The sequence below is a fragment of the Dyadobacter sp. 22481 genome (assembly GCF_052044875.1).
Lineage (GTDB): Bacteria > Bacteroidota > Bacteroidia > Cytophagales > Spirosomataceae > Dyadobacter > Dyadobacter endophyticus.
The window spans coordinates 1,498,331-1,556,001 of record NZ_JBQENV010000002.1 but is presented as its reverse complement, the minus strand read 5'-3'; the positions used below and the strand labels follow the sequence as shown (position 1 = coordinate 1,556,001).

At 46.3% G+C, this 57,671-nt stretch carries 51 protein-coding genes and 1 tRNA gene (2 of these 52 running past the window's edge); 23 read left to right on the top strand and 29 right to left on the bottom strand.

The features are described 5' to 3' along the window. Positions 1–724: the 3' portion of a hypothetical protein gene (locus tag ACTJJJ_RS16575; protein ID WP_440702381.1), read on the top strand. The gene continues 368 nt to the left of window position 1, outside the view; the window shows 724 of its 1,092 coding nt (coding positions 369–1,092); its start codon lies off the left edge, out of view; its stop codon occupies positions 722–724. 166 nt (positions 725–890) lie between these two features. Here ACTJJJ_RS16575 and ACTJJJ_RS16570 read toward each other — a convergent pair whose 3' ends face one another. The 16 genes from ACTJJJ_RS16570 to ACTJJJ_RS16495 all read right to left on the bottom strand — a co-directional run bounded on the left by ACTJJJ_RS16570 (position 891) and on the right by ACTJJJ_RS16495 (position 17,161). Then, entirely contained in the window at positions 891–1,364 is a 474-nt protein-coding gene (locus tag ACTJJJ_RS16570) for a hypothetical protein (RefSeq protein WP_440702380.1), read from the bottom strand. Positions 1,365–1,420: 56 nt separating this feature from the next. Then, on the bottom strand, positions 1,421–2,266 hold the full coding sequence (locus ACTJJJ_RS16565) for a relaxase/mobilization nuclease domain-containing protein (RefSeq protein WP_440702379.1): 846 nt from the start codon (positions 2,264–2,266) through the stop codon (positions 1,421–1,423). Then, positions 2,263–2,922, bottom strand: coding sequence for a plasmid mobilization protein (locus ACTJJJ_RS16560; RefSeq protein WP_440702378.1), 660 nt, complete (start codon positions 2,920–2,922; stop codon positions 2,263–2,265). Before ACTJJJ_RS16560 ends, ACTJJJ_RS16565 begins: the two co-directional genes overlap by 4 nt. 265 nt (positions 2,923–3,187) lie before the next feature. Continuing rightward, complete coding sequence (locus ACTJJJ_RS16555; protein WP_440702377.1) at positions 3,188–3,712, bottom strand: hypothetical protein; 525 nt, start codon at positions 3,710–3,712, stop codon at positions 3,188–3,190. Further along, positions 3,705–4,403: a hypothetical protein gene (locus tag ACTJJJ_RS16550; protein WP_440702376.1), complete on the bottom strand. Its 699-nt coding sequence runs from the start codon at positions 4,401–4,403 to the stop codon at positions 3,705–3,707. The genes ACTJJJ_RS16555 and ACTJJJ_RS16550 overlap by 8 nt, the downstream gene beginning before the upstream one ends. Further along, on the bottom strand, positions 4,400–4,771 hold the full coding sequence (locus ACTJJJ_RS16545) for a hypothetical protein (protein ID WP_440702375.1): 372 nt from the start codon (positions 4,769–4,771) through the stop codon (positions 4,400–4,402). Before ACTJJJ_RS16545 ends, ACTJJJ_RS16550 begins: the two co-directional genes overlap by 4 nt. Beyond that, complete coding sequence (locus ACTJJJ_RS16540) at positions 4,758–5,081, bottom strand: hypothetical protein (RefSeq protein WP_440702374.1); 324 nt, start codon at positions 5,079–5,081, stop codon at positions 4,758–4,760. Before ACTJJJ_RS16540 ends, ACTJJJ_RS16545 begins: the two co-directional genes overlap by 14 nt. Beyond that, the gene (locus ACTJJJ_RS16535; protein ID WP_440702373.1) at positions 5,078–5,347 is read right to left on the bottom strand and encodes a helix-turn-helix domain-containing protein; all 270 of its coding nucleotides are present in this window, start codon (positions 5,345–5,347) and stop codon (positions 5,078–5,080) included. The genes ACTJJJ_RS16540 and ACTJJJ_RS16535 overlap by 4 nt, the downstream gene beginning before the upstream one ends. Positions 5,348–5,454: 107 nt before the next feature. Further along, a complete protein-coding gene (locus tag ACTJJJ_RS16530) occupies positions 5,455–6,246 on the bottom strand; it encodes a hypothetical protein (RefSeq protein ID WP_440702372.1) in 792 nt (263 codons plus the stop codon). Positions 6,247–6,987: 741 nt separating this feature from the next. After that, positions 6,988–9,249: a hypothetical protein gene (locus tag ACTJJJ_RS16525; RefSeq protein WP_440702371.1), complete on the bottom strand. Its 2,262-nt coding sequence runs from the start codon at positions 9,247–9,249 to the stop codon at positions 6,988–6,990. 2 nt (positions 9,250–9,251) lie between these two features. Further along, positions 9,252–9,950 (bottom strand): hypothetical protein, encoded by a 699-nt coding sequence (locus ACTJJJ_RS16520; RefSeq protein ID WP_440702370.1) that lies wholly within the window; start codon positions 9,948–9,950, stop codon positions 9,252–9,254. A gap of 138 nt (positions 9,951–10,088) precedes the next feature. Then, entirely contained in the window at positions 10,089–10,997 is a 909-nt protein-coding gene (locus ACTJJJ_RS16515; protein WP_440702369.1) for a DNA adenine methylase, read from the bottom strand. After that, positions 10,981–12,222 (bottom strand): hypothetical protein, encoded by a 1,242-nt coding sequence (locus ACTJJJ_RS16510; protein ID WP_440702368.1) that lies wholly within the window; start codon positions 12,220–12,222, stop codon positions 10,981–10,983. Before ACTJJJ_RS16510 ends, ACTJJJ_RS16515 begins: the two co-directional genes overlap by 17 nt. Before the next feature lie 790 nt (positions 12,223–13,012). Beyond that, positions 13,013–13,573 carry a P-loop NTPase fold protein gene (locus tag ACTJJJ_RS16505; protein WP_440702367.1) on the bottom strand — a complete coding sequence of 187 codons (561 nt, stop codon included), beginning with the start codon at positions 13,571–13,573 and terminating at the stop codon, positions 13,013–13,015. Positions 13,574–13,582: 9 nt separating this feature from the next. Beyond that, on the bottom strand, positions 13,583–14,491 hold the full coding sequence (locus tag ACTJJJ_RS16500) for a hypothetical protein (RefSeq protein ID WP_440702366.1): 909 nt from the start codon (positions 14,489–14,491) through the stop codon (positions 13,583–13,585). A 129-nt stretch (positions 14,492–14,620) separates the two neighbouring features. Next, on the bottom strand, positions 14,621–17,161 hold the full coding sequence (locus tag ACTJJJ_RS16495) for a hypothetical protein (protein WP_440702365.1): 2,541 nt from the start codon (positions 17,159–17,161) through the stop codon (positions 14,621–14,623). 394 nt (positions 17,162–17,555) lie between these two features. Here ACTJJJ_RS16495 and ACTJJJ_RS16490 point away from each other — a divergent pair, with 394 nt between their 5' ends. After that, a complete protein-coding gene (locus ACTJJJ_RS16490; RefSeq protein ID WP_440702364.1) occupies positions 17,556–18,389 on the top strand; it encodes an antirestriction protein ArdA in 834 nt (277 codons plus the stop codon). A gap of 101 nt (positions 18,390–18,490) precedes the next feature. On the opposite strand, the gene ACTJJJ_RS16485 is transcribed toward ACTJJJ_RS16490, so the two are convergent. Then, positions 18,491–18,970, bottom strand: coding sequence for a hypothetical protein (locus tag ACTJJJ_RS16485; protein ID WP_440702363.1), 480 nt, complete (start codon positions 18,968–18,970; stop codon positions 18,491–18,493). Positions 18,971–19,277: 307 nt separating this feature from the next. On the opposite strand from ACTJJJ_RS16485, the gene ACTJJJ_RS16480 reads away from it, so the two are divergent. Together ACTJJJ_RS16480 and ACTJJJ_RS16475 are read left to right on the top strand one after the other, a co-directional pair. Further along, positions 19,278–20,138, top strand: a complete 861-nt coding sequence (locus ACTJJJ_RS16480; protein ID WP_440702362.1) for a 5'-methylthioadenosine/S-adenosylhomocysteine nucleosidase family protein — start codon at positions 19,278–19,280, stop codon at positions 20,136–20,138. Positions 20,139–20,173: 35 nt separating this feature from the next. Continuing rightward, complete coding sequence (locus ACTJJJ_RS16475) at positions 20,174–23,563, top strand: hypothetical protein (protein WP_440702361.1); 3,390 nt, start codon at positions 20,174–20,176, stop codon at positions 23,561–23,563. 502 nt (positions 23,564–24,065) lie between these two features. Here ACTJJJ_RS16475 and ACTJJJ_RS16470 read toward each other — a convergent pair. The 5 genes from ACTJJJ_RS16470 to tilS all read right to left on the bottom strand — a co-directional run bounded on the left by ACTJJJ_RS16470 (position 24,066) and on the right by tilS (position 30,106). Further along, on the bottom strand, positions 24,066–26,171 hold the full coding sequence (locus ACTJJJ_RS16470; protein ID WP_440702360.1) for a hypothetical protein: 2,106 nt from the start codon (positions 26,169–26,171) through the stop codon (positions 24,066–24,068). Positions 26,172–26,444: 273 nt separating this feature from the next. Further along, a complete protein-coding gene (locus ACTJJJ_RS16465; RefSeq protein ID WP_440702359.1) occupies positions 26,445–26,648 on the bottom strand; it encodes an Arm DNA-binding domain-containing protein in 204 nt (67 codons plus the stop codon). A gap of 251 nt (positions 26,649–26,899) precedes the next feature. After that, positions 26,900–28,120 (bottom strand): site-specific integrase, encoded by a 1,221-nt coding sequence (locus tag ACTJJJ_RS16460; RefSeq protein WP_440702358.1) that lies wholly within the window; start codon positions 28,118–28,120, stop codon positions 26,900–26,902. 248 nt (positions 28,121–28,368) lie between these two features. Continuing rightward, a tRNA-Ser gene (locus tag ACTJJJ_RS16455) sits at positions 28,369–28,453 on the bottom strand. A 366-nt stretch (positions 28,454–28,819) separates the two neighbouring features. Beyond that, complete coding sequence (gene tilS / locus ACTJJJ_RS16450; protein ID WP_440702357.1) at positions 28,820–30,106, bottom strand: tRNA lysidine(34) synthetase TilS; 1,287 nt, start codon at positions 30,104–30,106, stop codon at positions 28,820–28,822. Positions 30,107–30,263: 157 nt separating this feature from the next. Here tilS and ACTJJJ_RS16445 point away from each other — a divergent pair, with 157 nt between their 5' ends. The 11 genes from ACTJJJ_RS16445 to ACTJJJ_RS16395 all read left to right on the top strand — a co-directional run bounded on the left by ACTJJJ_RS16445 (position 30,264) and on the right by ACTJJJ_RS16395 (position 39,860). Next, entirely contained in the window at positions 30,264–31,874 is a 1,611-nt protein-coding gene (locus tag ACTJJJ_RS16445; protein WP_440702356.1) for an OstA-like protein, read from the top strand. Positions 31,875–32,078: 204 nt separating this feature from the next. After that, positions 32,079–32,669 carry a T9SS type A sorting domain-containing protein gene (locus ACTJJJ_RS16440; RefSeq protein ID WP_229222357.1) on the top strand — a complete coding sequence of 197 codons (591 nt, stop codon included), beginning with the start codon at positions 32,079–32,081 and terminating at the stop codon, positions 32,667–32,669. A 76-nt stretch (positions 32,670–32,745) separates the two neighbouring features. Then, positions 32,746–33,669 carry an outer membrane protein assembly factor BamD gene (locus tag ACTJJJ_RS16435; protein WP_188933356.1) on the top strand — a complete coding sequence of 308 codons (924 nt, stop codon included), beginning with the start codon at positions 32,746–32,748 and terminating at the stop codon, positions 33,667–33,669. A gap of 49 nt (positions 33,670–33,718) precedes the next feature. Beyond that, the gene (locus ACTJJJ_RS16430) at positions 33,719–34,030 is read left to right on the top strand and encodes a DNA-directed RNA polymerase subunit omega (RefSeq protein WP_188933358.1); all 312 of its coding nucleotides are present in this window, start codon (positions 33,719–33,721) and stop codon (positions 34,028–34,030) included. An 85-nt stretch (positions 34,031–34,115) separates the two neighbouring features. Beyond that, complete coding sequence (gene coaBC / locus ACTJJJ_RS16425) at positions 34,116–35,324, top strand: bifunctional phosphopantothenoylcysteine decarboxylase/phosphopantothenate--cysteine ligase CoaBC (RefSeq protein WP_440702355.1); 1,209 nt, start codon at positions 34,116–34,118, stop codon at positions 35,322–35,324. Next, the gene (locus ACTJJJ_RS16420; protein ID WP_440702354.1) at positions 35,309–36,235 is read left to right on the top strand and encodes a DUF4835 family protein; all 927 of its coding nucleotides are present in this window, start codon (positions 35,309–35,311) and stop codon (positions 36,233–36,235) included. Before coaBC ends, ACTJJJ_RS16420 begins: the two co-directional genes overlap by 16 nt. Before the next feature lie 13 nt (positions 36,236–36,248). Continuing rightward, positions 36,249–36,503, top strand: a complete 255-nt coding sequence (locus ACTJJJ_RS16415; protein ID WP_188933364.1) for a hypothetical protein — start codon at positions 36,249–36,251, stop codon at positions 36,501–36,503. A gap of 129 nt (positions 36,504–36,632) precedes the next feature. Further along, a complete protein-coding gene (gene recN / locus ACTJJJ_RS16410) occupies positions 36,633–38,288 on the top strand; it encodes a DNA repair protein RecN (RefSeq protein WP_440702353.1) in 1,656 nt (551 codons plus the stop codon). A 30-nt stretch (positions 38,289–38,318) separates the two neighbouring features. Continuing rightward, entirely contained in the window at positions 38,319–38,756 is a 438-nt protein-coding gene (locus ACTJJJ_RS16405; protein WP_440702352.1) for a viral A-type inclusion protein, read from the top strand. 7 nt (positions 38,757–38,763) lie between these two features. Then, the gene (locus ACTJJJ_RS16400) at positions 38,764–39,426 is read left to right on the top strand and encodes an SCO family protein (protein WP_426293274.1); all 663 of its coding nucleotides are present in this window, start codon (positions 38,764–38,766) and stop codon (positions 39,424–39,426) included. Further along, entirely contained in the window at positions 39,423–39,860 is a 438-nt protein-coding gene (locus ACTJJJ_RS16395; RefSeq protein WP_440702351.1) for a c-type cytochrome, read from the top strand. The genes ACTJJJ_RS16400 and ACTJJJ_RS16395 overlap by 4 nt, the downstream gene beginning before the upstream one ends. Here ACTJJJ_RS16395 and lptC read toward each other — a convergent pair. The 3 genes from lptC to ACTJJJ_RS16380 are packed head-to-tail and all read right to left on the bottom strand — an operon-like array spanning position 39,857 to position 42,442. Next, positions 39,857–40,435: an LPS export ABC transporter periplasmic protein LptC gene (gene lptC / locus ACTJJJ_RS16390; RefSeq protein WP_440702350.1), complete on the bottom strand. Its 579-nt coding sequence runs from the start codon at positions 40,433–40,435 to the stop codon at positions 39,857–39,859. The genes ACTJJJ_RS16395 and lptC overlap by 4 nt on opposite strands. A gap of 11 nt (positions 40,436–40,446) precedes the next feature. Continuing rightward, positions 40,447–41,736, bottom strand: coding sequence for a hypothetical protein (locus tag ACTJJJ_RS16385; protein WP_440702349.1), 1,290 nt, complete (start codon positions 41,734–41,736; stop codon positions 40,447–40,449). Further along, positions 41,720–42,442, bottom strand: coding sequence for a type III pantothenate kinase (locus tag ACTJJJ_RS16380; protein WP_440702348.1), 723 nt, complete (start codon positions 42,440–42,442; stop codon positions 41,720–41,722). Before ACTJJJ_RS16380 ends, ACTJJJ_RS16385 begins: the two co-directional genes overlap by 17 nt. Before the next feature lie 495 nt (positions 42,443–42,937). Between ACTJJJ_RS16380 and rho the strand changes: the two genes are divergently transcribed. The 3 genes from rho (at position 42,938) to ACTJJJ_RS16365 (ending at position 45,744) form a co-directional block, all read left to right on the top strand. After that, positions 42,938–44,746 (top strand): transcription termination factor Rho, encoded by a 1,809-nt coding sequence (rho, locus tag ACTJJJ_RS16375; RefSeq protein ID WP_440702347.1) that lies wholly within the window; start codon positions 42,938–42,940, stop codon positions 44,744–44,746. A 129-nt stretch (positions 44,747–44,875) separates the two neighbouring features. Next, positions 44,876–45,229, top strand: coding sequence for a hypothetical protein (locus tag ACTJJJ_RS16370; protein ID WP_426293270.1), 354 nt, complete (start codon positions 44,876–44,878; stop codon positions 45,227–45,229). Further along, entirely contained in the window at positions 45,226–45,744 is a 519-nt protein-coding gene (locus ACTJJJ_RS16365; protein WP_188933382.1) for a hypothetical protein, read from the top strand. The genes ACTJJJ_RS16370 and ACTJJJ_RS16365 overlap by 4 nt, the downstream gene beginning before the upstream one ends. 54 nt (positions 45,745–45,798) lie before the next feature. Here ACTJJJ_RS16365 and htpG read toward each other — a convergent pair whose 3' ends face one another. Beyond that, on the bottom strand, positions 45,799–47,628 hold the full coding sequence (gene htpG / locus ACTJJJ_RS16360; RefSeq protein WP_188933384.1) for a molecular chaperone HtpG: 1,830 nt from the start codon (positions 47,626–47,628) through the stop codon (positions 45,799–45,801). A 241-nt stretch (positions 47,629–47,869) separates the two neighbouring features. Here htpG and ACTJJJ_RS16355 point away from each other — a divergent pair, with 241 nt between their 5' ends. Further along, entirely contained in the window at positions 47,870–48,421 is a 552-nt protein-coding gene (locus tag ACTJJJ_RS16355; protein WP_188933386.1) for a hypothetical protein, read from the top strand. 65 nt (positions 48,422–48,486) lie between these two features. Here the strand turns inward: ACTJJJ_RS16355 and ACTJJJ_RS16350 are convergent, their stop codons facing one another. Both ACTJJJ_RS16350 and ACTJJJ_RS16345 read right to left on the bottom strand, forming a co-directional pair. Further along, positions 48,487–49,188, bottom strand: coding sequence for an MCP four helix bundle domain-containing protein (locus ACTJJJ_RS16350; protein WP_188933388.1), 702 nt, complete (start codon positions 49,186–49,188; stop codon positions 48,487–48,489). Positions 49,189–49,366: 178 nt separating this feature from the next. Beyond that, on the bottom strand, positions 49,367–51,856 hold the full coding sequence (locus ACTJJJ_RS16345) for a TonB-dependent receptor domain-containing protein (protein WP_440702346.1): 2,490 nt from the start codon (positions 51,854–51,856) through the stop codon (positions 49,367–49,369). Between the two features lie 254 nt (positions 51,857–52,110). On the opposite strand from ACTJJJ_RS16345, the gene ACTJJJ_RS16340 reads away from it, so the two are divergent. After that, positions 52,111–52,845 carry a DUF6962 family protein gene (locus ACTJJJ_RS16340; protein ID WP_440702345.1) on the top strand — a complete coding sequence of 245 codons (735 nt, stop codon included), beginning with the start codon at positions 52,111–52,113 and terminating at the stop codon, positions 52,843–52,845. A gap of 58 nt (positions 52,846–52,903) precedes the next feature. Here ACTJJJ_RS16340 and ACTJJJ_RS16335 read toward each other — a convergent pair whose 3' ends face one another. Then, on the bottom strand, positions 52,904–53,539 hold the full coding sequence (locus ACTJJJ_RS16335; RefSeq protein WP_188933394.1) for a peroxiredoxin: 636 nt from the start codon (positions 53,537–53,539) through the stop codon (positions 52,904–52,906). A 305-nt stretch (positions 53,540–53,844) separates the two neighbouring features. On the opposite strand from ACTJJJ_RS16335, the gene ACTJJJ_RS16330 reads away from it, so the two are divergent. From ACTJJJ_RS16330 to ACTJJJ_RS16320, 3 genes are all read left to right on the top strand, one after another. Next, on the top strand, positions 53,845–55,410 hold the full coding sequence (locus tag ACTJJJ_RS16330; protein WP_440702344.1) for a putative inorganic carbon transporter subunit DabA: 1,566 nt from the start codon (positions 53,845–53,847) through the stop codon (positions 55,408–55,410). 83 nt (positions 55,411–55,493) lie between these two features. Next, positions 55,494–56,414, top strand: coding sequence for a proton-conducting transporter transmembrane domain-containing protein (locus tag ACTJJJ_RS16325; protein WP_188933397.1), 921 nt, complete (start codon positions 55,494–55,496; stop codon positions 56,412–56,414). A gap of 180 nt (positions 56,415–56,594) precedes the next feature. Further along, positions 56,595–57,671 carry the 5' portion of a cysteine desulfurase family protein gene (locus ACTJJJ_RS16320; protein WP_188933400.1) on the top strand. It continues 102 nt past the right edge of the window, so only the first 1,077 of its 1,179 coding nucleotides appear in the window; it begins with the start codon at positions 56,595–56,597; its stop codon lies beyond the right edge, outside the window.

Below are 57,671 nucleotides of genomic sequence, written 5' to 3'. Positions count from 1 at the left end.
TGGCGAAAGCGGAATGCCAAATTTTAGAAAAGAGATCCCGGTCCCGTTCAAAGGGACAGATGTCAAGAAGCTAAGAAGCAGCAAGGAAGGGGCTGTGTTTCACTTTTTGTTATTCGATATTCCGTTCAGGACATACCTGGGAAAAACAGGCCATGACAAGCGGGAAATGCTTCAAAGGCTACTCGCTGGTCAGGTCAAGCTTTGCACCAGCTCGCTGGTGCTTGACAAAGGAAAGGTCTTTATGCTCGCCGTTTTTCAGACCGAACCGGGTGAACATGAGCTCGACCAGGATGTTATTGCCGAGGCGAGTTTGTCGCTGGATTACCCGATCATGGTCTCGGTCGGTACTAAGCGCTACACGATCGGAAACAAGGATGAATATCTCTATAAGAGACTTGCGATCCAGACTGCCATCCGACGCAAAAAGAAAGCCATGGCTTTCATGAACCAGAACGCTAGAAGGCAGCTCCGCAAATCCACCATCGAAAATCTGATGCAATCGGAGAAGCGGTATGTCTCCCACAAGCAGCACGTATACAGTAAGAGGTTAATCGAGATATGCCTAAAAAACAAAGCAGCGACCTTGCTGCTCGTAGATCAAACGGAGAAAGAGCAGCAGGCCAAAGAAGATCCTTTCCTTTTTCGGAACTGGGGATATTACGGTCTCAAACAAAAGATAGAGCGCAAAGCAGAAAAGGTGGGGATTGCAGTGCTGATCGAATGAATTTTCACAGAGGCTGCTTGTACAGCCGCAGGATGAAACCACCAGCGGTTTCATTAAGTGCCCAGGGGGCACATACAACTGGGTTAGCTTAATTTAAACGGTAAGCAAATGTGGCCCGAAATCAAGCAGGTAACCGGGACCGGTTACCTGCATTTTTTATTACGTTTTATTCGCCGTCAACCGCAGCCTTAGGCTTTCTGCCACGCGGTTTTCCGGTATATTCTGGTTTGGGCGCCTGGGTTTCAATTGCCAGCTCGTAGCCTTTGGTAGCCTGGTCAAAGTCAAAAGTCGAGATCTTAAAGATCAGTTTTTCACCGTCAAAATTGATACCTCCCTTTTTCAATATGGTAGTCAGCGGAATTACATGGCCCCTACCGCTTTTTTCGAAGGAAAAGGTTTGATCCGAACTTGCAGCCGGAACAAGATAAATGGATTTAATTTTTCGCTTTCCTTCCTGCGTACCGATTTTGAAATTGGTAGACTCTGGATCAATTCCCTGATCGCCTAGCACAGCAGCCGGAAAAACAAGTTTACCAGAATTAGAAATATAGCCTTCGGGAAGTGGCGCCGCTTTTGGGGCCTTTTGGGTTTTTTCTACGTTTTCCTCTGGGGAAAAGAACTTAATTGCTTTTAGCTTCATGGTGTTATGGGTTATTTTAGGCTAAAATAAGGCAACGGTTTGGTTTAGCCTATCATTTACAAATGAAGCCCTAAGCCTTTCCGCTTCCTTTTCCTCTTTTTAAGCTCCGGATTCTGGGTTGTCGTCGCGTTAAAACCAATCCGGTTTTCCAGCAGGCCCAGCGAGTAATCCCTACCGATATCAGAACCCTTTATCTTTATTTTGCTTTGCATATGAAAAAATGCAATGCCCCGCCCGATATAGGTCTTGTATCCGTGCCCAAGTAAGTGTTCTTTCAATTCCTGGATCGAAGAGATCTGGGGCATCAAATGATCAATTAGAGATTTAAGCTTCAAATTCGCCTTGTCCGCTAAATGAATCTGCTGGCCCAGCGCGCGGTTGATCCGCATGTCGCGCGTCGGCACAAGACTCAGCTCATTTTCCATACGGCGGCAGAACTTTCCGGTCCGCGCATAGTTTTTAAAATGATCGGCCGTATTCTTTCCGTTATAATTGATGCGGTTGGCGATAATATGAAAGTGCTCATTGGCTGAATCTTCGTGTTTAAAGACAACCATCTGGTTCTGCTCGAAGCCAAACTCCTTGGCAAATTCTCTGCAGATCCGCATGATCTTGTCGTTGCCGGGCTTTTCGCCCGGCGAAAAGCTGAACGATTGATGCCAGACGTATTTGGTCAGCTTCTTGTTTTTAGAGTGGTTGTCTGTGTACTGCCGGGCAAGGTAGTCCAGATCCAGTGTCCCATCAGGCCCTGTTTTAAGGGCAAGGTTCTGAATGTAGATCAGCTCTCCTCTGACGCTTTGCTGCTTACTTTGCTCGCTTGCCGTGGTTTGCTGCCCCTTTTGGTAATAGCAGTACTCCAAAATTCCTTTGGCGTAGCTGCCCAGTCCTGCTTTTCCAATCATTTGCTGGTTTGCTGGATGAATTCTTTGATGGCATTTTCAATCTCGTAGTGGACAGAGGCGATATCTGCCGCCTCGTTCTTCCAGGTAGACGCAAGATCCTGGAAGGGCCCTGCGTAGTAGCTTTCATATTTTGAAAGCAGCTCGCGCGCCGACCTGCACATGTCTTGGGCTTCCCTAAGGATTTGCACTTTGCTTTCTCCCGCGCCGAGGACATGGCCCAGATAGTCCGACAGGGATGTAATCCAGCAGTCGATGTCAGTAATCGTCTTTTGAAAGCTGCGGATCTCGAAGCTTTCAAAAACCCAGCGCGTGATAAGGTCTGCAAGCAGCCGTACCCGCTGGCTGCTTTGTTGCCACTGCGTCGAGATCATCTGATGGTCTTTGGTCTTTAAAATAGCGAGCGATAGAATTCCGGCCAGCTGCTCGAGAATCCGGATTGTTTCGGCAGTGGCCTTTGGCAGCGTTCTTTTCTGGGGTCTTTTAAATGGGATATCCAGCGCCAAAGTCAGAAAGAACTGGCTGGCAGAAAGCCCGCTTTTCTCGATGAGCTGATTGATTTGGCTTTTCTGGTCCGAGCTTACCCAGACCGAAAAGTGCTCCCGTTTGGCAGCGTCCTTTTCCTTGGGCGGCCTGCCTTTTTTGATTTGATTTTCCATGATGTCTTATTGGTTTAGCTATGAGCCGATAGGCGAATAGCAGGGGTCCAGGGGTTTTCCCATGGCCAGCCCGCCGGGGAGTCGCATTTTGCGACGTACCGGCGATAGCTGGCTAGGGAGAAAACCACCGCCCATGTTTGTAACCGTTTGCAAGTGTTTGCAATCGTCTTAAGAAAATCGAGATTGTTTGAAAGTATTCGAATTCGTTCTAAGGCGACAGAAACTGTGCGCTTCTGTTCGAAAATTCGCGGGGACAGGCTAGCCTTTACTGGCTGCCAAGCGGCACCAGCACGCGCTTCCCCTGGGAATCATAGAGGTAGTGCTCACCGATCTGGACTTGCTCCTTTTTTGGTAATGGAACAAGTTGTAAATACAACACGCCATCGTGCTCGATGATCTTTCCATGTTGCATGACAAGTCTGTAAGCCGGCGCGTTCGGATACTGCTCCAAAATCCTTTGCCGCTCTAAATACTGCTGCCCGTGGCGTATCAAAACATAGAACAAGACTGATACGACGACCCCTGCGATTGAAAAGGGTGCACTTACACCTAAGCCGTAGAATAGCGCCTGCCACCGGTCCTGAAACTGCAAGTGCCGTTTTCTGCCTTTCAGCTCTAATGCAGCGCGGTCAATGGCGGCGATGGATTTTCCGACCCTGATTTCCAGGCTTTGAAAATGCTCCTGAGTTTCGGTTAAAAACAAGGCTGACCAGTCATCGATCTCGTGACCGTACTTGGCAGCATACCTGCCCCTGGTCTGGGTGAGGCGGTTTGGCTCCGGGCTATTCATCGCTGAAATTCTCTTTAAGTTCCTTTTTTAGCCTGAGCCTTGCGCCAGGTGGATAGTCTTTGAGCGTGTAGCCATTGCGAATACCGTCGAGTATCTGCCCGCCTAACAGCGAAGCCGGCTCAAAGTCGCCGAAACGTCTGAGGTCAAGCCCGAGTGCGGTACAGTTATCTTCGAGCTCTCTGGATAAACCAGGAAACTGGTTAAAGCCGAAAAGGTTCTGCCAGATCACAATTTCAAATTTTGATCCTAATGCTGCCCTCATCTTTTCCAGAAACTGGATACTGGCCAGATACGCCCCGCCGCCACCGATGATGATATGGAATATGGCCTTAATACCTAGCTCATCACACCACTCCTTTAAATCGATATCACGCGTAATCAAAGCGGGCAACTGTTCGCTTTCCGGAGCTCCGAAATCCATAAACACTTTCTCGAAGGGGCTATCTGTCAGGCTTTCTACGTAGCCGATAAATAGATCCCGCATCAGCCTTTCGCGGTTGTCAAGCAGAGAGAACGCTTCAAACCGGTCATGCCCCAGAAAAGCCAGTTGTCGGGACGAAGTTTTTGTAGAGCTATCCAGGTCGACAAAAAGGGAGGCGCTACCAGCCTGGGAAAGCGCTCTCAGATAGGTATGCAGGCTTTTGCCCACACCGCCTTTGGCTTGGACGATGAAGTGAAACTCTTTTTTCATTGTTTGTTTGAATGTTTTGATTTGAACTTAAATTGGTCTTGTAGCTTGATTTCATCCGGATCGGTCACCTTGAACGCGCTGGATTGAATGTTCTCAGCGACCGGGGGCCGATCCGGCTTCGGTTTGGGCTTTTGCTCAGGCATGGGAGTACTGTCAGTTTTTTTGCCCTTAAAGTAAAACCGGCAGTAGCGTACGTCCTCTGCCGCGATCAGTCCTGGCCTGCCCAGTTTGGCGCTGATCATGTCGGCGATTCTGGCCCGCGTGAGCCTGGCTAGTAGGTGATCGTGAAAAAGCTCAAATAATACCTCCCTGCGTTTTCGGTCCTTCTGCTCGAAGAGCTCGATCAGCAGCTTCTCATCGATCAGCATCGGAGGTAGCAGTTGTTCCGGTAAGCACTATACGACTGCCCAATTGCGGGTGAAAAGAAGGATCGTAGCTCAGGTAACCGTAGCTGACCAGCTCCCGCATGCACTTGTGGTAGGTCGCCCCGGATTTGATCCGTGAAAAACCCATCAACTTCCTGCGGCTTGCGTGAAACGGGAATTGCCTGATCCCTTTGCCGTAGTAAAGAAGAGCCGTGTAAAGGCTGATGTGATAAGGGTTCAGCCGGTTATCGGATTTGACTGCTTCAAGTACCGCCATATCCATGGCAGCGCTTGCATCGCTGGACCCTTTCATCGCCCCGAACTGTTTGGGTTGAGCATGGCAGCGATGTCTCGCTGGCTGTAAAAAAAGCATCCACCGATCTTGGTGAACCGGAGGTGTCCCTGGATGCGAAGGTTCTGCAAGGTGCCCGGCGAAATGCTTAGCATCTTTCTTACCTGCGCACTTCTAAGCCAGGTGCCATCCGAAGGCTTCTCGTGGGAAAGGATTGATTTGAGCTCTGCAATGATTTCATTTTTCAGGTTTTGCAGATCCTCCCTGGTGATCATCTCTACATTCATTTGTTCTGCAAGTTTATCGTGAAACATTCCGGCGTCAACACCGCCGGCTGCTTGCAAAAGTGAACGGGAGAGAGCATATTCCAATGACCAAACCTGGCAGCTGGTCATCACGCACCCGGCTCTGAACTGGTCAGGATAATTTTAAAGAGTCGCAAATGCCTGGGTACCTCGATTTCCTTGCTCGTCTTTTCTTTCTGCACGGGAAAATAGTTGCGGGCTGTTTCGATAGGGATCGGCTTCCGGTCATGAGTGAAATATTTACTTACCAGCTTATACCAGGCGCTCTGGCCCTGAAAGTTGAAAAGCCTACGCCCATCGGCAAGGACCAGATCTTGTAATTGATGGATGACGTGAATGAAAGCGCCCAGGTGCTTGTCGCGAATATCGATCTTGGTGCTCGGCTCAAATTGTCGAAGGGCTTGAAGTTGATCACTAAGCTCTGAGATTTGATTTTTCAAACGAGCGATTTCTTGGTTCTTTTCGGCGATGACCACTTCCAGTGCGTGTGAGGACTTCCATTGGTCAACAGAATGGAGAAACGTTTGGAATGTCGTGAGTTGCTGGATTTGCCCTTTCGCACGAAGTGCTTTTCTGGAGAATGGGTCTATGAGCTTTAATTGCGCGATCCGGGTTGAAACGATATCGGAGACGTAGCGGTGGAAGTCCTGCTCATCACCGGGAAAGTTTTCTAAATAATGCCCAAGATGGTAATTGTAAAATTCAGCAAACTCGTTTTTAACCAACTTGTACAGTTTTAAAAAGAAATGATTGTCCTGGAAAGAGCTGCGGATGAATGGTGTTCCGATCTCGAATTGGTGCGGTTTGAAATTCCAAGGATCACGGATTTTAAAATAGGAGTATAGCATGGTCTTTTCACCATAAGTTACAAATCGGTACAAAAAAATGCAAATCGGGTTAGCCTTAAAGGCTATCGGTCCGGATAGTACGGCCGTTTACTTAGGCGTTATATTCGCGGCAGACTTTACGGGAACCCAAAATTTCAAGGGAACTATGCTTTGAGGAAATGACGTATTTGAACAGAAAGCACACGGTTGGGCGCTTTCAGCGATCCCGCTGGGTTCCTGTATATGGTGCTTATTTGCTCTTAAACGCTGTTTTTCGTCGCTCTTAAACCAAGCTTAACGAATAGGTTAACAGATGGAATGATCTACTTTGATTCGGATTAATCTGGTACTTCTCATTTAGAGATTAAAGATAATAAATATTATCAGATCCTGTAGTAAACTTTTCATCACTGTTTTAAGCAATGATGGGTCACACATCCGGATTTGAAAACCGCACACCTCACCAAACCTGATGTGATCTCATTCTTCTTCCAATGTTCAGAAACACACTCAGATGAACTAAGCGCGTGAACAACAAATCGAAACCGCCGCAATGGACCAAAGCCATTGTGTTTTGAGCTGACTTCGCAACCGCCCTATATGGCTAAATAACGTCATGCGCTTACCTTGCTCCCAAAATATCAACGATACATACCTGTTTGGACCTCGCGAAAATGTTACGGTGCACGCGTTCCGCCGATTCGCCAGCACATTTGCATGTTGCTCAGGATGCCCGCAAATCATTGTTTGAGGTGTTTTATGAATTCATTGGTGCTTACTCGAAACTGTGCAGACCTACCGTTGTTTAAGCTTTGCAAAAAACTCGTCTAACGAGCCTTTACTTTCTTTTAAAGCATAGTTAATTTTGTCGAAAGGAATGCTCAATTTAAATCTCCGCTTCACGCCTGCCCCCTGATGATTTACCTCAGAGACTACATTTTGTTCTATTAATCTCGGCAATAAAGATTGTATAAAATACTCCGCAGACTGGCCAAGTCTGATTCTGAAAACATTATCGTTAATTTGTGATCCCCTTATGAAGCGGCGTAACGCTCGCTCCACAATTAGCAAATCTTCTTCGATCATTAGGGGTGTTGCCTCAACCGCTGACGGTTGATTGTCGTCTTCAACCTTAAATCCGTTTCTTCCCATCTCCATCCGAATATTATAAGGGTCGTAATAGCTCAGTTCTTTCACTTTAGTCTGCACGGTAGCAATGTTGCATTCAATTGCAATGTTACCGCTAAGTTTGAAGTGATCACCAGAGAAGTCGAGTCCATCAAATGTGCAATTTTCGAAAGTGCAATTAATTATAGTAGAGCTGGAAAGTGATGTGACTTGAAAATGGCACCGATTGAATAATACATTTCTCAACGAGACACCGACCAAGCTATTGTAGGGAAGTATGTATCCATCCAGTGATACATTATCTAGGCGAACGACAGACAGCAATTTGATCGCCAGGTTCCCACAATTTTCTTTTATAAACGATGTTGGTCCTTCATTAACTTGTATTTCTGAAAGGGAAGAAAGGACATCGCTACCTTCTAACTTCTCATTTAGAATGAACGCAACGACTGTATCGACGACTTGGCCATAGACTGGCCCTTTACGCATGAGATTCTTAAAGTCTAATAGCTTTTTTCGCTTTATGGCTGAATAAATCGATATTCCTAGGAAAAACTGCTGGAACTCCTCGTGGTCGAACTTTAAGTGGCTAGGATTTTGGTCTGACTTTACAAGTAATGCGTGCTGCTTTATTCTTTCTTTTGTTTGCTGACTAACCCGAACATTCAGGCCTTGCTCTTCGCAGAAAAGATCCGTAAGCAATTCAATAATGTTGACCGGTAGAGAGTCCGTATTGTTCAACCACATCTCCTCAGCTATTACTGAAAGTAATATATAATGTTGAGACACTTCTAGCAGCGGCTTATAAGGCTCGCCAGATGTATCTATCCACTTAGTATCGGCCTCTCGTCGCATTATAACATCGACGAAATTCAAGAAATATTGAGACGAGTTGACAAGTTCGCTTGCCACTTCCTTTAAATCCCGGGTTTGCACGACATCGATGAGGCGATTTACCAGAACAGGTCTTGTTAGTAATGGGTGTCCTGCGTCTCCGACAGTATTTTTCAACGCAGTATATACCAGCTCTGGGTCATCAACATCTCTAGATTCTGCATATAGCAAAAACCTTCGCTTGTCCCACCGGTTAATTGAAATTTTTGAGAAAGCCACTGAATTTCCCCCGATCGTATCAAATAATTTCGCTTGTGACGTAAAATTTTTGTAGTCAAAATATGCTTTTCTTGCAGCTATTAAAATATTGCCATTTGATTCTAATTTGTTCATCAACTGGCCGGTCGCGGATAGCGCCTCCCCGCTGGAGCTCTCCATAAACATTTCTTCAAAGCCGTCAAACGCAGGAACTATTAAACCAAGCCTAACAAGCTCAATAAAAGATTCGTAATAAAATAGGCGAAATCGAAGTCTATTTACTAATGAAGCAATAACAATATCGTCAAACCGGAGAAAGGGCCTACCACCCAAGGGTATTGGTACCAGAAGCCAACTAGATTCCTTTTTTTTGAACAACTGTGCCTGGCTGACGGCGAGATGGTTAATTATAGTCGTCTTGCCTTCACCCGCGTCGGAAGTCAAATAAAGGACACTAGTCGTACCCGGTATACGTCGACTCAGTTTCTCCGATAGGCAATCATTTACGTTCTCGATTTCTATTTCAGTTTCTGATGGATCTATATCAACATCATCAATCAGATTACCTGAGGGAAAGATGTATTGTGGTATGGTGACCGTATTGTTCAGAATTCTATCGGCAAGTTGCTCGAGCCTTGCTAGTCTGACGGCAATCCACGTAATGACCTTCGATTCAGTTCCGTCTTCTACGATGTATAACTCGTTACCCTTTTCTACGATATCTGCCTCAATAGCATCGCCGCGAATAATAGCTGTGAGTTTCCCTTTTTTGATCTCGACGTCGGTTGAATTGTCCGCAAAGGAAATCAGTATTCGTTTAAAATCTGTCAGATTCATTTCTAAAAGTTTTTCTGAAAATAATTGGAGGATACGGTCGATGAATAATGTGGAGGGGTATGTCGGCCCTTGGTGTGCATATGATAAACTACGGAACCACCAATTACCGCCGAAAAGATTCCCGGCCAAAAATCGTCGTCGGAAGAAACTATGCAGAAATGTTTTTCTTGATGTCCAATGGCAATCATGTCGCTGGTGATCATAGTGTCAACGAGTTTTTGCTCCGCCCGGTAGAAAATATTCTCCGGTGTAGCTAAACTACATGAACTGCACACACCTGTTTTGACGAAGTTGTGTACATGCACTACGGGGCAAGCAGCGCTAGGGCATCCTGTTGTACGTGGGTGATTGGTATGCAAGCCTGATGGCACACCTCGTTTTCGAAAGGTATTTAATAAGTGTACTCTTGGTTCGATTGCCAAGCTGAGCGCGAGTGTTACGTTTGTGATAACAGCTGTTTTGTTGTCATCTAGTAAGACAGATCTTGGAAAGTCGTTTACGATTTCTATATTTATATCTTGGGCGCGCCTTGTTATAACATTATTCTCATACCATCCACCGTAAAGCCGAATTTGCACATTCTTTTCCGCTATTTCCGATTTGTTGAATTTACTTAAGGTATTTTCTACTATAAAAATCAGACCTCTTTTACGATCACGGGGATCAAGATTGTCGTAATCTACTAGCACTATGAATGGCATAAATACAGGTGTCTTGAAGATGTATACATATTCTGCAGCAGTCTAAGATTATTAGATTATCTGCTGTATTTTCAAGTGACGAGCGATTCTCACGTTTTATTCACGTTAAAAAACGGCTAATGCTGACTCGTCCATATTCTAAGATAAAGAGTGAGCAGCCGGTGAATTGTTTTGCAAAACAATGGGTGATTTTAACTCACTAATAGATTCGTAAAATTCCATTTCTTTTGAAAAAATTATTATTTCATCGCCAACCCTGTTTGACGCGGATTGTGAAAGTTTGTAAGAAATTTTATTTTCCCTTTCATACAAGTTCAGAATGAAATCATGATGATCGTATGACACCATCCATTTTTTTTTCATCCTCCTTACATGCGAGGCAAGCTTTTTGTGATCCTCCTTTACGTAGAAATTCATATAAAGATCTGCTCCTTTCTGATAATAAGGTGGATCCAAGTAAACAAACACATCGGTTTTCGACCGATTAAGTTTATTTATGAAGGTTAAGCCATCTGCGCATGACAGAGTTATTCTGCGCCGCATCTCGGAAATCCGCAGAATACGCGATATAAGGTCCGCTTTATTAAATCTCGCATCTATCTTGTATTTGCCATGTTGCCCTTGTCCGCCTATTACGCCGCCCTTTATTACTCCAGAAACATTTGTCCGGTTAAGGAAAAAGGTGGACTTTGCGACATCAAAACTGTCTAAGGAACTTGCATGAGCTTGCATAGTTTTGTACTTATTCCAGTTTTCGATAGAAATGTCAACACGATCTAACCAGTCACAAAACTCGACCGGCTTTTCTAGAACTGTAAGCCAAAAAGAGTAAATGGATCTATCAAGATCATTTATGTAAATGTGGTCGACGTATCCCTCAAATAACAGTCGCAGAGCAAGTCCAGCGCCACCCGCATAAGGTTCAGCATAGCTTCCGCCAATCAAATTGTTTTCGTAAAAAAGTTTGGCTACAAAAGAAAAGATGCAATTTTTACCGCCTGGATAACGCAAAGGTGAATAGTAAATGTTGTTATTCTTGTTTTCCATGTGTTATAGTAAGAATTGCTCCAATAATAATTGAAAGGGCAATAGTTTGTTCAATGTTTGCTGTTGATTGATAGTTGTGTGCGCCCGTGTGCAGCAATTGTACGATGCTTTCTTTTTTGACATTGTGATTTGCTAAAAGCGTTTTGACGTCTTGATCGAGGGAGGTTTTGGCCGACTCAAAGTTATCTTTTAGATAGTCGTCTAGCTTTTTCGAAGAGCTTTTGGCGGCAGTTTCACACAACAAGCGCAAGGACATTCGTATTAGTCCTGGGAAAGAGTGTGATAGTTCAACCTTCCTTCCCAAATAAAACTGATAAAGGTCAGAAATGTCTCTATAAAGATCGCTCACGTCGCCAATCTTTAAGTATAATTTGCCGCCAAATAGCTCCGTAATTTGCCTGTTTACACGTCTTGATTGCCGTAATTCCTTAGGCTTCTCTTGATTCTCATCAAATTTTATCTTGGACAGATGTATCTTATTCGTTTTATTAGCATCAATAAGCTGTTGCAATTCTGGTTCCAGTACTTCAATAACTTTACCTCTATTTTCACGTGTACTAATTTTTTTGGCTTTTATTTTTTCAGATATGTCACTCAGTATAGACCGGCCTTCTTCGTCGGTATGAACACTGTTCAATCTTCCGTTCTTGATGGAAAACCCGAGTGATTTGAGTATATCTTCTCTAAAAATCTCCTCTTTTACAAAGCGTTGATTTAAATGTGGATTGGCTCCGACTATCCCCGTATCCTCTTCTAATATTAAAAATGAGCTTTTTTCTTTTCCCATGAACTTGTGCAGGAAAATATCCCTTTCAAGTGGCTGCCATGAACCGCTGTCGCTGTGCTTGCGGAGTACGTTTTCCAATGCAACCTTTTTACTACACACGTTGCATGGAATGTTTTCGGGAAAATCTGGTATTTGTAAAGTAGTCCCAGTAGGGATTGTGACCAAACCATGTTTAATTTTACCTAGAATGATCCTTCGGTTCCCATCATAAACTACAGGTTTTTTACCATGATAGACGACGGTCGGCAGTTCGCTGTAGTCAAAGCGGTCTCCCATTTCTCTCGCTAGCTTAGGAAGTGTCCATTTCATCGAACGGTCTGCAAGTGCACGATCTACAATATCTTGGTCGTTTGCCTTAGGATCGACTGGATCCCTTGGATTTTCCGTCCAAAGCACTAATTCATTAATTGGAATATACAATACCTTTTGTTGTTCCATGATTTTGAAGGGTCGCTAAAATTAAGTTGGTATCTAAGAAGAATCATTTCTCTGCTCATTTGTAAATCACATAAAAATGCTCAGTTTCAGTCAGATAGATACATGTTAGGCCTGCTGAGTCGCAATCTCCTCGGTCCAACGCTAAAAGTAGGTTTTTTTTTACAAAATAATAATTTTGACATGGTCACCTTATGCATTAGACCAAGTCACAGCGTGGATCGCTGCAAACTGCACTTTCTTTCGATACTTGGCCTCAAAACAGTGGGAGTTTCGTCGCCCCGGCGTGTCATCCCCAAGGCGGTGGACCGTCGCTATGCTAAGGTTCGTGTTTTGGCTTGCCATCAGAACGAAATTTCTTGCTTCGGATATTTGGAAAGATCGAAACGAGGCCGTTGCGCCCAACTGTAGTCAGGCGCATTACCGCGCGAGAATATCTTAACTAGATTGGTTAGCACTAGATAAACTGCTACCATACGAAATGGTCCTGATCCAAGATCACTAAACAGCACTACTACCAATGTTGAAGTAGAGGTCGTATTCAAAATCATATTTCCCGCGATCTCCAAACCCAATGTTGTACCGGTAAGAGAAAGCGCCCTGCAAGTGATTGACCTGCAGGGCGCTTGTATAAAAAATCCCGTGATTCCGCTGGGATCGCAAAATGTCGACGAAAGTAGTTGTGTGTCAGTTAGTTTATTCGAATGGATCGAATAGGTGACTGAATTGGAGACCGAATGAAATGACTCGATTTGGCTTAAATTCAAATATTCTCCATATCAAATTTAGTATTTTATAGTTGTCTATCCAAAGTGCGCTCAGCAATTTGATTTAATTGGCAAGCAAACTCTTTGCTACTTTTACAGCTGAGCGCCTTTTTCCTTTCCGATAAATATATCAGTAGAGTATAGCCAAGGATGTTGGGAATGGGCATACTGCAACGCTCCGGATCATCGAAAACAAGCACCTTGTTGTCGATTTTTGACAGGAAATCCGGCAGGTTTATATCCGGAATCGACGAGCCCAAACTAGCGTCGGACTTGCCGTTTCCATCCAGGTCAATTTGAACCGTTGTTTTGATCAGCCCTTTGATGAGCTTGGAGGCAAATTTCATTGGTTTCGATGCCAACAAAGGATGCAGCTGCGCAAAAAACTGGTCCTGTATTTCCGAAAATGAAGCTACCCCGTTCAATGATACATACAGATGTTCTGTATCGTGATGTTCGAGATAGTTTTTCAGGAACCAGGTTTTACCCGAGCCCCACTGCCCTCGGAGCAATATGGCAAATTCCGGAGATGCAGATAAGCCAAGATAATAATGCAGGTACTGTGTGATATGCTTTTTTTTTGACATTTGGTTGTTTTAGTCAGGCTTGGTATCCATGTTTTTGGCAAACTGTGAAGCGGATCGCATCACCCGGCCCAGGTCTTTGTCTTTTATTTCGTCCCACTTGCGATCTTTCATCTCGGCAATTTTTTGCTTTTGCGCTTCGCTCATGCCAGCTAAACCGATTTCGATTTGCCTGGCCCGGTCGATAAGCAGTTCAGCGATCAATGGATCAGCACCTATTGCCTGGCTGCCCACGTATGTGCCGCCTTCAAGGTCAATGTTTGTGCCTTGCATCAGATTCTGGTTAAAGCCGGCCATAGGTATGATAAAGGCGAACCTGGGCAGTTTGACGAGTCCTACACTGTAGTCGCGGCAGTTATCAGTGATAAGAGCATCAACATTGCGGGCCATGTACCTGATCAATCGGGCGACCAGATTGCCGTTGATAGGATCATCAGCGTCAAACAGCAGGTTGGGTGGAAGCAGGTGCATGCTCCTAAACGAGACAGGTTTGACATCGCTCAGCAAGTAGTGGCGCCACTCATATTCGCTGGCCACGATGAACGGGTAAGAAAATGTTCCTTTCTCAGTCTCAAGATAATCCAGGTGGATGTATCTCCATAGCACCGAAATGACAAATTTGAACAGACGCTCGTCATAGATGATCTGTTCAGTTTCACGCTTTAGAAAGGGGTGGAAGATCTTGCTTGAAAAGTAGGTCTCAAGCCTTCCGAAGATACCTTCACAAGACTTGCAAAGCATGTAGACCTTCACCCCATCCTGCCTTCTGATGTTAAAATCGCTGCCGCTTCTCAGCAAACCGTCACCAGTCTGCTTTAGCCAGTTGAATAGAAACTTGGGATGCATATGGCTTAATTGTAATTCGGCTTGCTTTTCACATAATTTGCAGATACCGGTTTTAGCATGGATAGGGTTAGCCATATCAAAAATCATCGTTTTAATTTACAAAATATGAGCCTTGGAGGCAATTAGCCTGATATCAGATCCTGTTTTTGCACTTGGCTTAACGCCGCAGGGCCTAACTTAATGACAGCAAGATACCCATCCCGTTCACCAGACTGCCCGGCGGGTGATCGATTTTAAGCTATCCGACACCTGCTTTTTGGCTTGTCCATCCATGATTTTCATATGATTTTTTGTAAGGGCACGTGTTAGAGACACCCTTGACGTATCGGACTTCTCATTAAATTCCAAAATCACAAAGTTCCTTTTGAAACGTTTTATCCCTTCTGCTTGCAAAGCATTGGCGTGACCTGTAAACGGGGCATTGATCACGCCCACCAACGGGGCAATAAGCTGTCTGGTTTTCTTTTCTAACACCGGACGTTGTAAGCCGTTTTTTATCAGCAAAATCTTGATTTGGTCCCGCATTTGCGGATACTTGGTAACAAGGCGTTCCACCACGTCGAAGGCTGTCGCCAGCCCGTAATTTTCGTAATAGCCTCCATCGACAAATTGGTGGACGGAGTTGTCCCCGATCGTCGAAGCTGCGCTAAGAAACGGAAACAGTTCCGACATGTTCACCGCCTCCCGGTAAGTAATGTCCTGATTGGAAATAAGTCGGGAAAACGCAGTATCCTGTAAAGGAAGAATGGCATTGGAGAATATCAGAGTGTCGTTAGCAACATAAGGGCTCAACACCGTCCGTCTCCCGGTATTCACTTCAAAAGTGTTAACAAAATGAATAGGGATTACCTTTCTTCTGGCTAGAAAATAGCCCTGGAACATATCCGTTTTAGGTTGTTTGGGTTTAGAATAGTTCGAATTGGGCTCAATATCCGGATCAATTTCCGGCGCAAGGGCCGCATGCAGAGCAAAATCATACTCCTGTCTGATCCGCACGTTGCGGTCGCGGTAGGGAGGTGCCATGGGATGATCGATACCGACATATTTTCTGATACTTCCTATCAGTCCTCCAAACGCACCTTCGAATGCATCTCCGAGCAAAAGCCCAAACATGCCGCTTGAATTATAATTTTCGCCATAAATCTCCGTAAGATACCCTCTGCCAACCCGCTTGTTTTTGTCATCGGACTTACGTCTGAGGTAATGGTAAGTACCCACAGAACCTCCGGAGATGGTACTATAAAACAGGGTATGATTGTAAAAATCAGCTATCGAATCGTCCAGTACCTGCAAGACTGCTGCCGTAAAATAGCCCGCCCGGCTACCGCCGCCCATCGCGCAGACAACATAAACGTTATTTTTTGCCGCGCTATCCCTGCTGGTTATCTCGTTAAATCTCTCGTAGAGCGCCTGTTCTAAAAGCCGTGTGCTGTCAACGGGGCCCAGCCCTTTTCCCATTGTTGTACTACAGGAGTATTTGCCCGAGGGCTTAAACTCTAAATTTTGGAGCGGGACTGAAAATTGGCCACGCGGCGAAATATTGGGAGCGACCAGAAAGGCGAGAATGCCAAGGTAGCCAGCGATTTTTTTCAGGTTTGAGTCGCCGTCTGTCCAGAATCTGCACAAGTCCACGAAGATAATCAGGAAGCCGAACACGGTCAGAACTACATAGATCGTGTTGACCCTGGTCAACGATGGGAGCAAAAAAAATGTCAGGTTTGCCGCTCCCAGACTCCAGAATAAAGTGTGGTAGAACTTTTTGTTCTGGCCGAAAGTATCTGCACTCAGAAGTTGTCTGACCCGCGCGTTGATTTGCCTTTTTGTCATCTTCCTTCCGTCGGTAAAAAAAAGCAATCGAAAAACGGTCATCCCGCTCAGCAACATAAATATCCCTACAATGTAATTGGTATCTGGTAGAAAAAGGGTAAGGACACTGGTTAGACTGACATAAAGCAATTCGATCAAAAGCAGTTGAATCAGCAGCACAAAATAGTAGTTACGGGTCAGACCGCGGATCTTGGCCACGATTTTGCGTGAAGATTTGATCAGTTTGTATTTGATGTACTTATTGCCAAATACTTTCGCTTCCAGAAATGTCATCAGAATCACGATCATCACATTGATACCCAATGTCTCCAATAATGGCCGTTCCTTGATCACGAAACGGAAGAAAAACCCGTTTGCAACGATAAAAAAAGGCATGATTGCAAATAATGAGAGGATTCTGCAACCCACATAAAAGCGCAGTTTTCTATTGTCGTTTTGTGTGATTCTGAGAATTCGATCTTTGGATATCAGATAAAAGGGAATTGTCCAGATCGACAACGTCATTAAAAGGGTTGCGAAAAATAGCAGGTAGAGCGAACCAAAACGTCCAAATGGCAATAGAGAATCGTAGAGTAGTTCGTCAATATAACTCACAATCAAATCGCTTCCCGGGTCGATTTCAAAAAGCAGGACCCAAAGGGCTGCGATAAGTAGCACGGTGTACCAGTTTGACCGGATCAGTCGCCAGAAAAGCGGGATGATCTGTCCCTGGCTCAAATCGGGCATCGCGCACTGCTTTTGGACAAAATCACTGAGCTCTCTGTAAAGATGATCGAGCATTTCCGATTTCCATCCCAGGAATAATAACAGGCCAAGAAAAGCCGAAACACAAACGAGTGAAACAGGGAGGGAATCAAAAATCCCACTGCTGACCGCGCACATTGCGCCGAACAGGTTTGTCGGTTCGAGGAGATTCATAAGTCCAGGTTAGGTAGTTTACGTCTATGCACTCTAAGATATCATTTCATTCGTGAACTGGGAAGTTGTATGTGTGAAATTGATTGAACGGTAGTGACTTAGGTCAAATCCGTATGGTTTTTTCGAAATTACTGTCCGGCGCGCTAAGATTGAAGATGCTGCAACAGGAAAAGCAAAAAGTGAAAATAGAGATAGCCATTTGGCTTGCCCAGCCCTGGGTCAAAATCTGACCTAATACAGCCCGTTATCCTTTAAATATCAATATGCCGGGGCGGGAGATGATTTTAATGGATGGTAGGTGTGAGGTGATTTTACCAGAACATAAATGATAGACTGTAAATCCGGGTTCAGAAGTGAAATGCGATCAGTGCAGATCAAATTTACAAAGCAAAAAATGACGGTAGCAAGCCCGTCCGACTATTTACCGCGACAATTAACCTGCCGCTTCTTAAAACGCTTGATCGGCTTGCTACCTGGGGGGCGCAGCCCCCGTCATTTTTTCTTCGATTGCAAGGCAGCGATTGCCCTGAGCACAAAGCTTGGGCCGCCCCCGCCCGGGGGGTGTTCACTCAAAAGCCTTTCAATTATGAAAAATCTTGAAAATGCTCCAAGAATCTACGTCGGTACTTATGGTCAGTATAACAGTGGTTCGCTGTTTGGCAAGTGGTTTGACCTGACAGACTATGGCAACAGTAAGCAGTTCTTTGAGGCCTGTTACGAGTATCATCGCGATGAGATCGACGGCGATGGCTGTCGCCCTGAATTGATGTTTCGGGACTGGGAGAACATTCCCGACTTTCTGATCTCTGAATGTAGCCTGGATGAAAATACGTTCGAATATTTTGATGCGCTCGGCGAGCTGGATGAAAAGACTGCCGAAGCCTTCGGGATTTATTGTGACCAAATCAACCGCTGGCCGCAAAACAGCGATGAAATCCAGGACCAGCTTGAGAGCTTTCGGGAAAGTTACCAGGGTTATTTGGAGATTCTTCGAATGGGGCCAGCTTGGCATATACCTACCAATACGTGGAAGATACCGGGTTACTTTCCGGAGTGCCGACACAACTGGAAAGATATTTTGACTATGAGTCTTTCGCACGAAACCTGTTTATCGACGGTTACAGCGAATATGAAGGTCATATCTTCCGTGACTATTAAATTCAATGGCGTTACAAAATGCTTCGGAAGCATTTGTAACGCCATTTTTTATTTCTTGACTAGTCGGTGATGACAGCCAGGTCAATCTGATAATGCTAAAAAAGGATCCCGCAGCTGCCGGTACCGGGCGGCCTCATTTGCCCGGCAAATGTTACAAAACTTTATTCGATCCTATGATGCCTCTGCCAAAGCCTGCTTGGGTTTTCTGCCACGCGGTTTTCCAGTGTACGCTGGTTTTGGCCTGACTTCTTGAAGGCGCAGCTCATACCCAGTAATACCCTGTGAATAGTCGAATTCGGTCACCAAAAATGGGACTTTGGCACTTTCAAAATCAACGCCGCCTTTTTTAAGAATCGCAGCCAGTGGTATCGCATAACCCCCGCCTGCACTTTTTTGAAAGCTGAATGCCCCATCTTTTTCGCTCGCCGGGACCAGAAAAATCGATTTGATTGTTTTTTGCCGCGCCGGAGAACCGATCATAAAGCTTGCCGACGCAGCATTGATGCCGAGCTTCCTTAGTGTTGAGACGGGTAGTACTATTTTACCCGAAGTTGAAATATAACCAGAAGCAGCTGATTTAGCTTTTACTGATTCTTTGACGATAACCGTATTCTCTCCCGGACTAAAAAAGCGAATGTTTGGTGTCTTCATATTCGATAGTTTGGCTTACTTTCTGGCAATTTAGCTGCCGTCAACTAGATAATGGTAAAAGCAGGCAAGTTCAAATAACGGTGATGGATATTATGGAACGGACTTAGCGAAGAAAAGACACCGTCGCAATCACTTTTTTTGATTAAGCGGGAAATCCGTAATTAGCCAATGGCTTCGCGTAAATATATTAACAGCCCCTGACGGCACAGTACTACTTGTTTTGAGAATAGATTATGTAGCCAGACATATCGAATTTGCCTATCTTTAGCTGCGGTTTAACCCCCTTACCTATTGTTCTTTTAAATTAATGGATACGATTGACCTTGAATCTTCCAAAGTAGTGATCTTAACGGCTCTTAGGGAGGAGTATGATGCTGTAAGAGAGCAGCTTGAAGATCTCGAAGAAGTTGAAGAGAATAGCTCTATTTATGAGCAGGGCATTTTTAAAGTGGGTGGTGAGCCCGTGGCAAAGGTAGTGATCAGGGAATGTGGGCCGCGTAATGAAACTGCTGCACTGGAAGTCGAAAGGGCGATAGGCAAATTTTCGCCGGTGATGGTTTTTTTTGTAGGCATTGCCGGCTCGAGAAAACCCAGCGACTTCAAGGTGGGAGATGTGATAGTGGGCGAAAAGATTTATTTCTATGAAGGGGGCAAAGAACTCAAAGATTCATTTAGAGCCAGGCCCGAAGCCCATAAATCGTCCTACAAAATAATCGAACAGGCCAAGTCAGTCCGTAGAAGCCCCGATTGGAAGCTACTTTTTAAAGGCAATGAAAATATTGACAATGTAAAGGCAGATAAGGGTATCATAGCATCCGGAGCGAAAGTGATCGAGCATGTTGACTCGCACCAGGGAACCATCATAGCTACCCATTATAACGACGCACATGCAGTTGAGATGGAAGGTTTTGGATTTTCAGATGCAATGTTCAATAGAGAAGGAGGAGAGGCATATGCTGTGATCAGGGGAATATCCGATGTCTTACAGGAAGGTTCTCCAGACCTTGCTGCAAAAGTTTCCATTGATACGGAGCTGATTAAACAGGATCGACGACCAGAAGAGACAAAAATATTTGCTTCGAGGACGGCTGCGGCATTTACCTTTCAGCTGATCTATAAAATTGTTATCGCTAAAAAAAAAAGCTTGAAACTGGACAGTCATCTCTGAGCGGGCAACAGCCCTCGACTTCTCAGTCAGTGCATGTGGGTCAAGGAGCCTCCACGGGCCACAATGTCAGCGATCGCCAGATCAGATCTCAGGTCGACCAGCTACGCAACAAATTTGAAGCACCATTATACATTCAGCAGCGATATGACCTGCGCGGGGTGACCCCATATCATGCCATTGGTCCACAAATCATTGAGCGAAAAATTGAAGGGAGCCTGTATGATTCGCTGCAGCAAAATGCATGGGTGAATCTTGTCGGCATCGTCGGCAGCGGTAAGACCATGCTGGCCACTGCCATACAGCAAAAATTCCAACATCAGTACTGGATCGACCTAAAACAGTTTCCCATCGAGCTGGTACCCGGACTCCTGCTCGAAGAATTGTGCGCTCACTTTTCGCCCCAATATTCAAATTCTTCGAGTTTTTCGCAGCTGGCGGGGGCATTCGGCGAAAATAGTCTGATTGTCTTGGATGATTTTCCAAGGGTGGATTCAGGCAGAAATACCCATGTTTTTCTCAACGACCTTCGCCTTTTTTTAGCGCAATCCGGTGTAAAACTCCTTACTACCAGTAACTACGAAGTTGCTCCCAGACTAGGCTTCTTGCCGCAAACCGAAGGTATTGCGGACTGTAAACTGGCGCTTTTTGAAGATAGGGAAATCCAGGCTCTCGCAACTGTTTTTGATTGTAGGGTAGAACAACTCGGTTTGTTTACCAATGTGATCGCGATCTCAAGTGAGGGCCAGCCGGCTCTGGTAAATGCACTTTGCAAATACTTCCAGGGACACAATTGGGTACTGGAAAATGTTGACCTGGACTCATTATCCTCGGGGGGGTATGATCCTAACCTGCAGGAGCAGACCCTTGAAAAAGTATTGGGTGATGTGCCTGACCAGGCGACCCGGACAATGCTCTATCGGTTGCGGCTCATCATCGGCTGGTTTTCCAACCCACAGGTAGATATTGTCTGCGAAGCGGCTCCATCGATCGAGTTGCCATACGAAAAAATGACGGCGCTCGCTGGTAAATGGATCCTGCGGGATAGACGCGATTCATATGCGCTTTCACCATTGGTTTCCAGGCTTGCGGGCGATAATATAGCTCCTGCATTAAGATCGGCAATCAATGAAAAACTTGGACGTCAGATTATTCGAAATCGCGCAATAAGCCTCTTTGATGCTCAGAAAGCACTAACCTATTTCGAGAGATCAAAAAGGGACGACCTGGCCGGATTTGTGCTGTCTCTTGCCCTTGAATATTTGAATGAGCATCCTGATGCATTTCCTGATATACCTTTCATTCTATTCTGGACAAAAGGCCCGATTCCATCTGGGGTAGACCTGCACTTACAGGCGGTAATTCGTACAATACAGATCACTCTGCTAAAAAAGCGAAATGATTGGTTAACCGAGTTTCACCTGGACTTTTTGATTTCTGATCTTGAAGCAATTGTTGAACGGGCAGTCAAGAACGCGGTTGATGTGTCCTACCCTTCTTTGTTTCTAGCGCTTCATTTCTCAGGATCCAGTGATTTTTCCCGCAACAACCGATACCTGGTAACCGCACTGCGGTATGCCCACAAAATTGAGGATCCTGAATTCAGCAGGATTATAGCTTCGAGCAGATTTTCCCTTGAGAGTTTCTTTTGGAGAAATCTAACGTCAGTGAATTCGATTGACCAGTTTCGCTCGTGGCTTTCCGACTTCAATGATTTGACTGCTGAACAACGACGGAATTCCCTCGAAGGAGATATACATGTCGCTTGTTGCCAAATGTTCTTTAAAATGCTATATGAGCGGCAGTCCGGATCAGAGAATCCGGACTGGACTCTGTTGATGGGCTTCGTTGACCAGATACTGGACGAATCCAGAAACAAAGGGGTGCCAATTTTGGTAGCCTATGGTGTCAAAACCAGGATTTTAACTCTGGTAAAACATTTTAATGATACAGGGACTGCGACAGAATTTGCCAATCATTATCTTCAAAATCCCGTTTTGTCGGATATGGAGCGTTTCATTGTCTGCAATGAAATAGGGCAACAACTGTATTATAATGGTGAGCAGGGCGCAGCGACCGAATTTCTTCTGACGGCGGCTGAACTGAGCGTGCCAAATTATTTTACCGAGCAAGCCGAAATTTATCTCATTCTCAACCAGCTTTACGGAGGCAGCGATAAGTCCACCGCGCATACATTCGCAGAGAAAGCATTCGAATTTCAGGTCGATAATAGTTTCGTTGATGAGCTATTTTCCTGTAAAATAATCGGTGAGTACGCTGTTTCTGTTTGGGAGAAAGATCAGAGTACCAATACTTTTTATATCATGGACGCAGGCATGAGACGAATTCTTTCCTCCTACAAGGGAACTGATGAGTTCAAGGCTATGGTTGTCAGGTACTCCCACGTAATAAATTATTACTATCATAAATTTATTAGAAAACCTCTTCCTCCGGCCGAGGGGGAGGAGTATGTCCCACCATTTCGGGGCATATTCCTGCGAAGCAATACACAGCTTTTGGCGGGAGATTTTTATTTCGAGCAGCGCCGGTTTATGGCCGCCTATCTGATGACGCAGATTTTTGAGGTTTTAGAGGACGAGAATTCTGCGCGATATTGGTTTGAGGAGTGTCGTCGGCTGAATCAGGATGACAAGGATAATAGATTTGCGATCCTGATGCTGGGCTTGCACGTGCATCTGATCCTTGATGAAAAATATGAGGAGGCAGGATACTTCGTTTTACAACTACATGAGCAAATCAACGAGTTAAGTTCAAGATTTCAACATCAGGCAGCCAGTGGGCAGGACGAGTTAGCGAGAAAAATGTCAATGCTCGGCTCGGCTGTCCCCGATGATGCCGATCTCGTCCTTAATTATTTTGTTGCACTGCCTGTTATTCTGAAATTGCTCACAGACTACCTTCATAATGGAGATTTACAGCAGATGGGTAGAAGAATTGAACGTTTTGAGAAAATTCGTCCATGTTTCGCCAGCGAATCGTCAATGATCGATCTTGCCGAAGTATTCGGGGTATTCTCAAATCCGGATAGTATTTTTTCTGACTTGATAAACCTTGTTGCCGGCCAGCCTGATTCAATACAGACGATTGTTGTCTATTGGTTTGCTTCCCTTAAAGGGAATGCAGTTGAAGCATACAGGAGTCAAATCGCAACTGTTCGAGCTTTTTTAACTGTCGTTTCGCGAAGTCCGTCGGAGGCACTATTACGCCTTGTGGTCAGACCGTTTTTTGTTGAATTCTGGAAACAAAAATTTCAACTTCAACCAGAGGCGTTCGACAACCGGGCTCATCTTACAGATAAGGGATGGCCGGCCATCGCCTCTGAGAAGGGGGTTGCCGGTTTGAGAAAACTGTTTCAGGTCATGGCTTATCATTTGAATCAGGAGTTCGATGAAAATTATTTTGTGTAGGTCCGCTAGGAAGTTTTACAATGATCCCCTACAACCGGAGTCAAACTGTGAGCGATAAGTAAGGACACAGGCGCTTTCGAACGAATTCAAACACTTTCAAACAGATCCGAATTTTTTAGAACCGAAGCAAACGTTTTCGAACATTAGCGATGGTTTCCTCCACAGTTTCCTCCACAGCCAGCTATCGCCGATACGTCGCAAAAATGCGACTTCCCGGCGGGAGCTGGCCATGGGAAAACCCCTGGACCCCTGCTATTCGCTGTCGGGCTCATAGCTAAATACGGATATTCAAGTAATTATATAGTCAATGAGGCGTGTCGATCCCCAAACTGCTAGTCGTGAACCTCACTATTAGAAATTCCGATTATCAAGGCTATCATTAGCGTTATTGTTAGTCAGTTTTAGAAGGATGGCATAGTTCGCAAGTGAACCAAAGCGGAGCTCTATGCGCAGGTTCGGCGGTTGAAAGCTCTTGCAGAGCATACGGTCACTACGGCTTGACCTACCCAAGGCGGCATAGAGAATGGACTTCCTTTTCATATTCCGATCCTGTAAGTAGTTTCTGATCCATGTAAAATTGGCTGGTAAACAGACTATCGATAGGCTTCCCGCCTTTAGAAGTAACTTTGATCATTCCCTGATCGTTCATTGACTCCATTGCGTAAGACGAGAAAACATCTTTGAGACCAATGGAGATGTTGGAATTTTTAAATAGACGGTGAATGGATGCGTCCAATGCCTCGAGCTCCTCCGTACTTATAGTCTTATGGAAATACTCTCTAATAGTTAAGACAAATAATACTGCTGATCTGTCAGCCGAAAATTCCGGTGATTCAACGGCAAGTCTGCCACACATTGTAAGCCAATATGAAAATGGAAATGACTTTAAGTATTTAATCAAATTTTCCAAAAATTTGCTCGGTCTTGATAAAATAGACACGGCAATAGCCACTTCTTCCGGTAAATCTTGAAGTACATTTTTTTCCGGAAAGTACCCAGACAACGAAATAAATTTAGCAGTCAGATACTCTTGTATCGATTTGTGAGCAAATTGAAATGAATCATAGCCGGACCTAATTAGAATCCCATTTGTACTCTCAATCTCTTCAATCACGTATTTAGTACCTCCTGCTGCCAGAAGATATCTATGCCTAATAAGCTCATAGCTTTCTTCTAAATCAGACATGGTGAATTCTGCCTTCTTCAAATAAAAGCTGAGCGTGAACGACAATTCGGACAAAAACATCTCCATATTATCGACGGTTAACTTAGATCCAACTTCTGTTTTAGATTTTCGGCGAATCAATCTTTCAGAATCCCACTTCTCAATAAGCAAATCGGTAATAAGCTTGTAGATGTACGTTGCCCGCGAGGGAATACTTCCTCTTAGTTCATAGATTGCACATAGGTGTGCAAGTGTAAGTGGTCTAATTGCGGTGTCATAATAGGGTGTTTCTTTGATCATTGCAATAAATTCGCCTGCTTGCGCCTCATCTTTAATCCACTGCGATGTGAATTCTTCTATTTGAGATTCTGACAGAGGCGTTATTTCGAACGTGCGACAATTATTTAGCACCGCGGCAAAGGAGTTTTGTCTCGAGGTAATGACAAACCTTGAACGGCTAATCGACGACGACAGGTTTTGGATATCACGTTGAACTTGATCCTTAATGCGTTGGTCTGGTATCTCGTCGAAGCCCTCTAAAATGATAACCAGTTCAACAGAATCTAAGAAGTCAGAGATAGCGGCTTCAGCCTCGTACCAAAACGCTTGGATTGAAGACTTTACTCGTTTACTAAGAAGCTCTGACTTTGCGGAGTTCAGGTTTTTGGCGATGGCAATTCTCGTATCATTGATCTGCTTAAATTGCGGAGAATCTTCGCCATGAATTTCCTTGACTTGAGCGACTTCAAGTAGTAGTTCTACATACCCGGGATCTTCCGCGGCTTGACGACGGGCCTCTATATCTATGTTTTCCTGATTAAGAATATTCTGTATTCCCTCCAACGGAATTCCTAGGACATCGAGCAATATATTAAAAAATCCATAAGGAAGCTCTGTCCCCTTATCAACTCGCGGGTAATTTAGCTCTCTAAATTTTACTACAATTGGGCACATGAAGCTTGCCCTACTACCTAGTAATTGACCATAAAGCTTTTTCATTAGAGTCGTTTTACCAGCACCTGGATCACCTATTAGGAGTACGTGCCTGTCAAGATTGTATGTTAATTCCGAGCTAGAAATTGTTTCTGTCGGAGAATTTCGATCAATCTTGTTCTTCTTTTGCGACAAACTTATATCAAGTTCAATGAAGAGATCTGTCAAGTTTTTCGACTCATGAAGCATTTGAAAGTTAATTTCGTTGCTCCAACGGTCCGACTTCTTAATATTATAGAGGATTTTTCGCAACACTGCCTCAGTCGAGACGTGAAACTTAATATTCCGTATGAAGTCCCGCTCATTTTCATCTAACTGATTTTTTGCCTTTGTTACATGGTTTCGAAATTTAGCAACTGTATGATCCGCTACTCTGGTGAATAAGTACTCAGCAATAATATTAGCATATTGAATACCTTTAATTTCATGCAAAATCTGATCGAAGTTCATATTGAGAGAGTTTATTTGATGGTTAGAAATATAACCTAAATTGAGGGCTTTTGAAATATTAATATTTAGTTCTCAGTAAAATAAACCAGTGTGTGCTAGAAAGAGCCGCCGTTCCTGTGGAAATTGCTTGAGGCCAGCCCACCTTTTTTGGAGTTCACGACTTTTAATGAGAAAGGAGATTGTTAGTCGGATGAGACTTCGTAACCAAACTACATTCTAGCAACCTGGGGATCCAAATCAATCCATATGGAAGTAGAATTTCAATCGAATTTACTAGAGTAAACTGACCAACTGGATGGTTTTATTGACCAGCTTTGCATCGCTGTTCCAGAAATCGGGATGGATCTTTTTGCCAAGAGAAATGTCAGTGTCGGTTCCGTCGATGGTAATCCTGACATAGATGGGTGCTTTTCCGTCTTTGGAGGCTTTGCCCCGGTACAGCCAGAATAGCAGTGACAGATTTTGTTTGAACTTCATGCTCGCACATTTTAAGGTTGGTAACTAGTGTCCGTGGAGAACCTTAAATCAAAACCGCCTCAATCAAACATCTGATTCGGTCACCTAATTTACCAAATCCAATAGGTGACCGAATGGATTGGTTCATTATGATTCAGACTGACCTGCCTTTTTGTGAAATGTGCTGATTATCAATGCATTTTAATCACAGAAGGCACACTTTCGTGTGCCTTCTGTGATCCCGCTGGAATCAACACTCAGGGTCCAGCAAATTATTTTCGCAGGATTTCTTTCAACCTTGCCATATCATCACTAATCTTCCTATCTACAATCTTTGCATACTGCTGAGTAGTCTTAATATTTCGGTGCCCCAGCATCTTCGATACGCTCTCAATTGGGACCCCGTTCGTCAGCGTTATCGTAGTCGCGAAGGTGTGCCTAGCCAGGTGAAAAGTGATATTCTTCTTAATCCCACACAAATCCGCAATCTCCTTCAAGTAAGAATTCATCTTTTGGTTAGATAGCACGGGCAATACACGATTTTCATTCTCGCATTGAGGATGACCTTCATACTTCTCCATAATTTCCAGCGCCATCGGTAGGAGTGGGATTCTGGATGGAGTATCGGTCTTTTGTCGTTTCGTCGTGATCCACTTCCCGCCATCAATGCCCTCAATTATTTCCGTTCGCTTCAATTTATACACATCTGCATAAGCAAGCCCGGTGTAACAGCAGAATAGAAATATATCTTTAACGTAAGCCAAGCGACCCGTGCCCATATCCTTCTCCCAAACCTTTTTCAACTCATTCTCAGTTAGTGCCTGCCGATCAACTTCCCGTTTCGTGAATTTAAAAGCGAAGAACGGATCGCGCATGAGCCAGCCTCGTTTGACGCAGAGAAGAACGATCTTCTTAAAGTTTGCCAAATACTTCATTGTCGTGTTATGGCTAATCTTTTTCTTCGCTTTTAACCAAAATTCGAATTGAGATATAAACTCGTAATCCAGCTTCTTGATGTCAAAATCGTCCTCCTGATACTTCCATATAATGAAGTCGCGAGTGTGTTTGAGCGACGTCTCATAACGTTCAAGCGTGCCAGGGGCGAAGTCGGCACCTACCAGGGCGGCGATTTGATCGTTGTGCTCCCGGAAAATTTTGAGAATAGTTCTTTTGCTTTCCTCTTTACCGAGCATCAGATTTTTAATCGCGTCGGCCGTTAATTCCTTGTCAGCATCAAGTAAGGCCTTTTTGGCTTGAAAAACTTTGGTGGTAAGCGAGTCCAAGTAGGCGTTAAGCTCTTTGGTGTCTTCTTTGTTCCCTGTGGCTCTACCTGCTCTGACATTCCACTTGGATGGGTGCCAAATTCGCCTCGTAGCGATGTCCCGGGCTTGGCGATTCACGGTCACGCGCATGTAGATAGCTCTCGTGCCATCTTCGTTTTCGGTACTTGGGGTTTTCAAAAAGAAATTCAACCCGAAACTGTTTTCTAGCATAATACGACTGTTTTAGATGAACAAATGTCGAATTGTTACCATTGAAACGCAAGATGTCCACGGCGTGAACAGGTTGCTAACCAGTTAGTTAAGTGCGGTTTTGTGCGCAATTTTTCGTGGCGCAGGTTTTCCACGATTAACGTCACAAAACATTGGGAATATTTGAATTTTTTGGCAAGCCGTAAAAAGCAAAAACCCCGTTTAAACGCTTTAAACGGGGTTTTTGAATGTTTTGACATCATGTCCTGCAGAGAGAGAGGGATTCGAACCCCCGGACCTGTTACAGTCAACGGTTTTCAAGACCGTCGCAATCGACCACTCTGCCATCTCTCTATTTGCTCCGCCGTATGCGAATCATGGTGCAAATGTACAGTTAATATCAATTAACGCAAGAAAATTTTAGTGATTTTGCTGAAAATTTCGGTAAGTGATTCATTGTGAGCGATGGACAAAGTCTGCTTTTTAGTGCGTCAGTGTCATGGTTCTGCGCTTTATCGATGCGTGGGAAAGTCATCCGTCGACCTCGCGCGTCTTCGATGCTCTAGTCCAGTCCTTTCAAATCAGTTTTCCCGCCCACTATGACTAATATCATTTTCCTAACCAAATTCGCTGCCGTTCTTGCAGCCGATAGAGCTAACTTACCTTAGGATAGAAATTCGTGGAAAACGGTCAGGTTGTTAATCTGGCCTTTTTTGTTTCCTAAGGATTAAGCGAGATCATTATTGCAACCTTCGAATCGCTACTTAATTTAAACCGTTCGTCTGCGCGGACACCTACAACCCAGATAATTTCTCCATTTCCATTCAGTAGCACGGTGATTTTCTCCTTTTCGAAGCGGTCGATCTTATTATCGATCAGCAAATCGCTCACCTTCTTGTGTTTGCCCGCCATCCCCAACGGCTGAAAGGTATCACCCTGCCGCCACTTTCTTAGTGTGAGAGGGAATATGAGCTGGTCCGCTTCCACGATGATTGTGAATCGATCGAAATGCAGGGAAGTTCCTGCCGGCAATGTACTTAAGGTAAGCCACTCCCCTCGCCAGTCAAATGTGGCGTCCGACCCTTCGATAACCAACTCCTCACCGTCGGTGGCCTCAGACCGCGTTTTTAAAACCAGGTGATCCCTATCCACAAGCAGGACATGCGTTGGCGAAAAGAAACGTTTACCCGGAATCCCGTCGAGGGCAGCTAGAATGCCGCGGACCTGGCTATATTCGAAGCCGAGCCCCTGTAAAATGGTCCATAGCCGGTATCCCGGCTCTTTGCCTCCACGCAGCTCGCCGATGGGAATACGAATAGTGTCGGCCTCATACCTGACGATCTGTTCTCTCCATTTTTGCAGATATTCTTCAAGCAACACATTGGCAGCTCTCAGCCGCTCCGACGAAGCATTGAAGGTCGTTTCCAGCGACGGGTTCAACTCCGATAACACCGGTATCACGTGGTGACGGATTTTATTCCTATGATAATAGTCTGTTTGATTTGTCCTGTCTTCCCGCCAGCTAATGTTACTTCCCGCCGCATACCGGGCAACTTCCGCACGGTTTGAAAAGATTAGCGGCCGGATCAACTTACCGTTAACTGGCGCAATACCGGTCAACCCGGCAGGGCCGGTGCCCCGGGTCAGGTTGAGCAACAAAGTTTCCAATGAATCATTCGCATGGTGCGCGGTGGCTATCCATTCGTAACCAGACTCTCCCCTCACCTTCTCGAACCACGCATACCGTAACTCACGGGCGGCCATCTGTATTGAAACAGACGCGGTTTTCGCGACGCCTTTCACATCAGGCCTTGTCACAAAAAACGGAAAATCACATCGGGCAGCAAGTTCCCGTACGAAAGCCTCGTCACCCTCCGACTCCTCCCCTCTCAAACCAAAATTACAGTGCGCAATACCAGCAGGAAGTCCCAGATTATGAAACAGATGAACCATTACCACGGAGTCAATGCCACCGCTTACGGCGAGCAAAGTCGGCTGGTGTTTCAAATCCGGCGTGTGTTGGTTAATAAAAGTTAAAAACGAATCCAACATGAACCTGCGAATCGTATTTGATGTACTTTTGAGTAAATGAGAATGGATTTATCTCTTCGTCCGAGTGGTAACGGGACAGGATCCGGCCAAAGGTAAGAGAAAGAACAGCAACATGAAGAAAAAAAATTGTGCAGAAACCTGCAACCCTTTTAAACTTTTCGGCGTCATCAATATCGAAAGAAATATATTTAAGATAACGTTCTTTGCTTTACTGATTTTTTCGCCTTATCTGTTCGCGCAGAAAGCATTACCTCAAACACAGCCCGCTCAAAGCGGAGACCTGGTTGAGGTCCTCAAATCGGATGAACTGGAAATCATCAACCTGCCGGGGGACGAATCGAGGCGTGTCATAAACGGTGTGTTCCGGCACAAGGGTGCGCTTTTGTACAGCAACCTTGCGATCCAGCATATCAACTCCAATATGATCGAGGCCTTCGGCAATGTCAGAATCCTTCAGGGGGATACCCTAACAGTGACGGGAGATACGCTTTATTATTATGGAAATACCCGCCTGGCTATTGTAAGTGGAAGAAAAACAGTCCTAAAAGACACCAAAAAAACACTCACAACCCGAAAAATCGAATACGATATGGCCAACGGGATCGCTTATTATAAGCAACCCGGCCGAACTGTCGACGAAGAGAATGTGCTCACCAGCAAGGAAGGTTTTTACAATACAGCCACAAAGGAATTCACCTATTACAAAAGTGTCAAGCTGGTAAACAAAAAGTATACGCTCACCACGGATACATTACTTTACAACTCGATCACAAAATGGTCCTATTTCAACGGAAGGACCAAGATCGTTAACAAAGACGGCACGGTCGTAGGAACCAGAGGGCAGTACAATACGGAGTCTACACAGTCGGCATTCCATACTCGCACGACGGTTGACAATGAAACGTATACGCTAACCGCCGATTCGCTGATCGTCGATGGAAAATCCAGCGATGGCAAGGGAAAAGGGAATGTGGTGATTGTGGCTAAAAAGGATAAGACAGTCCTCAACGGGGATGAGGGGTATTACTGGAAAACAAAAGGTTATTCCAAAATTTTCGGACATGCTTATGTAAGAAATGTCGTATCCGAAGACACGCTTTACATCCGCGCCGACACGCTTTATTCTTATGAAAATTCGCGCGACAGCACGCGCAAGCTGATTGGAGACCGGAATGTATTTATTTACAAATCCGACTTCCAGGGAAAATGTGACTCGATCACCTACGACACGTCGGATTCGATCATCCGCTTTTTCCGCAAACCGATCCTCTGGAGCGATCAGCATTACCAGATGGAAGCGGATTCGATTACCGCATTCCTGGTTAGCAATGAAATAAACAGAATGTTGCTCAAAGGCAAGTCGTTCGTAATCACCGAAGACACGCTCGTAAAGCAATTCAATCAGGTGAAAGGACGGACGATCAACGCCTATTTTCAGGCTGGAAACAAGCTGAAACAGGTACTGGTTGACGGCAACGGAGAAAGTGCCTACTACGCGGTTGATGATAAGCAGAAAAATATCGGTCTGAACAGGGTCGAATGCGGGAGAATGAACCTGCTCTTTGAAGAAAATCGCGTCCAGCGTATCGCCTTCATCGGGAAACCGGATGGAAAATTGATACCACCGTCCAAAATAAAACCTGCCGAGAGGCAACTGGATGGGTTCAACTGGCGTATATCAGAGAAGCCGACGAAAGCAAAGACGACCTGGCAGGAAAAATGAGTTTAATTCGAATACTGTGTCCCGAGGTTAGCTGTCGGCACGATTTTTTACCATACAAAAATAAAGTTACCCGTTCGCACAATATATTTTGAATATACAATTATTTCTCTATATTTTTGTAGCGTACTTTTCAGCTAAAACACATAACGCATTAGTCAAAAGTATCCGATTGCAGCTATGAAAAGAACTATACGTCTCTTATATATGATTTTAGCCTTAGCCCTGAGTTTTCAAGGGTTACAGGCCCAAAGTGTTTCGGGGGGAAGCCGCTTGAATATGGTCGGCAAAAAGAAAGCCCCCGCACCTCAAAGTATCAAATTCTCAAACTTTTCCAGTGGTGCAAATTACAAACCGCTGACTTTGCAAAATCCAAAAGCGCTGAATACATTCTACACTTCGTTTCTTTTTGCATCCCCGAATACGGCAGAAAGCAATACTTTGGCTGTCGAACTCGCTGAAAAAGGTGGTGAAAAGAAATCTCCCGCTTTGGAAGCTCAGCTGAGAGCAGAAGAGTTGCTGTTTGTCAATGACAAGATTTCAGTTTCCAATGTCTACCCCAACCCCGCGAGTGAATATGCTGAGATAGACTTCACTATTTCAACAGGCTTGCGTGACGCGAAACTGACTTTTTACAATGTGCTTGGTTCACAAATCCAGGAATTTACACTGAATAAAAACGAGCGTAAATTACGTGTGAACACGAGAGACATGGCTACCGGGTTGTACTTCTACCAGCTGTCTGTCGATGGTAAAAAGGTGGCCACAAAAAAAATGCTTGTCCGCCATCAGCAATAGGCTAACTTATAACACTATATCAGCTACGCATTCGTTATGGATGGTGTAGCTTTTTTTTATTACCTTTGCAGTTAATATGCGAAAAAACAGTCCGGCAAGCTATTTCTTGCTATTCATTGCAATCCTTGTTGTTACTTCCTGCAGTAAGTTCTCCAAGTTACAGAAGACAGGTACGGATCAGCAGAAGTACGATGCTGCCATGGCCTATTATAAAAAGGCGGACTACTACCGCGCAGGACTGCTGTTTGAGGAGTTGATCCCGTTGCTGAAAGGAAGCACTGAATCGGAGCTCGCGCAGTTCTATTATGCGTATACGCAATACCATCAGAGCCAATACAATACGAGCCAGTTTCTCTTCAAGAAATTTTACGACACCTACGCACGTAGCGACTACGCGCAGGAATCTTTGTACATGCATGCCTTCTCGCTATACAAAGACTCGTCGCCGTACAACCTTGACCAGACGAGCACTTTCACGGCGATTTCGGCCATGCAGGATTTCATCAATACGTATCCAGACAGCCCTTTCCGTGAAGAATGTACCCGTTATATTCTCGAATTAAGATCCAAGCTGGAAAAGAAAGCTTACGAACGTGCAAGGCTTTACCATAAGATCAGCGATTTTAACCCGATGTCGCTTAAATCAGCGGTAATTTCTATTGAAAACTTCCGGAAAGATTTCCCCGATTCGCAATACAACGAAGAGCTTGCATTCCTGAAAGTAGAATCCCAGTTCAACCTGGCCAGCAACAGTTTCAGTGATAAGCAGAAAGAAAGATTTCAGGATGTTGTCAAGTTCTACCAGGAGCTTGTCGACAAATACCCGACCGGTAAATACAACCGTGACGCCGAAAAGATGTATGACGATAGTCAGAAGCAGATCGAGGTGATCGCTAAAACGGAAGCCGAACGGCAAAAACTCAAAGAATCTCAACCTGACCCGGCTACCAAACCGGCCAAGGTGACCACGCCGGCTGTTAGTACCCCCAACGGACAATAAGCAGGCACCATTTATATTGTTTTAGAATTTTAAACTATATCAGACCATTATGGCAACGAATCCATCGATCATTACCCGTGATACAGACAAGATAGCGGCAGTGACAGGTAACCTGTATGAATCCGTATCAGTCATTTCCAAAAGGGCACGCCAGATTTCCAGCAAGATGAAGGAAGAGCTGAACAACAAGCTGGCTGAATTTGCTTCCGGTGTTGATAACCTCGAAGAAGTGTTTGAAAACAGAGAGCAAATCGAAATTTCGAAATTTTACGAGCGTATGCCTAAGGCTGGAAGCATCTCTATCGATGAGTTCATCGAAGGCAAAACTTACCATTCTTACCGCGATACCACCGAAGAATAATAGCAACGTATTTCCCGAAGCCCGCCATGAATCTGATTGATGGCGGGCTTTTTTTGTTTTAACTTTACATTCAAATCCTTGTAAATTGAATCTGAAAGGTAAAAAGATACTGCTTGGCGTTTCGGGTAGTATCGCCGCTTACAAATCGGCGTTGCTGTTGCGTCTGCTCGTAAAAGCCGAGGCGGAAGTTCGCGTGGTGATGACCCAGTCCGCGACGGAATTTATCACGCCGCTGACGTTGTCGACACTTTCCAAAAACCCGGTACTCATCTCATTCACTAAAAATGAGACGGGCGAATGGAACAACCATGTCGAGCTTGGCCTCTGGGCCGACCTGGTCATTATTGCACCTGCGACGGCAAAAACACTCTCCAAATGCGCCACCGGCCTTTGCGACGACCTGCTGACGGCCATTTACCTCTCGGCAAGGTGCCCTGTGTTTTTTGCGCCCGCCATGGATGTGGACATGTTCAAGCATCCTTCTACGCAGGATAATATTCAAAAGCTGACCGGCTATGGAAACCAATTCATTTCACCCGAACACGGGGAACTGGCCAGCGGATTAATCGGTGATGGACGGTTGGCCGAACCCGAAAATATTGTAAAAATCCTCGACGACCATTTCGGGAAGCGCCCTGTTGCTGCCGCGAAACGCGTCCTCATCACTGCGGGCCCCACCGTGGAACCAATCGACCCGGTCAGGTTTATCAGCAATCGCTCTTCGGGCAAAATGGGATATGCCATTGCCGAAGCATTTGCAGCCGCGGGCGCACAAATAACGCTGATAAGCGGCCCCACGCACCTGAAAACTTCAAACCCGAATATCCGTACAATCACAATTGAAACTGCCAGCCAGATGTTCCATGCGGCACAGGACAATTTCGGAGCTAACGACCTGATTATTTTCGCTGCGGCGGTAGCGGATTACACCCCACGACATGTTGCGGAGCAGAAGATCAAGAAACAAGGCGATAGCATGACGCTCGATCTGGCCAAAACGACCGATATTGCCGGGACGTTGGGAGCCACGAAAAAGCCCGGACAGCTGATTATCGGTTTTGCGCTTGAAACGGAGAATGAGCTAAGCCACGCGCAGGATAAGCTCGCCCGCAAAAACTTTGATTACATCGTACTAAATTCCCTGAACGATCCGGGCGCTGGTTTTGCACACGATACCAACAAAATAACCGTTATTGACAAGGACAAAAATGTGCGCCAATTCGACCTTAAATCCAAAGACGAGGTCGCGCAGGACATTCTTAATATCGTAATAGCCAAATGGAGCGAAGCATAAAACTACTGATCCTGACAATTCCGCTGCTTTTCGGAGCGCTCTCGCAACGTGCGTGTGCACAGGAATTCCAGTTTACGGTTAATCTGAACTATGAGCAATTGGTGGCCCAGCAAAAAACCGACCCGCAGTCGATGAACCAGTTGCAGACTTACATGAATGATTTTCTAAACAACACGCGCTGGACGAACGATCAGTTTGCCAAGGAAGAGAAGATCAAATGTAAGCTCAATGTAAACCTAACCCGCTCGCTGGCACAGGGAAACTACGAGGGCAATGCGCAGCTGGTAGTGTCCCGGCCTGTCTATGGCTCCACCTACGAAACCGTGCTCTTTACCTACGTCGACAAAAATTTCACATTTACCTACCTGCCCAGCACTCAGCTATATTTCAATGAAAACAGCTATACCGAAGAGCTGCCGTACATGCTGGCGTTCTACGCCAACATTGCGCTGATTTTCGATTACGATTCATTCAGCAAAATGGGCGGATCACCCTATGTACAAAAAGCGTTCAACCTCGTGAACCTCGCAAGGAACTCCTCCCCCAACAAACGCGGCTGGGACTCGAACGGCGATTCAAAAAACCGTTATTGGCTGATTGAAAACCTCCAAAGCCAGCAATTCACACCGTTCCGCGAGGGAATGTATAAATATTACCGCCAGGGCCTGGATATCGCTACGCAGAATCCGGCGGAAACCCGTGCAAAAGTGCTCGAATTTTTGAATACCGTCAAGGACGTCAATCAGCTACGGCCGGCAAGTGTGGTAGTGAACTCTTTTTTTGATGCCAAATCGGACGAGCTTTACAGGATATTAATTGAAGGATTGCCGGAACAACGCGCGCAAGCCTATTCGCTGCTGGTAAATCTCGACCCATCCAAAACCCAGCTGTACCAGCGGCTATCCATGTAGCAGATCAAAATCAATGAGTAAACGATTGATACGGGTCAAACCCGACGAAATACGAAGCAAGCAAGGCACTTTGCTCAGCCACCCATTCAATGCGGTTCTTTCGAACGGCAACACGATTTTCGGCAGATTAATATCCTTGGATGAGATGCAACTTGTTTTGAAAGATACCCGTGACCATCATCACCGGATCGCTCTTTCCGACTTGTACGAGGTGGTTTACGACGACAACTCGGGTATCGTTCCGCCAAGCAGGCATACTACGCTATAAAATCCGGGTTACTTCCCCTTATATTTCCTAATTGGGAAGATCATGCCTATATTCGTATCGGAGACGACCTTGATCCCTTCATCATAGCCAGATTGCATCATCTCCGGCGATCTGCTGCATAAATTAGACATGCTTTCTAATTTACTGATCAAAAACTATGCGCTGATAAAGCACCTAGAAATGTCCCCCGATCCCGGCCTGAACATCATTACAGGCGAAACGGGAGCTGGCAAATCCATTATGCTTGGGGCAATAGGCCTGCTGCTCGGAAATCGGGCTGACGCTAAGTCGTTGTACGATAGCAGCGAAAAGTGCGTCATTGAAGGCACATTCAACCTGACTGGCTACGATCTCGCCCCCAATTTCGAAGATGAAAATCTCGACTTTTCGGAAGAATGCATTGTCCGCCGCGAAATTTCGGCAGCCGGCAAATCCAGGGCATTTATCAACGATACACCTGTCAACCTGGAAACCTTGCGGAAAATAGGTATGCAACTGCTCGACGTCCATTCGCAGCACGACTCCATCCTACTCGGTAACAACGAATTCCAGTTGCGGGTAGTGGATTCCTATGCCGAAAATGCCGATTTGCTTAAAACGTATCATATTGATTTTAATGCTTACAGGGAAGCCGTCAGAACCTTCGACGAACTAAAAAAACAGGCACATCAGCTTCGGAAAGAGTTTGACTACGACCAATTTCTTTTTCAGGAATTAAACAATGCAGGCTTGAAAGCCGACGAGCAGGAAAAGCTGGAACATGAGCTGACCATACTTGAAAATGCGGTGGAGATCAAAGAGCGGCTGCAACTGGCTCATGCATATCTCGATAATCCCGAAAATTCTGTGCTCGACTTACTCAAGAGTGCCGTCGGGTCACTCACGCAGGCATCGCGACTGGTTACCGAATACGATGTGCTGCGTCAGCGCGCTCAAAGTGCATTGATTGAACTCCGCGACCTCGCCGAAGAAATCGATCAGGTGAATGGAAATATAGATCTGGATTCCGCGCGAACCGAGGTTGTGCAGGAACGGCTTGACCTGATCTATTCGTTGCTCAAAAAACATCAGGTATCGGCTATCGGACAGTTGCTGGATATTGAAGCCGGATTGCAGGGCAAATTGAGCATTGTGATGAACCTGGATGAAGATTTGGCGGCGGCGGAAAAGAAAGTAGCGCAAACGCAAAACAAAATGCTCGCAGGTGCGAAAGTACTTTCCGACAGACGCAGGAAAGTGACCAAAGCCATTGAAAAGCTTATTCTGGACCGGTTGTACGAATTGGGAATCCCTAATGCTTCGCTAAGCATTCAAATCAATGAGACTGCGCCGACGACTGCGGGAATTGACTCTGTAACCTTCCTTTTCAGTGGAAATAAGGGAATTGTTCCGCAAGAATTGAAATTAGTTGCATCCGGCGGGGAATTTTCCCGCCTCATGATGGTTATTAAGTATATACTTGCCGACAAGCGGAAACTGCCAACCATTATTTTCGACGAAATCGATACCGGCGTTTCGGGCGAAATTGCCAAAAAGATGGGGAAAATGATGCAAAATATGGCTATAAACCACCAGATTATCGCCATTACCCATTTGCACCAGATCGCCAGCAGCGGCGACGCACACTATTTTGTATATAAAGACCACTCCTCCGACAGGACTGTCAGCAGGATCAAAAAACTCACCATCGATGAACGTGTACAGGAAATCGCCCAGATGATCGGCGGACATAATCCGTCGGAAGCCGTGTTGCATAATGCACGCGAGATGATCCTGAGGGATTGACATACACCAATTCGGTTAACTCGATTTTCTATGAAAAACCTTATCCTACTATCGTTCCTGATCACGCTCTGCCTTGCTTGTGGAAAGGACAAAGACCTGGAAAAAGTTGCTGGACTTGAAACGGAAGTCCTGGCGATCCACGACGAAGTAATGCCCAAGCAAGAAGATATTATGGGCCTGAAAGCTCAGCTTTCGAAGAAAATTCAGGGCATAGACAGCCTTCAAAACGTAGGTGTGAGCAGCAATACAATGGCCGAGCAGCGCATTAAGGCCGTTGATTTAAACCAGAAATTGGCTGATGCCGACAAGCTTATGATGGACTGGATGCACGCCTACCGCGGCGACTCAGCCAAAAAATTGGATTCCAAGCAAGCTGTCCTCTATTTCGAAAGCGAAAAAGAAAGGATATTGCTGGTAAAGCAAGCCACCTTGAAGTCCATTCAGGAGGCCAAAACATTTTTAGAATAACCCGTTTATGAACTCAAAAGTAAAATCAATTCTTTTCCACTCCCTGTTTGTTTCCGCCTCCCTGTTTGCTATCACCGGCTGCGGCGATTCAGAAAAGAAGCTACCGATCCTCGGGGAGCGCGACTGGGTGAAGAAGACCGTCGATGGAAAAGAAGTCGTTGACACCATTTATAATACAATTCCAAAATTCGCCTTCGTCAATCAATATAGCGATACCGTTACCGAGAAAATTGTCGAGAACAAGATTTACGTGACCGACTTCTTTTTCACAACCTGCCCCACCATTTGCCCGGTGATGAAAAAACAGATGGTGAAGGTCTATGAGGCATACAAAGGCAATCCCGATGTAATGATCCTCTCCCACTCCATTGATCCCGAGCATGATACGCCGGCAGTACTTAATAAATTCGCAAAAGACCTGGGCGTGGAAGGCCAGCAATGGCAGTTCCTGACAGGTGACAAGGCCAGAATTTATGAAATCGGCCAAAATAACTACATGTCTACCGCCAAAGAAGACACTACGGTGCAGGGCGGCTATATCCACAGCGGGGCGTTCATCCTTGTCGATAAGGAAAAACACGTGCGGGGAATGTATGACGGAACCACAGAAGAAGGTACTAAGAAGTTGCTCAACGACATGGAGCGGTTATTGGCCGAATATAAGAAATGATACTTCCACAAAGTACCCTTGCAAGCACTGCTCGCGTGCTGGCGTTCCTGATGCTGGGCTTGGCTTCCTGCCGCAGTTCGGAGGAGCTTAAAAGTGAGCAATATTTCGTGACCGGGCAGCAATTGTATATGACGCATTGTGCCAATTGCCACCAGATGGAAGGCAACGGGATGTCCAACCTCTACCCTCCTATTGTCGGGTCTCAGATCCTTTCCGATAAGGCTTTGATTGCCTGTATTGTTCAATACGGGATGAGCGATACAATCGTCGTAAACGGCAAAAAGTTCAGCCGGCCTATGCCTCCTAATCCTAAATTAACCGAAATAGAAATCGCGGAGATTGTGAGTTTTGTATCGATGAAATGGGGAAAAGACAGCGTTTATACGCCGATCGAGTTTGTACACAAGGCACTAGCCGACTGCAAGCCTGATTAGATGCCCTTCGAAATAACCGTTCCGGTCATTTTCCGCAATTTGATCCGCGAAAAGTCCTGCTCGGCATCCATGCCAACGGCATTCGTCACCTCCGGCGACTGGGTATTTTTTATAGTCAGCGCCTTGTCCGTAAAAACCTTCCGAGTTCCGGGACTCCAGCTGAGCTCGGTTGTGTTCAGGATCTGATGTGTTTCGAATTTTACTACCCGTACGTGTCCCTTCACAATATACACATCCGCATTGCGGTCGTACCTGCCCGAATCGGAGCGCAACGTGGTCACGACCGTGCCCAGCGAATCATAAAAGCTGATATTGACCGAATCAGGGAATACACGGGTTTCATTTTGGTAAGTCAATGATTTGGGTGTTTTAACATACACCTTCATTTTCCCCTGCTCGCTGTACTTCACAACCAGGTCATTGACAATTTCAAACGGCCCGTTGTACGCGGCGCCTATTTTGTCTTTTTTTGATTCACAAGCCGCAAAAAACAGCACGAAAAGTACCAGAATACAAAAAGGAGATAAATGATTATCTCCTTTTAACAAATATTTTTGAATGCCTTTACTAAGCATAAGATTGCCTGTTAATCGATCCGCCGTTTCTCGAACCATCTTTCCATAAGCGTCACGCCCAAAACCATTCGGCCGTACCGCTCGCGGATCGCGCCTCCGGAATTGGTTCCCCGCTGCCCCGCTACGAATGCTACGGAGAGTAAGTTGGCAAAACCACGGCCCATCGGGAAAGTAAAACCAAGGCTGACATTTGTATCGTTGATTTTCGTAATACCAACCACATAGGGCGTATTACCGGTGCTGAAACCAATGCGGTAACGTACGTTATCAAAATAACTAAGCGAGCCAAAACGCGGTATATATTCCGCACCAACATGCAGGCGGTTCACATCCTTCATACGCTCATTCACATTGCCGAAGCCCCGGTACTGTGACCATGACTGATGGCTGTAATCCACAGACAGCGTCATTTTGAACGGCCATTCCAGGCTAGCTCCTGCCTGATATTGTTCAGGTACTGTCATCGAGCCTCCCAGGTTATTTTCGAGTGTATCGGGTACTGCAACGGGGAATGAGCCTTGTGTTAGTTCAAAAGAAGTAGTTTTAGTAGCGTTCAACGAGGTGCTGAAACTATATGCACCACCCAGGTTGAGGTTCAGCTTATTTTCTTTTTTAAGCGGAATCCGAACCGTACCGCCTGCCCGGAAAGCCACATCCGAATAGGTATTACGTTCGTTGAGGCTTACGATATAGTCGGACGGAACTCCATTGACATACAACAAAATATCCGACGATCTCCGCACATTGCCAAAAAAGTAGCTGCTCTCCAGACCCAGTGTTACATAACGGCCTATTTGAAATGAGTTGACCAGCGAAGCCTTGTTAACGCCTCCTTTTCCCGAAACCGTATATTCTGCAACACCAGGCGATCCCGAAACCGAACGGGTAAATGTGTTTTGATAATCGATGAAGCTGTAAGGCTTCAAATTCGCACCGATCACCCATTTGGGTGTGATGGGAAACGACAGCGAGAGGTAACCCAGATTTCCGCCTGCATTTCCCTGCTTTAAATTACCCGAAGCAATGTCTTTATACTGCCCGATCAGCCCGACATCCAGCGTTGTAAACCTGTTGCGTACCCAAAGCGCCGGATTCAGGTTATTGATCTGGAACCCGCTTGAAGTACTTACCCCGGAACCTCCCATTGCAGTATTGTCGGAATATGCATCCCCGTAAAACTCGCCCATTCCGAGCGATGAATACGGAGAATTGCCCAATCCTTGTGCTTTTGCAAGATTTGTACAACTCCAACCGAGTGTAATGGCAAGCGTGATTATTCCTATTCTACTGTGAAGAGACATTATATGTTAAAATTCTGTTCAATCCTATTAAAACCAGTTCCGGCACCGCAAAGATGGGTGGTTTCAGGCTACTTTCAAAAAAAGCAGCATCCCCACCGCATAATACTACGCGTAAAGTCGGGTAATTGTGTCGGTATCGTTCAATAATTCCTTCGATTTCAGCAAGTGTGCCATTCATCACACCGCTCTGCATGGCCTGACGGGTGCTTTTCCCGATCAGATCCGGCTCTTTTTCAGGCTCGAAAAGTGGAAGTCTTTTAGTAAACGTATGCATCGCATTGAATCGCATCCGCACGCCGGGAGAAATTATCCCACCTTGGAACGCGGCATTGCGGTCGATGAGGTCGTACGTAATACAAGTGCCCATATCGATCACCACGAGATCCTCCCCCGGAAAAATAAAGTTAGCACCTGCGGCAGCTGCGATCCTGTCGGCACCGAGGGTTTGCGGGGTGTCGTAATGCTTGCTGATCGGCAATGGCGTATCGGGCGTCAGGCCCATTACCCTGACCGGTTCGTCCAATGCTTCGAGAAACTCTTCCTGTGTTCTCCCGACGGAAGAAAAAAAGAGGTATTCCGGCAGTTCCGCCCTGATGTGACGGATCAGTTCCGGGAATTCCAGGCGCGTCGTATATCGTATAAGTTTTTCCCCTTCGAACCATCCGATCTTCGAAAAGGTATTACCGGAATCCACAACAATATTCATAGTCCGGCAAAAATCCGATTTTCCGACCATAAAAACTAAGACTTAAAGGAGGTTAATGCACGTTAAATCATCGACTTCGCACTCTGATGGAAGATTTTTTGGCATTTGTAAGCAATAACAATGCCGTTGGCACGGTTTTAAAGCTAAATATTTGGAAATTAAACCACATATATTTACCTTCGTCCATCCAAGTCAGTATCGACTTATAAATCCAAAATCCATCTCGCGGTAATTCTAATCTCAGCGTTATCGAGGTTCAAAATCTTGCCGATTTATTGTCAATACTTCCGGTTTGTACCTGTTACAATTGTCAGATTTGATCCATCAAAGTTTTGCAGTTAGTAAAGCCTTTCGCGCAGGCTTTCGCAATAAATGCTTATCAACCTATCAATGACCATCACGTGACTTCAGGGCGCGCAGTCCTGTCTATATCCAATTATATTCACAACCTTATTGTCCAATTGGTAAAGTGACCCTTTACTTTCCATTTTCTGTATGCCTACAATTGATGATTTAAACATTAAGCTTTTATCAGAGCTACGAGAAATAGCGGGTTCCCTGGGAATACCCGATCACGCCAAACTTCCTAAAAAAGAACTGATTAACCGGATAGTTTCGCAGCATGCAGCACCTGCACCTGTTGCAGAACCCGTTGCCGTGGAAGCCCCTGAGCTGGATGACAGCTCAAACGATTCGGGTGAACCGAAGAAAAAACGTGCCCGCAGGCCTATTGAGCCGACTCCGGTGCCCGTTACGGGAAAAGGCGGAAACAACCGTCCTGCCCGCAATAAAAAAGATAGCAATCAAACAGGCCCTTCTTCTACGCCGTTGTTCGATACACCTGCCCGTCAGGAAATCCTGAAACGCGCAGAAGAACGTCCGAAAAACATAGATACTTCGCTCGAAATCGACGAGGACAATGATACCCTCAATGACCTTGGCCGGGAAGAAATCACTGCGGAAGCGGAGGCGACTACCGAGCCGGAAGTAGCGGTTGAAGAAATTCAGGCTGATAATCAGACCGAAAAACCTACGGTAGTTTCGCAGGAACCGGCAGCGCAACCTCGTGAAGAGCGCCAACCACGTCCACAGCAGGAGGGTCAGGAAAGGCCCCAGCAGCCTCAGCCGCAACGCGAGGATCCTTCGTCTAAGATCAAACGCAATTACAACAATTATGTAAGAGAGTTTGATGGCCTGATCGTCAATGAAGGCGTGCTGGAAATCATGCAGGATGGCGGCTACGGCTTCCTTCGCTCTGCGGATTACAACTACCTGGCGAGCCCCGACGATATTTACGTTTCACCTTCGCAAATCAAATTGTTCGGTCTGAAAACCGGTGATACCGTAAAAGGTCAGATCCGTCCGCCGAAAGAAGGAGAAAAATACTTTGCGCTTTTGCGCGTGGAGACGGTTAACGGTAAAACTACCGAGGAAATTCGCGACCGTATCCCATTCGAATACCTTACCCCATTGTTCCCCGACGAATGCCTGCGCCTCAGCTCGCGCCCGGAACAATATTCAACCCGTATTCTCGATCTTTTTGCACCTATCGGAAAAGGGCAGCGCGGTATGATCGTTGCGCAGCCTAAAACCGGTAAAACGGTCTTATTGAAAGAAATCGCAAACGCTATCACCCGTAACCACCCCGAAGTGTTCCTGCTGATCCTGCTCATCGACGAACGTCCTGAGGAGGTGACTGACATGCAGCGCAGCGTACGTGCGGAAGTAATCGCGTCGACATTTGACGAGCAGGCCGACCGCCACGTGAAAGTAGCTAGCATTGTTTTGGAAAAAGCCAAAAGAATGGTGGAATGCGGTCACGACGTGGTGATTTTGCTTGACTCGATCACGCGTCTGGCGCGTGCGTATAACACGGTAGTTCCGTCATCCGGTAAAATCCTTTCCGGTGGTGTGGATGCCAACGCATTGCACAAGCCGAAACGTTTCTTCGGTGCGGCACGTAATGTTGAAAACGGAGGCTCGCTGACCATTATCGCCACGGCGTTGATCGATACCGGTTCTAAAATGGACGAGGTGATCTTTGAAGAGTTCAAAGGTACCGGTAACATGGAATTGCAACTCGACCGCAAGCTGTCCAACAAACGCGTTTTCCCCGCTATCGATGTGATGGCTTCCGGTACACGCCGCGAGGATTTGCTGCTCGACAAGGAAACGCTCAAAAAAGTGTGGATCCTGCGCAAGCACATGTCGGATATGAATGCGATGGAGTCAATGGACTTCCTTCTAGAACATATGAAGGGGACCAGGAACAACGAAGAGTTCCTGATCTCGATGAACCGATAAATAATAAAGCCCGGGCAAACGTTCCGGGCTTTTTCATGTTACCTCCCCTCCTATTGCATCTTGTCCCGCGGAATCTTATTTTTAGGTAGTTTAAAACACACATTCCCTACCGTTAAACTTCCGTTCCTCATGTTCAATAGTAAGGCGCTTTGGTGGACTTTCCTGGGATTCTGGATGGCAGGTTCCATTTACTGGCATGTATGCAAGATCGAACAATACTGCGATATGCTGTTCGATTCGCACGGCCTTCTTCCCGAAATGTCCGCTCAAAGAGGGCAATTCACCCTTTCATTGAGGGATATAGGCCTCCCTGCCTATCACATAGCGTTCACGCATTTCTGGCAGCATGTGATCATGATCGGGGTGGCACTAATCTTAGGTTTTGTACTCGGTACTACCTACGAAATGAAGAAAACGAGGGAGTTGCGGTACCGACTGAACCGTATCCGCCGTGAGTTGGTCTTTTACCAATCAAAACAATGAATTTCCCCGCTATGTCGCTCGATTTGGACAGTTTCCCGGTAGCAATTGCAGAAATCGCATTGCTGCTGCTTGGCGCTACTGTCGCCGGTTGGTTCTTGGCAAAAGTGATTATCAAAAAGAGAATCGATAACTTGCGCGAATTATTAGAAGAGAAAAAATACGAACTTGCTCAACTCCGGACTTTAACAGACACCACAGTGGATTACCCGATTGCAACCAACGCTTCCAAAACCGTTTACCCTACCATCAGTCCCGATCACGCGCCCGATGATCTCAAAATAATTGAAGGAATAGGCCCTAAAATTGAAGAAATTTTGAACAAAGCGGGCATTCATACCTTCGAGCAACTTACAGAGACACCGGTGTTGCGTATGGCAGGTTATCTCAAAAAAGCCGGCCCGCGATATCAGCTGCAAGATCCATCCAGCTGGCCGGAGCAGGCAGCATTGGCGAAGCAGCAAAAATGGGAGGAATTGGAAAGATTAAAGCTTAAACTAATTTCAGGAAGAGAATAAAACAATAAAGCCGCTCCGATGAGCGGCTTTATTTATGTTAATCAACACACTACATTAAAGCGTGTTCACTGTTCGCTGAATAAAACTTGTCAGATCATTCCCTGACAGCATTCCCTGCGAAAGCAATGCAAGATCATAAAGTTGCTTCGCCAGCGACGCTTGCTCCTCTTCATTTTCCGAACCGGCGATCTTTCCGATCAGCGGGTGGTTGGAATTGAGCGAAACCGTGTACATCAAAGGCATATCACCAAACATTGACCGCTGCCCGGACGAGGCCTGCATGTCGGTCATCCGGCGCATGAATTCCGGGAACGTGATCACCACCGGCAGTTCGTCGACCGGCATTGCTTCCACCTGAATGTGCGCCGTCTTGCTTTCCGAAACGCCTTCGAAAACCTTCTTCACTTTGTCCTGATCGTCGGAAGATAGAATGCTTTCCAGCTTCACTTCTTTTTCAACCAGCTTATCTAATGTATCCGCGTCGACACGTTTGATACTGATCTTTTCCAGCTTCTGCTCCAACGCGTTGATAAAGTGTGAATCGATCACGGTATTCAGGACGAGCACGTCGTAGCTGCGCTTTTTAGCCGATTGGATGAATGCATCCTGCTTTTTCTCGTCGGTAGTGTACAGCCAAACAAGTGAATCGTTCTTGTCGGTCTGGTTTTCCTTAATATGTTCGCGGTACTCTTCGAATGTGAAATACTTACCCTCTGTGTTTTTCAACAGACAGAAATCCTTCGCTTTTTCATAGAATTTGTCATCGCTGATAATGCCGTATTTCACAAACAGGCCAATATCATCGAATTTCTTCTCAAATCCTTCCCGGTCGTTTTTGAAGATTTCGAGCAGTTTATCAGCCACTTTCCGGGTAATGTAGCCGTTAATTTTCTTCACATTGCCGTCCGCTTGCAGGTAGCTGCGCGATACGTTCAACGGAATATCCGGCGAGTCGATCACCCCGTGCAGCAGTTGCAGGAAGTCGGGAACGATGTCTTTCACTTCGTCGGTAATGAACACCTGGCGGCTGTAAAGCTGGATTTTCTCACGTTGTCCTGAGAAATCGTTACGCAATTTCGGGAAATACAGAACGCCCGTCAGGTTGAACGGATAATCCACATTCAAATGGATCCAGAAAAGCGGGTCCTCTCCGAATGGGTAAAGTTCTTTGTAGAACGCCAGGTAATCTTCATCTTTCAGGTCCGACGGGTTTTTGGTCCAGATCGGGCTTGGGTTGTTAATAACCTTGTCTTCGAACTCGATTTCGATCGGCAGGAATTTGCCATACTTTTCCAGAATTCCCCGCAGACGGTGCTCATCGAGGAATTCTTCTGAATCCTCGGCGATGTGCAGGATAATGTCCGTTCCGCGCTCTTCCTTTTCTATGGATGAAATTTCGAACTCTGTCGAACCATCGCATTCCCAGCGAACAGGCTCCGAACCTTCGCGGTATGATTTGGTAATGATCTCTACATTCTGAGCCACCATATAAGCCGAGTAGAAACCCAGACCGAAGTGACCGATAATGCCTTTGTCGCCCTCGCCTTTGTCCTTATATTGCTCTACGAACTCGGTAGCACCCGAAAATGCGATCTGGTTAATGTACTTTTTGATTTCGTCGGCTGTCATACCGATACCATTGTCACTGATTGTGATCGTTTTGGCATCTTTGTCTAATTTGACAATTACTTTAAGATCGCCCAACTCCCCGTTGTATTCGCCGTACGAAGCCAGCTTTTTGATCTTTTGTGACGCGTCGACCGCGTTGGAAACGAGTTCCCTAAGAAAGATTTCGTGGTCCGAATAAAGGAATTTCTTGATAATCGGAAAGATATTCTCTGTGTGAATGCTCAAATTCCCTTTTTCCTGAATCACTGATTCCATAGTTATGCTATCGTTTGTTTTATATTTTAAGAATGTAATTTCACTTTGCAATACGAGGCACAAATATGCGTTCCAATTACAATCAAAACGCTTACCGGCTGACACATTGTCAGTATAACGCTACCAGGTGGTACGAAAGCTTAATCGGCTGGTATCTGAAAGGCTTTTTTACTAATATTGCGACCGGTATCCAACTCAACTAAAATCACCAAACCAGTTCCGCCGAACACCAATTTCTGACATGAATCTGATTAAAAAAATTTTTGTAGGAGTATTCTTTTTCAGCGGGTTCTCCGCCTGCACCACGATGAACTCCGTTCCTCTCTCGAATTACACCGTTTTTACCGAAGACCTCCGTCGCGACCTGGAAGCTGCCAATATTTCCCTTACGAAAGTTCAGTTTTTCAACGACAAGTCGATCAACATCCGTCGTGAAGTGACCGACCCGAACGATATTAAGGTAAATCCCGAAGGACAGATCACCATGAGCAACGGGAAAAGCATTCAGACGATCAACGTGCTGCCATTTACTCCGGGTGTCGCCTTGAAGACCGGCGACGGGACTATCAACGTTTCCTGGGACGATACGCAGCAGGATACCAAGGGAATGAAGTTCAACCTGAGCGGGCAGAACTACTTCCTCGACGTGCTTCCCAATAACAAATTCGACTACAAAGAGCGTACTTTCGACCTGCAAAGCGGTAATGGCGCTCGTCTGTTTGTAAAGAAGGATTTGTTGAAACAGGTGAAAAACCAGAGAGAGACATTGAAAGGACGTAAAGTGAATCAATAATCCGCTTACATTTCAAAAATAAAAGGTCGGGAAACCCCGACCTTTTATTTTTGAAATGTTCCTTATCAGTTTAGGTTAAAATATTGGCTTTTCTTACTATTCGCCCGGGGCTTCTGCACGATCTGCGAATTGCGGATCAGAACAATCACTACTAACCCCGTGACTATGGCGAGGGAGATTTGCAAAAACGAGATTATACCAAAGCTCGCCACATTTACTTTCGACGCTCTCACCAGGTCCTTACCGATCGTCGACTGGATTGCAGCCAGTTCGTTCAGATTCAAAATCGTACTTTCGAATGTTGCTCCGCCAGGCGCAGAAAACAACTGTTTTGCCTCCGCAAACGATCCGGCCACACACAATGCAAGCACCTGATTTTCCAGCTTCGCATAATTGCTGATCTGATTCTTAAATCCATGCAGGCTTTTTGCCTCCTCATCCACCAGATAAGTCTTTTCAAACAACCGGATCAGCGAATCGATACTCCGGTCGTGTGCGCGTAGCTGCGCCTTCACATGCTCGGGCGACTGCTGCGCATCCGAGTAAAGATGGTTTTCCAGCGACAGGCGCTTGCGGTACAGGTTCTCGGTTAAATACAGGATAGTTGTCGCCGGAACCAGGCGATCCTTGTAAATAGACGAAAACGACTCGTCGATCCCCTCCACATTATAGCGGGAAATCAATGTAGCTCCGACGATCAATGCCATGATCCCTCCCAACAAAACCGCAGCTTTGAACTTCTGCTGAATAACAAATGACCACTTCATGGCAACGACTTCATGAATTGAAAATTAACTTTCCTAAGGTATCATTGTATTTACAAAATACAAAAATATCTTTCTATATTAACGAAAAAGTATGCTGTGTAATATCTGTTTTGCAATGTACACACAAAAAAAGCGCAGAGACAAATGTCTCTGCGCTCGGCGGCAATAGTTGACCCAACTAGTTCTGCTGACTGCCGCCTCCTACAACATCCGTATTGTTAACCGACTTCGTTTTCTTCTTCGGCGCATTGAAACTCATCTTTCCGATCGAATAGCTGAATGTCACCTTGAAATTGCGGTTGTAAAGTTGTGTTGCGCCGGTCTGCACGAATTGCGGCGAAGTCAGATCCGACGTGAATCGTACGCCCTTGGTCAGGAAGTTTTCCGCTCCGAAACCGATGCTGCCCTTCTTGTTGGCAAAATCCTTTTTGAACCCTAATGAATATATGTAGAAACCGGTGCGTGTGCCCTGCAATTGAATCTCCTTACCCCGGTAAAAACCGAATGCCTGCAATCCCCAGCCATTTTGCAGCGAAATCTGCGACATTAAGCGGCCACCATAGTTGAAACCGGAATTGCTCATTGCTTGCGAAGTACCGTCGAGGCCGGTAGTTTGCCCTTCGAGGTACGAATGCAGAATGTCGATGCTACCGTTCAGTGTCCATTTCGGCGTCAGGTATACGTTCGCGAAGATGTTCGCCCCGTAGGCTCTCTGTTTACCGATGTTTTCGTAAGTCGTAACAATGGCACCTTGCAATGTATCCACCGCCATTCTCACTTGTGTGATCGAATTGTTGGTCTGGCGGGCGAAAACCGATGCATTAATGTAAGTCTTCTTGATATTGGTGCTCAATGCAACCTCGAAATTATCTGTCAACTCAGGGCTCAGTGCCGGGTTACCCGTGCTGATGCTCTGCGGGTTCGACAGGTTCACGTTCGGGTTGAGCTGCTGGATACCCGGGCGCTGAATGCGGCGGTTATATGCTGCTTTTAAAGTAGTACTTCCCGAAAGCGCCTTCGAAACGTTGATGCTTGGCACCAGGTTTCCGTAAGCCGGGATGTCGATGGGCTTATTTTCTCCCATATCCGCGGTAATGCCCGTGTATTCGTAACGCGTTCCGAGTTTGAACGTGTATTTGTTTTTGGTAGAAAGCGTGTAGGACAGATAACCCGCCGCCACATTCTGTTTATAGTTCAATGCTCCTGCCGGATTGGTTGTACTCAGCACAAAATCACCCGACTCGCCAGCGGTAAGGTATTTAAAATCACTATTTACCGTCCTGAAAATACCTTTCGCACCGAATTCAATCAATTGGTTCTTGCCCAGGGGCGTCTGGTAATCGGTTTGGAGGGTCAATTCCGAGTTCTCGTTTTTGTTTTCGTTTTTCAACTTGCTGTTTACCGCGCCGGATTCATTCAGGAGATCGGTATTGAAGTTGTTTGTCAGCCCCGTGCGGCTGTACAATGTCGAAATACTCCATTCTTGCTGCGGTTTGAAGGTACGGATGTAATCGATATTGAAATCCACAGTTCCGGAGAGATCCTTGCGGTCGACCTTGCGCAATGAACTGTTATTCAAAACGCTGTTTTCGTATTGGTTAATGGTCAGATCCTGTTTTTGGATAAAATTCCGCGTTCCATAGCGCAGTCCGGCCGAAAGCGCCTGATTTTTACCCAAATCATAATCCCAGCCCAATGAATACTGTCCGAACAAGCCACGATCTTTGGCTGTCGAGCTTTGGTTAGTAAGAAACGAACTTCCACCCGAATACGTCGTCTGATCCAGCACCGATGTGGCTTTGTTATAGAACGCGCGACCGAAACCACCGAGCGTGAAACCCATTTTGCCTTTACGGTAGCTTCCATTCAATCCGAGGTTCGAACCGCGGTTCCCCACTCCCGAATCGATATTCAGCGTCAGGCCTTGCAGGTTGTTCTTTTTAGTAATGATATTAATGATTCCCCCCGAGCCTTCGGCGTCGTATTTAGCCGATGGCGAAGTGATCACCTCCACGGATTTGATCATATCTGCCGGAATCTGCTTCAAGGCGTCCGCCACGTTGGCCGCGATAATCGTAGAAGGTTTGTTGTTGATCAAAACCCTAATATTCGAGCTTCCGCGTAACGATACGTTGCCATCGAGGTCCACCGAGAGCATCGGCACTTTGCGCAGCAGGTCCGATGCGTCGCCGCCTTTGGAAGTAATGTCTTTCTCCGCATTGAATACCAGCCTGTCTACCTTCTCCTCCACCAGCGACTTTTCGCCGGTAATGGTAACCTCCGCCAAATTCTGCACGCTCGAAACAAGCTGAATCGACCCCAGTACGACATCTTTGCCCTTCTCCACTTTCACACTCACAGCCTTGTCTTTGTAGCCGATAAAGGAGATCATCAACTTGTAGGTGCCTGGCGCCACTTTCACGATGGCAAATTTACCACTCTCGTCGGCGGTGGTACCGTCAATCGCTTTGTTATCAGCTGCATTGAATAATGCAATACTGGCGAACTCGACGCCCCTCGCGGCAGCTGAATCCAGTACAATTCCTGAAATTTTGGAGTCGCCCTGCACAGGCGCTTGTGCAATGGAATGGTTGGCCGCGATGGCCAAGAAAAGCGTCAAAACGGCGAATCTGACGACTGATAGTAAGGGATTCTTCATGGTTTCCATAAGTTAATCAAAGAGGGCGCTCTCGCTGCTGTCCTACTTAAATACAATTCTCAATACAAATGAAATACATGCTGTGCATTTATTATTTGATAATAGATAGCTCCCCCGAATTCATCTGCGAATCGGCACTTTGAGGGTACCAACCTGAAAACAGGCAAGTGGTACAATTTTGGTGGGGAGGGAAGATAAGCGTACTTTTGAGACTCGAATGCAAACCGGTGAGATCCCGTTTGCGCTAACTTACTCGTCCGTTCATGAATGAAGCTGTTATAGATTTTAGCAAAGTCCACCAGATAAATTTATTCGGAATACCCATTATGGAGCCCTCGACGGTACTGTCGAGCCTGATGATGACCGCGGTGTGCATTTACGCCTTTTTTCACCTCAACAAACTGGGCCGCGCGCACCGGATGTATAAGCAAATCCAGTATTTCTTCCTTTTTATGGCTATCGCAACGGCCATTGGCGGAATTCTGGGACACGGTTTTCTGTACATGACCGGCAAAGTCGGTAAGATCCCGGGCTGGTTTGCAAGCATGATCGCCGTCGCATTGTTTGAACGCGCGGCAATATGGCATATCAAACCGCTGCTGCATCGGCGCAACGGGCTCATTCTGGGTTGGCTGAACTATGTAGAGCTTACCTTATTTTTTGTACTCACATTCATTACCCTCGATTTCAGGATTGTGGAAGTTCATGCATTCTACGGGCTTTTCCTGATGCTCTTCATGATCGAACTCTATGTTTACAAAAAGAAAAAGGATCCAGGAAGCAAAAATATCTTCCTCGCTACGCTCATGGGCGCGATAGCCGCCGGCTTCCATGCATTGAAATTCAGCTTCGGCGATTGGTTCAATTATAATGACATTGCCCACATCCCAATGTCGCTCTCTATCTGGTTCTATTACCAGGGCGCTCGGCATATGATTTACTATGGCGAAGAGAAGATTGTGCCGGAGGAGGTCATTGAAAGCGAAAGCGGCAGTTAAATAAAAAAAGCGGATGTCCCGATAAGAGGCATCCGCTTTTTCATGCAACCGAAAAAACTTACTTATTCGGCTGCGGCGTGTAGCGCAGGTACGGCTTCACGATATTCAACCCTTTGGTAAACTTCTTTTGCGCGTCTTCTGTGCTCACTGCGGGCACAACGATGACGTCTTCACCGTCTTTCCAGTCGGCCGGCGTTGCTACGGAATAGTTGGCTGTCAGTTGGAGCGAATCCACCACGCGGAGGATTTCGTTAAAGTTACGGCCTGTCGACGCAGGATAAGTGAGCGTGAGCTTCACCTTCTTGTCGGGGCCGATCACAAATACAGAGCGTACTGTCGCTTTCTCGCTCGCATTCGGGTGGATCATATCGTACAGCTGCGCTACCTGGCGGCCTTCGTCGGCGATAATCGGGAAGTTCACTTCGGTATTGTTTACTTCATTGATATCCGGGATCCAGCGTTGGTGCGAATCCAGGTCGTCGACGCTCACGGCGAGTACTTTCACATTGCGTTTCTCAAACTCACCTTTCAAAAGGGCCGTTTTACCCAATTCGGTTGTACAAACGGGAGTAAAGTCAGCGGGGTGAGAGAACAGCAATCCCCAGCTATCTCCCAGCCATTCGTGGAATTTAATAGGTCCCTGAGTGGTATTTGCTTCAAAGTCCGGTGCGATATCTCCTAGTCGAAGTGACATAATGGTGAAGGTTTAAAGAATGAAACATTAATCTACTAACATTGTAGAGTAGAACACAAAATTAAAGAAATAGTTTCATTTAATGCCCCATTTCCTCGATTAATAAATCCAACGGCAAGGCGCCCATCACCGAACTACATTACCAGCTGATAATCTTCATTTTAACTAATTTTAACCGCTTTTTAAGGCTTGTTTAATTGCGTTTTAATTGCTGTTTGGCTCCTTTGAGAAACGAAAACCGGAGGTGGCTCACGTCCCCGGCCGGTCGGTAAAAGGACTTTGTAAAACGCTATCAGCTTCTGCACATGACAGCCCGGAACAACTCTTTCGACGAACAAGCGGTACTGCATGAGTTGAAGCAGTTTTTGCCGACGTTGTCACCGGGAAAGACATTTACCTATCGAAACCCATTGGAAGCGTTTCAGGAGCAAACCTTTGATGACGCGCTGCGGCACGCGTCCGAAATGCTGGGCTACCGTACTACGCTCTCTTTGGAAGAATACCGTTCGCTTTACAATTCCAAAAGGGTGAAACCAGGTATCCTGGAAAAAGTGCTGGTCGAAAAAAAAGGCGCTGCCAATACATTTGAATGGCAGGATAAGGTCCTGATGAAAAAATTTCCGGCCGCCGCCGAATCCTCGCCAAGGATCGGCAAACTGAGGGCTAACTGGCAAAAGCAATACAAAACCGACCTGGATGCACGTGTCCATCCGAGACTGTTCCGGATTCTAGGCAACTATCTCGACCACGGTGTTTCGGATTGGAAATTCCCGGTACGCGGAAAAGGCTTTCTCGATTCCATGCGCGAAGTGGAATCGAACAGCTTTGTCAGCGCATTCAATACGCCCCGGGCGCGGAACCTGCTTTTGCAAGCGAGCTCTTCTATCAGCGATCTGCTGACGGTCATTGTCGGGGACGAAACGCTTTTCAAACAATACCTTTTCGACCAGCAATTTGCCCACCGCGGCTGGTCCGGACTGGTAGCGACACTGGAAATCGGCCGGGAAATTTCACCCAATGGCAGCAATATTACCCTGCGCGAGCTGATCGTGTTCGAATTGCTGCTCGAAATCGATGTCCTGGATGATCGCCTGGGCAGGCATTGGGAGCCCCTGGCTTACCGGCTACCGGCACCTCCTGAGGATTTGTTTGCGCCGGTTCCGGTCGGCGAAAAGAGTGAAGTACTCGCCATTTGGCAGGAAGCGGTTGAATGGAGTTATTATGAAGGGATTTTGGCTGAATTGCGCCAGGATCCGCAAAATACCCGGAATCAAACCGGTACGCGGGTCACGGAAACATCGTTCGCCAATGCGGTAGATTCGTTATGCATCATCGGCCGGCCATCGCTACTCCGGAGCGTTACGGCAGAACACCGTGCATTCAGGCACGGCTACGATTTTTCGCTCGATCCGAACGGTGAAATGCTGGAAGAGATACTGGAAGCAGTGGTACCCTCACTCGGAGTCGCTAATCTTGAATGCTTCTTTGCACGGACCGGCCTGGCGGGAATGGACGATATTTTGACCGATCAGATGATCGGGTTGTTGGGGGTGGCCGACACTGCCCGGGGCGATTTACAGGCGCGCTTGCCCGCCGGGCTAACCAAAGATTTCGAACCCATGCGCCTGTTGTGTGTCGTTGAACAGTTCCCCGAAACGGTATTGGAGGTGATAGACCGGCTGGCCGTGCAATCGACGTGCGTCGGGCGGCGATCCGTCGGGCGGCGATCCGTCGCACTATGGCTGCTGAATGAGTGGGTACACCTCGTAGTGATCGATCCCGTCTCCCGTGAACTCCGGGTTTTGAAAAACAGGAAAATGATTACTTATAAGTCCGCCCCCCGGATCGTCATTGAAGATGCCGTCCATTAAAATATTCGCTATCGGTGGCTGGTGGTTGGTGAAGCCGCATTACTGATTGATACCGGTCGTCGATAGCTTTTTAAAATGAGTATATGTTTTGGAGTGATTTCCATTTTGACGGTTTGACGCTAGCCTACCTGACAACAGGGTTCGCGATGACGCTCCTGGCCGTCTGGAATGGCCACAGAACATTGCGCGGGCACAAGCAGTGGCCCCGCTTCGTGTGCACGGTTGTGTTTTTTTGTACCGGTTACGGGCTAACCATTTTTTCAGGTGGTTTGAAAACATTACTGCTCGGCTGGGAGGTCATGGGGATAGCTTCATTTCTGCTCATCATCCTCCACCGGGAATCAACGCGCGGCATTTCGGCGAAAGCCTTCTTTATATATCGCTTGGGTGATGTGGGCTTGCTCCTTGCCATGTGGGCAAGCCACCACCTGTGGCGGGAAAACACGTCGCTCGTATCGTTCCTGTTGGTGGCAACGGCCTCCATGCAATCGTCGCAGCTGCCGTTCTTTTCGTGGCTGCCCCAGGCACTGGAAAATGCTTCCACTGCGAGCGCTATTCTACTTACCACACTCACGGCCCAAATGGGTGTGTTCCTCTTGCTGCGGACTTCTCCGTTTTGGGAACACCAGGTCTCCGTCCGTGTGCTCATCGCATTACTCGGGTTGGCAGGGGCTGCAATGGCGGCTGGCTTTGCCAGGGCGCAATCATCGGTAAAGCGACGCATTGCTTATATTTCAATGGCTCATACCGGACTCATTTTTATCGAAGTAGCCGCCGGATTTAAGAACCTGGCACTCATGCACATCGCAGCAAATGCATTTCTGAATGCGTACCGGCTACTGGTTCCGCCTCCACTGGTTGGCCCGATAGTCGGGGAACGAATTGTTTCAAATAACAAAACCTGGGAAGACCGGCTTCCTAAAAAGCTGAAATACACTGTTTATATGCTCTATACAAAGGAATGGGGCTTATATTCGCGCTTGTCGAGATACCTGCGGCAATGACCTTATCGATGTTAACCAACAACCAGATCAGTAAACTGAATACCAATTTTCATAATTATAGTTAACCTGTTCGTTTAAGTTTCGGAAACCATCTCATGTTTAAAATGAGATGGTTTTTTGTTTATTTTGAACTAAGCCTGCGTGTTTTGCTTTTTTAGATTAAAACCAACCTTTCCCCCCTTGAAACTGCCCGTCTACCTGGATAATAATGCGACTACCCCTGTGGACCCAAGGGTCTTGCAGGAGATGCTCCCCTATTTTTCGGACAAGTTCGGGAATGCCGCGAGCCGGACACATTCCTATGGCTGGGAAGCGGAAGAGTCGGCAGATATGGCCCGCGAGCAAATTGCCGGCCTCATAGGTGCGCACCCGCAGGAGATTGTGTTTACATCGGGTGCTACCGAAGCTGTGAACCTGGCTATTAAAGGTGTTTTTGAAAATTCGGACCAACAGGAGAAGCATATCATCACCGTATGCACCGAGCACAAAGCGGTGCTCGATACGTGCAAGCATATCGAACGTCTCGGCGGCAACGTCACCTATTTACCCGTCAACACCAGCGGGCAGATCAGCCTTACAGATCTCGAAAATGCCATTACGGCCAATACCATTCTCATTGCGGTCATGTACGCCAACAATGAAACCGGGGTGATCCAGCCTATCCGCGAAATAGCGGCCATCGCGAAAAAAAACCATATCGCGTTCCTGTCGGACGCCACGCAGGCTGTCGGCAAAATTCCGTTGAATGTCCAGAATGACGGCATAGATTTGCTGGCGTTGAGTGCGCACAAGATTTACGGTCCCAAAGGCGTAGGGGCATTGTATGTGCGCAAAAAGAATCCCACCGTGACCTTAACCGCGCAAATGGATGGCGGCGGCCATGAACGGAACATGCGAAGCGGCACATTGAATGTCCCCGGCATCGTTGGACTCGGCTGGGCCTGCGAGATCGCCGGTGCCGAAATGGTCCGGGAAGCCAAACGCATTGCCGCACTCCGGAATGCATTCGAAGTGGAATTGCTTGTGCTGCAAGATATCGAGATCAATGCTGAGGACGCGCGCAGGCTGCCGAATTGCACCAATATTTCGTTCGGACAGGTGGATGGCGAAAAACTGATATTTGAGGCCGGCAGCGACCTCGCATTTTCGCGCAGCTCGGCCTGTACCTCGGCCACCCTCGAACCCAGTTATGTACTGAAAGCAATGGGTTTTTCTGACGAACGCATCCATAATTCCTTCCGTTTCAGTTTCGGGAGG

Coding starts and splice junctions, on each gene's coding strand:
- ACTJJJ_RS16570 (WP_440702380.1), bottom strand. CDS start 1,364: ATGAAGCTAAAAGCAATTAAGTTCTTTTCCCCAGAGGAAAACGTAGAA.
- ACTJJJ_RS16565 (WP_440702379.1), bottom strand. CDS start 2,266: ATGATTGGAAAAGCAGGACTGGGCAGCTACGCCAAAGGAATTTTGGAG.
- ACTJJJ_RS16560 (WP_440702378.1), bottom strand. CDS start 2,922: ATGGAAAATCAAATCAAAAAAGGCAGGCCGCCCAAGGAAAAGGACGCT.
- ACTJJJ_RS16555 (WP_440702377.1), bottom strand. CDS start 3,712: ATGAATAGCCCGGAGCCAAACCGCCTCACCCAGACCAGGGGCAGGTAT.
- ACTJJJ_RS16550 (WP_440702376.1), bottom strand. CDS start 4,403: ATGAAAAAAGAGTTTCACTTCATCGTCCAAGCCAAAGGCGGTGTGGGC.
- ACTJJJ_RS16545 (WP_440702375.1), bottom strand. CDS start 4,771: ATGCTGATCGATGAGAAGCTGCTGATCGAGCTCTTCGAGCAGAAGGAC.
- ACTJJJ_RS16540 (WP_440702374.1), bottom strand. CDS start 5,081: ATGAAAGGGTCCAGCGATGCAAGCGCTGCCATGGATATGGCGGTACTT.
- ACTJJJ_RS16535 (WP_440702373.1), bottom strand. CDS start 5,347: ATGAATGTAGAGATGATCACCAGGGAGGATCTGCAAAACCTGAAAAAT.
- ACTJJJ_RS16525 (WP_440702371.1), bottom strand. CDS start 9,249: ATGAATCTGACAGATTTTAAACGAATACTGATTTCCTTTGCGGACAAT.
- ACTJJJ_RS16520 (WP_440702370.1), bottom strand. CDS start 9,950: ATGCCATTCATAGTGCTAGTAGATTACGACAATCTTGATCCCCGTGAT.
- ACTJJJ_RS16515 (WP_440702369.1), bottom strand. CDS start 10,997: ATGGAAAACAAGAATAACAACATTTACTATTCACCTTTGCGTTATCCA.
- ACTJJJ_RS16510 (WP_440702368.1), bottom strand. CDS start 12,222: ATGGAACAACAAAAGGTATTGTATATTCCAATTAATGAATTAGTGCTT.
- ACTJJJ_RS16505 (WP_440702367.1), bottom strand. CDS start 13,573: ATGTCAAAAAAAAAGCATATCACACAGTACCTGCATTATTATCTTGGC.
- ACTJJJ_RS16500 (WP_440702366.1), bottom strand. CDS start 14,491: ATGGCTAACCCTATCCATGCTAAAACCGGTATCTGCAAATTATGTGAA.
- ACTJJJ_RS16495 (WP_440702365.1), bottom strand. CDS start 17,161: ATGAATCTCCTCGAACCGACAAACCTGTTCGGCGCAATGTGCGCGGTC.
- ACTJJJ_RS16490 (WP_440702364.1), top strand. CDS start 17,556: ATGACGGTAGCAAGCCCGTCCGACTATTTACCGCGACAATTAACCTGC.
- ACTJJJ_RS16485 (WP_440702363.1), bottom strand. CDS start 18,970: ATGAAGACACCAAACATTCGCTTTTTTAGTCCGGGAGAGAATACGGTT.
- ACTJJJ_RS16480 (WP_440702362.1), top strand. CDS start 19,278: ATGGATACGATTGACCTTGAATCTTCCAAAGTAGTGATCTTAACGGCT.
- ACTJJJ_RS16470 (WP_440702360.1), bottom strand. CDS start 26,171: ATGAACTTCGATCAGATTTTGCATGAAATTAAAGGTATTCAATATGCT.
- ACTJJJ_RS16465 (WP_440702359.1), bottom strand. CDS start 26,648: ATGAAGTTCAAACAAAATCTGTCACTGCTATTCTGGCTGTACCGGGGC.
- ACTJJJ_RS16460 (WP_440702358.1), bottom strand. CDS start 28,120: ATGCTAGAAAACAGTTTCGGGTTGAATTTCTTTTTGAAAACCCCAAGT.
- ACTJJJ_RS16445 (WP_440702356.1), top strand. CDS start 30,264: ATGAAGAAAAAAAATTGTGCAGAAACCTGCAACCCTTTTAAACTTTTC.
- ACTJJJ_RS16440 (WP_229222357.1), top strand. CDS start 32,079: ATGATTTTAGCCTTAGCCCTGAGTTTTCAAGGGTTACAGGCCCAAAGT.
- ACTJJJ_RS16435 (WP_188933356.1), top strand. CDS start 32,746: ATGCGAAAAAACAGTCCGGCAAGCTATTTCTTGCTATTCATTGCAATC.
- ACTJJJ_RS16430 (WP_188933358.1), top strand. CDS start 33,719: ATGGCAACGAATCCATCGATCATTACCCGTGATACAGACAAGATAGCG.
- ACTJJJ_RS16420 (WP_440702354.1), top strand. CDS start 35,309: ATGGAGCGAAGCATAAAACTACTGATCCTGACAATTCCGCTGCTTTTC.
- ACTJJJ_RS16415 (WP_188933364.1), top strand. CDS start 36,249: ATGAGTAAACGATTGATACGGGTCAAACCCGACGAAATACGAAGCAAG.
- recN (WP_440702353.1), top strand. CDS start 36,633: ATGCTTTCTAATTTACTGATCAAAAACTATGCGCTGATAAAGCACCTA.
- ACTJJJ_RS16405 (WP_440702352.1), top strand. CDS start 38,319: ATGAAAAACCTTATCCTACTATCGTTCCTGATCACGCTCTGCCTTGCT.
- ACTJJJ_RS16400 (WP_426293274.1), top strand. CDS start 38,764: ATGAACTCAAAAGTAAAATCAATTCTTTTCCACTCCCTGTTTGTTTCC.
- ACTJJJ_RS16395 (WP_440702351.1), top strand. CDS start 39,423: ATGATACTTCCACAAAGTACCCTTGCAAGCACTGCTCGCGTGCTGGCG.
- lptC (WP_440702350.1), bottom strand. CDS start 40,435: ATGCTTAGTAAAGGCATTCAAAAATATTTGTTAAAAGGAGATAATCAT.
- ACTJJJ_RS16385 (WP_440702349.1), bottom strand. CDS start 41,736: ATGTCTCTTCACAGTAGAATAGGAATAATCACGCTTGCCATTACACTC.
- ACTJJJ_RS16380 (WP_440702348.1), bottom strand. CDS start 42,442: ATGAATATTGTTGTGGATTCCGGTAATACCTTTTCGAAGATCGGATGG.
- rho (WP_440702347.1), top strand. CDS start 42,938: ATGCCTACAATTGATGATTTAAACATTAAGCTTTTATCAGAGCTACGA.
- ACTJJJ_RS16370 (WP_426293270.1), top strand. CDS start 44,876: ATGTTCAATAGTAAGGCGCTTTGGTGGACTTTCCTGGGATTCTGGATG.
- ACTJJJ_RS16365 (WP_188933382.1), top strand. CDS start 45,226: ATGAATTTCCCCGCTATGTCGCTCGATTTGGACAGTTTCCCGGTAGCA.
- htpG (WP_188933384.1), bottom strand. CDS start 47,628: ATGGAATCAGTGATTCAGGAAAAAGGGAATTTGAGCATTCACACAGAG.
- ACTJJJ_RS16355 (WP_188933386.1), top strand. CDS start 47,870: ATGAATCTGATTAAAAAAATTTTTGTAGGAGTATTCTTTTTCAGCGGG.
- ACTJJJ_RS16350 (WP_188933388.1), bottom strand. CDS start 49,188: ATGAAGTGGTCATTTGTTATTCAGCAGAAGTTCAAAGCTGCGGTTTTG.
- ACTJJJ_RS16345 (WP_440702346.1), bottom strand. CDS start 51,856: ATGGAAACCATGAAGAATCCCTTACTATCAGTCGTCAGATTCGCCGTT.
- ACTJJJ_RS16340 (WP_440702345.1), top strand. CDS start 52,111: ATGAATGAAGCTGTTATAGATTTTAGCAAAGTCCACCAGATAAATTTA.
- ACTJJJ_RS16335 (WP_188933394.1), bottom strand. CDS start 53,539: ATGTCACTTCGACTAGGAGATATCGCACCGGACTTTGAAGCAAATACC.
- ACTJJJ_RS16330 (WP_440702344.1), top strand. CDS start 53,845: ATGACAGCCCGGAACAACTCTTTCGACGAACAAGCGGTACTGCATGAG.
- ACTJJJ_RS16325 (WP_188933397.1), top strand. CDS start 55,494: ATGTTTTGGAGTGATTTCCATTTTGACGGTTTGACGCTAGCCTACCTG.